Source organism: Sphingopyxis sp. H073, from assembly GCF_001468395.1.
Lineage (GTDB): Bacteria > Pseudomonadota > Alphaproteobacteria > Sphingomonadales > Sphingomonadaceae > Sphingopyxis.
Window position 1 is genome coordinate 57,532 of record NZ_LNSG01000011.1, and the last position, 56,335, is coordinate 113,866.

Consider the following 56,335-nt stretch of genomic DNA (forward strand, 5'->3'; position numbering starts at 1 on the left):
CGCCGCAGGGCGGCGCCCCGTTCTTATCCTAGGCTGGGGAAGCTGGCCTTCAGGCCGTCGATCACGAACTGCGCCGCGAGCGCCGCAAGCAGCACGCCGAGCAGGCGGGTGATCACCGCCTCGCCCTTGTTGCCGATCAGCCGCATCAGCGGCCCCGCTGCGAGGAGCGCTCCCAGCGTGAGAAGCAACACCAGCAGCAGCGCCGCAAAAATCACCACTGCCCGGTCAAGCCCGTTGTTCTGAGCGACGAGCAGCATCACCGAGGCGATCGACCCCGGTCCCGCGAGCATCGGCATCGCCATCGGAAAGACCGAGACATCCTCGACCTCGGGCGTCGCCTTCACTTTCTCGGCGCGTTGTTCGCGGCGTTCGGTGCGCTTTTCGAACACCATATCGATCGCGATGATGAACAGCATGATCCCGCCCGCGATGCGGAAACTGTCGAGGTCGATGTGGAGGAAACTGAGCAGCGCCTCGCCGAACATCGCGAAAAAGACGAGGATGAACCCCGCGATGACCGTCGCGCGAATCGCCATCGAGCGACGCTGCTGCGCGCTCGCGCCGGTCGTCAGGCTGGCGTAGATCGGGGCGCAGCCCGGCGGATCGATGACGACGAACAAGGTCACGAACGCCGAGATGAAAAGGTCCATCATTTCGGCGGCGCGGCCACTTTATCGTCGATCACCGTCGCCATCGTCTTGCCGTCCCAGAGGCGGATGACGAGGCGGCGCGACTGGTCGGGGTGAACGGTCGAGGTCCAGCTGAGCGTCTGGTCAGGCGACAGGCCGACCGCCATGTCGTCGCCCTCGTCGCCGGCCTCGATCGGCACCGCGGGACGCGAGCCGCATTTCGCCTGTTTCGTTTCGATGAAATCGGGCGCGGCACGCGGCGCCGTCAGCGCGTCGCCATGATCGAGCACCCAGTTGATCTTGCCGCTGATCGGGTCGCGCAGCCAGACGGTGGTGAAATAGCCGTTGCCGCCCCCCTTTTGCCAGGCGCCGGTGGTTGCGCCGGCGTTTCCGTCGCAGCTCACATAGACGGCGTGCGGCTGCCACTTCACCGCTTCGGCGGGGTTCGCCTGCGCCTTCAGCCAGTCGCGCGCTTTCACCCGTTGCGGCACGAACATCACCGCATCGGGCGCCGAGGTCTCGCGGAACGCCGTCCACTGGCCTTTCTCCTGCGCCAGCCGCGCGAAGGCGATTTCGGCGGCGACATAAGCACTCGGGTTCGCGGCGAGCGGCCGCTTGCGCGGATCGGGCCCCTGCGCGCAGCCGGCAACCAGCGAAAGCGTGACGGCAGCAAGCACAAGGCGCATCAGAAACCCTCCGGGTCGGCGAGCCCGGCGCGGCGATGCGCCGCGACAAGCGTGTTGCGAAGCAGGCAGGCAATCGTCATCGGCCCGACGCCGCCGGGGACCGGGGTGATCGCCGAGGCGACCGCAGCCACATCGGCATAATCGACGTCGCCCACGAGCCGCCCCTTCGGCGCGCCGTCGGCGGGCGGCAGGCGGTTGATCCCGACGTCGATGACGACCGCGCCGGGCTTGATCCAGTCACCCTTGACCATCTCCGCCCTGCCCACCGCCGCGACGACGATATCGGCGCGGCGGACAAGGTCGGGCAGGTCGCGAGTGCGGCTGTGCGCCATGGTGACGGTCGCGTTGGCGCCGAGCAGCAGCGCCGCCATCGGCTTGCCGACGAGGATCGAGCGACCGATCACGACCGCGTCCTTGCCCGACAGGTCGCCAAGTCGGTCCTGTAGCAGCAACAGGCAGCCATAGGGCGTGCAGGGTACCATGCCGGGGATACCGAGCGCGAGCCGCCCGGCGCTGACCGGCGTCAGCCCGTCGACATCCTTGTCGGGGTCGATCGTCGCCACCGCGCGCTGTTCGTCGAGATGGCCCGGCAGCGGGAGCTGGAGGAGAATGCCGTCGACGGCTTCTTCGGTATTCAGCGCCGCAAGCAGCGCCTCGACCTCGTCCTGCGTTGCCGTTGCCGGCAGGCGGTGCTCGAAGCTTTCCATGCCGGCGGCGAGGGTCGCCTTGCCCTTGGACCCGACATAGACCGCGCTCGCCGGATCGTCGCCGACTAGGACGACCGCGAGCCCTGGCACGCGGCCGGTCGCGGCCTTGAACGCGGGTACGGCCGCCGCAATGCGGTCGCGCAGCCCGGCCGCGAAGGCCTTGCCGTCGATTGCATCGGCAAGATTGTCGGCACGCATGGCGGTCACGCGATCCCCGCACTCATGCCGAGGCGATAGAGATATGGCATCACCGCCTGCTGCATGATGATGAGCAGAATCAGGACCAGCATCGGCGTCAGATCGAGCCCGCCGAAATCGGGCATGATCCGGCGGAACGGCCGGTAAAGCGGCTCGGTGATCCGGTCGAGTACATGCCAGAGTTGGCCGACGAAATCATTGTGCGTATTGATGACGTTGAAGGCGATGAGCCACGACATCACCGCCTGTACGATGATGATCCACCACAGGATGTTGAGCAGGATCATCACGATATCGAGAAGCATGAAGTACAAGGAAATATCTCCGGCCGAAAAGGTCGAGGCGTTGACTTTAGCGATGAATGAGCGTGCCCGCACCCCGTGCGGTGAAAATTTCGAGCAGCATCGCGTGCGGGATGCGCCCGTCGAGGATGACCGCCGCCTCGACTCCGGCATCGACCGCGGCGACGCAGGTTTCGACCTTCGGGATCATCCCGCCGGTGATCGTCTCATCGGCCTTCAGCGCATCGATCGCTTCGCGATCGAGATCGGTCAGCAGCGAACCCGATTTGTCGAGCACGCCGGCAACGTCGGTGAGCAGGAAGAAGCGCTTGGCGCCGAGCGCCCCGGCGATCGCCCCCGCCATCGTGTCGGCGTTGATATTATAGGTCGCTCCGTCGGCGCCAAGCGCCACCGGCGCCACCACGGGAATGAAATTGTCGCTCGCGAGATTGGTCAGGATCGTCGGGTCGACCGCGACCGGTTCGCCGACGAAGCCCAGGTCGACGTGGCGCTCGATCCCCGAATTCGGGTCGGGCTCGGTGCGGCTGATCTTTTCGGCGAGCACCAGATTGGCATCCTTGCCCGAAATGCCGACCGCGCGGCCGCCGAGCCCGGCGATCCAGCCGACGATTTCCTTGTTGATCTTGCCCGCCAGCACCATCTCGGCGACCTCGGCGGTCGCGGCGTCGGTGACGCGCAGCCCGCCGACGAAGGTCGATTCGATCCCGAGCTGTTTCAGCATCCGGCCGATCTGCGGCCCGCCGCCGTGCACGACGACGGGGTTGATGCCGACCGCTTTCAGGAGGACGACATCCTCGGCGAAGTCGCGCTGCGCCTCGGGATCGCCCATCGCGTGGCCGCCATATTTGATCACAAAGGTCTGGCCGGCATAGCGCTGAAGATAGGGCAGCGCCTCGACGAGCGTCTCGGCCTTTGCGAGCAGGTCGGGCATTTTCGAAGGGTCGGTCACGGGCGTCATCCAGCGTTGTTCGCGTCGAGTTTGCGGCCGATGGCGACCACCGCCATCACGAGCAGCGGGACCATGACCGCCGACAGCACGACCTTTGCCAGCATCTGGCCAAGCATCAGGTTCAGGATCGGGCGCTCACCGTAAAAGCTGATGGTAATGAAGATCAGCGTGTCGACAATCTGGCTCAGAGCCGCCGCGACAAAACCGCGGACCGGAAGCAGGCGACCGTTATTGGCCGTCATGCGCGAGAAGAGCCAGACGTTGAGACTGACCGATACGCCATAGGCGAAGATGCCAGCCACCATCATGCGCCAGCTCTGTCCGATAATGATCGGGAAGGCAGCCTTCGCGGGCTCGAACATCTCTTCGTCCGTCGGGAGTTGCAGGACGAAAACAGCCAGGATGATCGCGACGATCAGCGGAATAAAACCGAACCTTACCAGCCGGTCGGCGATGTCGCGCCCGTGCAGTTCGGCGATGCCACTCGAAATCGCGATCAGGGTCAGAAAAGGAAAAATTCCCGCCTCGACCGCGAGCGGGCCGAGCGCGACCTGCTTCGCGCCCAGAAAGCCGCCGAGCGGGACCATGCCGCCATAAAGGATTGCGAACAGCAGCAAAGAGGGCGCGATCAGGCGCGAGGAGCTATTTTCCATCGAGGCCGCTTAATCGCTTTTGCAAGCGCTGGAAAGATGCTGCATCGGCACGGGCTTGCCCCGTGAGGAAACCCCGTTAGACACGGGTAACAATCTTGCGGGGGACGCACAGGAATTATGGAACGGCTCATCGGGTTGCTCGGCATCGTCGCATTGCTTGCGATTGCCGTGCTCTTTTCATCGAACCGGCGCTGGATCCGCCCGCGCGTCGTCATTCCCGCCTTCCTGCTGCAGGCCGGTTTCGCGCTGTTGGTGCTCGGCACCCCGTGGGGCCGATCGATCATCGGCGGCATGTCGGCCGGCGTGTCGAACCTGCTTGGCTATGCAAAGGCAGGCACCGACTTCATCTTCGGCCCGCTCGCAAGCCCCGAAATGGGCGGGCACAGCTTCGCGATCGCCGCGCTCCCCGTCATCATCTTCTTCGCCTCGATGATCTCGATCCTCTATTATCTCGGCATCATGCAACTGGTGATCAAATGGGTCGGCGGCGCGATCCAGAAGATCACCGGTATCACCAAGGTCGAAAGCCTGGGCGCGGCGGCGAATATTTTCGTCGGGCAGAGCGAAAGTCCGCTCGTCATCCGCCCCTATCTCGCCGCGCTGACGCCGTCGCAGCTCTTCACCGTGATGACGGTCGGCATGGCGGGCGTCGCGGGGACGATCCTCGGCGCTTATGCCAGCATGATCGGGGAGCAATTGCTGCCCTATCTGCTCGCCGCGAGCTTCATGTCGGCGCCGGGGGGGATCCTGATGGCGAAGATCATGATGCCCGACGACCCAAAGGATCTCGGCATCGAACCGGTGATCATGCCCGAGGCGAGCCATGACGAGGAAAAGCCCGCGAACATCATCATGGCGGCGGCCCAAGGCGCGCAGACCGGCGTGAAGCTCGCGGTCGCGGTCGGCGCGATGGTGCTCGCCTTCGTCGCGCTCGTCGCGCTCGCCAACGGCCTGCTCGCCGGGATCGGCAGTTGGCTCGGCTACCCCGATCTGTCGTTCCAGGCGGTGATCGGAACGATCTTCCGCCCCGTGATGTGGTTGATGGGCGTACCGTGGGACGAAAGCGCCGCTGTCGGCGGACTGTTCGGCACCAAGATCGTCCTCAACGAATTCGTCGCTTTCATCGACCTTGGCAAGGTGCAGGGCGCCATGTCGCCCGCGTCGATCGCGATCGCGACCTTTGCGCTATGCGGCTTCGCCAATTTCAGCTCGATTGCGATCCAGATGGCGGTGACCGGCGGCCTCGCACCCAACCAGCGCCCGATGATCGCGAAACTCGGTCTGAAAGCCCTGCTCGCGGGCAGCCTGTCGAACCTGATGTCGGCGGCGCTTGCCGGGCTGATGCTCGGCATCGCGCCGCCGGCCGCACCCCCTCCCGCCAAGACCGTCGCGGCGCCCGCCGCGCCCGCCCCAACGACAGCACCGGCGCCCGTCCATCCCTGACGACAGGGAGAATTTGCAAGCCGCTCGAGCTTGGCTTAAGCTTTCAGAATATAACGAATCCCGGGTCGCATTTCGCTGAAATGGGAGGCTGTCATGAAAAGCGCATATCGTTTGTCGATCGTTGCCGCCGTGGTCGCGGTTTCGGGGGCGGGACTTTTCGCAACTTCGAGCGCCCAGCCGCCCGAAGACAAGATGCTGCGTCCGCCCGAAGCGACCATCTATCGCGACGCGGCCTATAAGGGGCCAGCGATCTTCATCGGCGAGGAAAAGTCCAATCTCGGCCTCGCCTGGCCGGTCAATTCGATCCGGGTCGCGAGCGGCCGCTGGGAATTGTGCGAAAGGACACGCTTCCGCGGCCAGTGCCGCACCGTCGACCGCGACACCCCGATGATGGGCAATATCCTGCGCGGCATCACCGTCCAGTCGATCCGGCCCGTCGGTTCGGGCGGGGGCGGCTGGAACCCCAACCCGCCCGCCAACGACCAGGTCGCGCGCGGCAATTTCGCCGAATTTCACACCCAGCCTTCGCAAGGCAATTACCGTGTTCTCGCCTGCACACGAGGGTCGGCGACGGCCAATTGCGCGGCGCAGACCGCCGACACCTGGTGCCGCTCGATCGGCTGGAACGGGTCGGCGCGCGAACATATGGAGACGGTCGCGGGGCGGATCTATCTCGCCGACGTGCTGTGCGTACGCTCGGGCTATTAAGGGGAGAGACATCATGAAAAAGACGGTGGCAATCCTCGCCGCAGCGATTGCGCTTGCCGGCTGCTCGTCGGTCCCGCGCAATACGGGGACCAGCTATGAGTGCAGCGGCGGTACGAAGCTCAAGGTCGACTATGTCAGCAACGGTGCGATCGTTCGCGTCAACGGGATGCGGACGATGGTCCTGAAGGCGACGCCCGCCAACGCGGGTCAGATCTACGAGAACAAGTCTGGCGCCCGCCTCGCCCGCAACGGCAATGACGTCATGTGGAACACGGCCGCACGCTCCGCAGCCGAAAGCTGCCGCGTCGTCTATACGCCGCTATAGGGTCATTTCGGCGAGGGCCGCGCGCACTTCGCCGACGAACAGGTCGGGCTGCTCCCACGCGGCGAAATGGCCGCCGCGGGGCAGGTCGTTCCAGTAGACGATATTCTTGTATCGCCCCTCGGCCCAGCGGCGCGACAGGCGCATGATCTCGTTCGGGAAGAGACTGCATCCGGTGGGCACATGGATTTCCCCGAAGCCGAAGGTGGCGAAGCTGTGCCAATAGAGCCGCGCCGACGAGGCCGCGCTATTGGTCAGCCAGTAGAGGCTGACGGTGTCGAGCATCGTATCCTTCGACAGCGCCTTTTCGGGATGGCCGCCGATCGACTGTCCGCCCGGTTCATGACCGCAATCGGTCCACCCGTGGAATTTCTCGACGATCCAGCACATCTGTCCCACCGGAGAATCGGCAAGGGCGTAACCCACGGTCTGGGGCCGCGTCGCCTGCTGGGTCGAATAGCCGTTATCCTTGGCGCGATACCAGCCGAAGCGGGCGAGATAGGCCTTCTCGTCGTCGGTGAGGTCGGACATCGTCGCCGGGTCGGGCTGGCCGACGATCATGTTGACGTGGATGCCCGCGCAATGGTTCGCGTGATTGCCGCCGATCGCGCAGGTCACGGCGCTGCCCCAGTCGCCCCCCTGCGCAAAATAGCGGTCGTAGCCGAGCGCGACCATCAATGCGTCCCATGCCGCCGCAATATGCTCGACGCTCCATTTGGCCTCCGCCGGCTTGCCCGAAAAGCCGTAGCCGGGGAGCGACGGGATCACGAGATGATAGTCGGCCGACAGCGGTTCGATGACATCGAGGAATTCGAGCACCGAGCCCGGCCAGCCGTGCGTCAGGACGAGCGGCCGCGCCGCGGGATTCGGCGAGCGGATGTGGAGGAAATGGATGTCGAGGCCATCGATCTGCGCGAGGAAGTTGGGATAGCTATTGAGCCGCGCCTCTACCTCTCGCCAGTCGTAACGGTCCTGCCAATAGGCCGCGAGTTCCTGCGCATAGGCGAGCGGAACGCCCTGGTCCCAATCGTCGACGGTCTCCTTATCGGGCCAGCGCGTCCGCGCCAGCCGATCGCGCAGATCGTCGAGCGCCGCCTGCGGCACATCGACGGTGAAGGCCCGGATATCGGCGACGTCCATCCAAATCCCCTCGCTCGCTGCTCCCTATGTCGGGGCATGTATCAGGGCCGCGCGGGCGCTTTGCAACCGCGTTGCAGGCCGACCCCTTTCAGAAAACCACGCCGTACCGTTCCGGCATAGACCGCCGCGGCATAGCGCCGCCGTTCGGCGTTGGCCCCGGTGACTTCACCGATCAGCCCGCGGAAGGGAATGACCGATCCGGCCAGACTGCCCGCGACGCGCCCCGCGGTTTCTTCGCGCTTTTTTTCGCGGTCCTTGTCGACCATTTCGTTGACGTCGGGGCCGAGCACCTCGTTGAGTTCGGTCACCTCGCGAATGATCGCCGAACATTTGCCCAGCCCGGCCAGCGAATAGGGGTCGCCCTGGATCGCCAGCAGTTTCGGGGGCGCTTCCTTGCCGTCGAACGGTTCGGTCACCTGGTTGGCGGTGTCCTTGATGGTGGAATCTTCGGGCGCGCCCTGCTGGGCGTATGCGGTCGCCGAAACGGCCAGCGCGGCGGTCGATAAAACTGCGAAAGTCCCTTTGTGCATCTGACGCCTCCTTCGCTGCTCCCGTGCAGCCTGCCAAGCTAACGCGTCGGAACCGGTTCGGCTCCCGTCCAGTCGTAGAAGCCGCGCCCCGCCTTCTTGCCGACCCAGCCCGCCTCGACATATTGGACGAGCAGCGGCGCGGGGCGGAATTTCGGATCGCCGGTGCCGCTCTGCAGCACGCGGATGATCTCGAGGCAGGTATCGAGCCCGATAAAGTCGGCGAGCGTGATCGGACCCATCGGATGGTTGAGACCGAGGCGGCAACCGGCGTCGATATCCTGCATCGTCGCGACCCCCTCGCCGAGCGCAAAGATCGCCTCGTTGATCAGCGGCATCAGGACACGGTTGACGATAAAGCCCGGCGCGTCGTTGGCATGGACGATTTCCTTGCCGAGCCCGCGGCCATAGGCCTCGACCTTCGTCAGCGTGTCGTCGCTCGTTGCGAGGCCGCGGATCAGTTCGATCAGGCCCATGACGGGCACAGGGTTGAAGAAATGGACGCCGATGAAGCGCGCGGGATCGGGCGCGGCCTGCGCAAGGCGGGTGATCGGGATCGAGCTGGTGTTGCTGGCGAGGATCGCGGTCGCCGAAAGATGCTGGCCGACGCTGGCGAAGATCGCGCGCTTGATCTCCTCGCGCTCGGTCGCGGCTTCGACGATGAGGTCGGCAGGTGCGAAGGCGGCATGATCGGCGACGGGGGTGATGCGGCCGAGCAAGGCGTCGGCGTCGGCTTGCGTCATCTTTTCCTTGGCAACGAGGCGCCCGAGCGATTTCGCGATTCCTGCCTTGCCGGCCTCGGCGCGCGCGATGTCGATGTCGGAAAGGAGCACATCATGGCCCGCGCCCGCCGAAACCTGCGCGATGCCCGCGCCCATCTGCCCTGCCCCGATGACGCCTACGATCATTGCCTGCCCTTTCGCTGAAATCCTGCCCGTGCCCCTACGGCTTCGAGCATAGGCGTCAAGAGCGGAGCATCACGGAGCCGAGCGGAACTCGGTCGCTTCGGCGAGGATCAGCGCGAAGGCGGGGTCGGCGTCGTCCCAGGTCGCGACCGGGGTCCAGCCGCCGGCGCGGAGGAGCAGGTTCGCGTCGCGCGGGCCGTACTTGTGGCTGTTCTCGCTGTGGATCGTCTCGCCCTTCGCCATCGCATAGCTGCGGCCGTCGACGGTGAAGTCCATCTCGCACGCCGCAACGAGATGCATTTCGATGCGCGCATGGACATCGTTCCAGATCGCGCGATGGCTGAAATTCTCGACCGGGATCGTCCCGCCGAGTTCGCGATTGATGCGTTCGAGGAGGTTGAGATTGAACGCCGCGGTGACCCCCGCCGGGTCGTCATAGGCACGTTCGAGAACCGCGATATCCTTGATCCGGTCGACCCCGATCAGCATCAGCGAGCCGTCGCCGAGTGCAACGCGCCAGTTGCGAAGGAGGTCGATCGCCGTGCGCGCGACCATGTTGCCGATCGTCGAGCCCGGAAAGAAGCCGAGCTTGGGCAGCGGGCAGATTTCGCGCGGCAGGTCGACGCGCTGGGTGAAATCGGCCTCGACCGGATAGATGGCAAGCGCCGGAAAGCGGTCCGCGAGCGCCTCGGCGCTGTCGCGGAGGAAATCTCCCGAAATATCGACGGGGACATAGGCGGCGGGGTCGATTGCCTGCAGCAGCAGCGGCGTCTTCGTCGAGCTGCCCGAGCCCAATTCGACGACCGCGCGGCCGGCGCCGATCGCCGCCGCCATTTCGGCCGCGTGGCGGGTCAAGAGATCGGTTTCGCTGCGCGTCGGATAATATTCGGGGAGCGCGGTGATATCCTCGAACAGCGCCGATCCCGTCGCATCGTAGAACCACCGCGCGGGGATCGCTTTTTGCCGCTGCGACAAGCCCGCGTGGACGTCGGCGCGAAACGCGATGTCGACGCCCGTTGCATCGGCATCGACCTGTCGGAGTTGGCGGACAACGCCCATGTCAGAGATCCTTTGCGAGACGGAGGCCGGTGAATTGCCAGCGCTGGTGGGGGTAGAAGAAATTGCGATAGGACGCGCGCATATGGCCGCGCGGCGTGGCGCAGCTACCGCCGCGCAGCACGAACTGCCCGCTCATGAACTTGCCATTATATTCGCCGACCGCGCCGGGCGCGGCACGGAAACCGGGATAGGGGCGATAGGCGCTGCCGGTCCATTCCCACACGCTGCCGAACATCTGTTGCAGATCCGTGTCGTCGCTGGCAGCCCGCGGCTGGACCGGCCCGGCCGTATCGAGCTGCTGTCCGCCAAGCGGGTCTAGTGCGACCGCCGCGGCTTCCCATTCGAATTCGGTTGGAAGGCGCGCCCCGGCCCAGGTCGCGAAGGCGTCGGCCTCGAAGAAGCTGATGTGCGTCACCGGCGCGGCGGGGTCGATCTCGCGCCATCCCGACAAGGTGAAATGCCGGCCTTCGCGCCAATAGGCCGGCCCCTGAATATCCTCGGCCTGCACCCATGCCCAGCCGTCGCTGAGCCAGAGCGCGGATGCGTGATAGCCGCCGTCGGCGATGAATTCCTGCCATTCGCGGTTGCTCACCGGACGGCTGGCGAGCGCATGCTGCGCGAGAAGCGCATCGTGGCGCGGGCCTTCGCAGTCGAAGGCGAAGCCGCCGCCGACGTCACCGACCGGGATCACCCCTTCGGCGCCCTTGACCCACTGCAGAGCGCCCTGCCCGGAATCGGCGCAAATCTGCGCAACTTCACTCGCGATTGCACCCTGTTCCCACACTGCGGGGCCGAGCGGGTTCTGCGCGAAGAGATGCTTGAGGTCGGTGAGCAGCAATTCCTGATGCTGCTGTTCGTGGTGGATGCCAAGCTCGACCAGCGCCAGCGCGGCGGGCGGCAGATCGGGGAGCGCGGTCTGCACCTCGGCGTCGACATGCGCGCGCCATATGCAGACTTCGTCGAGCGAGGGGCGGGTCAGCAGCCCGCGGTGCGGGCGCGCATGGCGCGGCCCCTCGGCCTCGTAATAGCTGTTGAAGAGATAGGCGTAGCGGGTGTCGAAGAGGCGATAGCCGGGCAGATGGTCGCGCAGCACGAACGTCTCGAAAAACCATGTCGTGTGCGCGAGATGCCATTTGGCGGGCGAAGCGTCGGGCATCGACTGCGCGCTCGCGTCGGCGTCGGACAGGGTGGCGACAAGATCGCGCGACAGACACCGGGTCGCGGCGAAGCGGCGGGCCAGTTCGTCCAGCGGATCGGTACGGTTCGAAGCGTCGGTGCGGCTGGCCATGACTCAGACAATCCCCCGAGGTGCGATTCGGTTTCGCTGCAGAACCGATTATGGTTACGGCGCGAAGGATTGTCTAGAACAATAGGGGAACATGGCTCTCCCCGTGGCGCAGCGATGGGGAGGTGGCAGCCGCGCAACCGCTGACGGAGGGGCTATGGCGCAGCCCCTCCGCCACGCGCTTCGCAAGCGGTCCCCCTCCCACGGCTTCGCCGCAGGGAGGATGCTCAGCGCGTGGCGCCGGGTTTCCAGAGCACATCGCCCCCGGCAGCGGCGTTGATGTGCCGCGTCATCACGAACAGATGGTCCGACAGGCGGTTGAGGTAGTTGAGCGCGAGCGGGTTGAGATCGCGCTCGGCATTCGCCGCTACCGCAGCGCGTTCGGCGCGGCGCGTCACCGCGCGCGCCAGATGCAGCCGCGCCGCCGCATCGGTGCCGCCGGGCAGGATGAAACTCCGCAGCGCATCGAGCGCATCGTTCATGCGGTCGATCTCGTCTTCCAGCCGCGCGATCTGGCTCGGCACGATGCGCAGCGCCATGTCGTGCGGGCCGAAACCGAACTGGATGTCGGGCGGGGTCGCCAGGTCGGCGCCGAGGTCGAACAGCTCGTTCTGGATGCGCGACAGCATCGCCGCCTCTTCGCTCGCCGGATCGAGCGCGACTGCCGCGAACCCGACCGCGCTGTTCGCTTCGTCGACGTCGCCGATCGCCGCCATCAGCGGCGCCGATTTGGCAATCCGCGAGCCGTCGACGAGGCCGGTGGTGCCGTTGTCGCCGGTGCGCGTGTAGATCTTGTTGAGCTTGACCATGGGGCCGCGGCTTAGCTTCCGGCGGCGGTCACGCCGATGATGATCAGCAGGATGATCGTGATCGCCTGCCACTTAACCCGGGCCATCATCATCTTGTTCTGCATGATCTGGTTTTCGCGAAGATTGCCCTCGGCCTCGGCGCGGTGGCCTTGCGCGAAATAGATGAGCCCGCGCGCGAGCGAGAAGAGGACGAGACCGGCGGCCGCGATGACCGCGAGGACGAGGATGATCTGCATGACCCCACTTTAGGGAATTTGCAGCGAATAGCCAGCGGGAAGCCGCTGCGCGAGCAAATCGGCGGCGAGCGCGGGGCCGTCGACGCCGCTATCGCGAAGCGAAGCGAGCGCGGCGGCGGCGTCGCGTTTCGCGAGCCTCTTGCCGTCGGGGCCGCAGACGAGGCCGTGGTGGCGATAGACCGGGGTCGGCAGGCCGAGCAGTGCCTGCAGCAGCCGGTGGACATCGGTCGAGGCGATGAGGTCGGCGCCGCGAATGACGTGCGTGACGCCCATCGCGGCATCGTCGAGGGTCGAGGCGAGATGATAGCTGGCGGGCGCGTCCTTGCGCGCGAGGACGATATCGCCATGCGCCAAGGGATCGGCGACGCGCATCCCCCGCCCCTGCTCTTCCCAGCGAAGGTCACCCCCGAGCGCGGCGGCGCGCGCCATATCGAGGCGCCACGCGTGCGGCTCTGCCGCGAGGCGACGGTAGCGTTCGGTCCCGGACAGATGGCGGCAGGTGCCGGGGTAGATCGAACCGGATGGGCCGTGCGGCGCGGCGAGGCTCGCGGCGATATCGGCGCGGGTACAGAAGCAGGGATAGACGAGCCCGCGCGAACGCAGCTCGTCGAGCGCGGCCGCATAGCGCCCGAGATGCGCCGACTGGCGCACCGGATCACCGTCCGGGTCGAGCCCGAGCCAGGCAAGGTCGGCGAGCGAGGCCGCGACATAGTCCTCGCGCGAGCGGCTGCCATCGATATCGTCGATCCGGAGCCGGAAGCGCCCGTTTGCGGCGCGCGCCGCGCCGTGCGCGAGCACCGCGCTATAGGCATGGCCCAGATGAAGCTCGCCCGTCGGACTCGGCGCGAAGCGCGTCAGCATGGCAGCCCGAGCGAATCCATATGCTGTGCCGTGCCAAAGCGAATCATTCCATATCTTGCGGGCATAAGCCCCTTGACGTCAGAATCTGATACGTCATGTAATGACGGTGTCACGCAGGGAAGGCAGTGGCGCGCCATCCCGCGAAGAAATGGGGGCAGCGTTACCAAGCCATGTTCCATCCCGATCTTGCCCGGCATCCCGATTCCTGTCCGGCTCTCGTCCTCAATGCAGACTATACGCCGCTGAGTTACTATCCGCTGAGCCTGTGGCCATGGCAGACCGCGGTCAAGGCGGTTTTCCTCGACCGGGTGACGATCGTCGAGAATTACGAACGCGAAATCCATTCGCCGACGCGGACGATGCCGATCCCGAGCGTGATCGCACTCAGGCAGTATGTGAAGCCGTCGCAATATCCCGCCTTCACGCGCTTCAACCTGTTCCTGCGCGACCGCTTCGCGTGCCAATATTGCGGGTCGGGGAAAGATCTGACGTTCGATCATGTCGTCCCGCGCCGCCTCGGCGGACGGACGAGCTGGGAGAATGTCGCGACCGCCTGCGCGCCGTGCAACCTCAAGAAGGGCGGCCGGACGCCGCAACAGGCGCACATGCCGCTCCACCAGCAGCCGTGGCGCCCGACGAGCTGGCAGCTGCAGGACAATGGCCGCTGCTTCCCGCCGAATTATCTGCATGAAAGCTGGATCGACTGGCTTTACTGGGACGTCGAACTGGAGGGGTGACATACCCTTCTCGTCATCCCCGCGAAGGCGGGGATCCAGCTTTCTTCTTCCTGTCTTTGCGCCTTCGCGTGAGGCCCTTCTTTTTTGTTTCGCGCAAAGGCGCAAACGCGCAAAAAGAACTGGTAAAAAAGAAGCTGGATTCCCGCCTTCGCGGGAATGACGAGGTAGGAGAGTAGATCATGCTCCGTTTCGCTTCCGCCATCGCCCTCGCCCTTTCGCTCGCCGCCTGCGCCTCGACCGGGGTGCCCGCCGAGCGTACCGTCGCCGTCACGGGCAGCATCGCCTATCGCGAGCGCATCGCGCTGCCACCGACCGCACAAATCGAGGTGCGGCTCGACGATGTCAGCCGTGCCGACGCGCCCGCCACCAATATGGCGACGCAGAGCTTTGCGAGCGAAGGCAAGCAGGTGCCCTTCGCCTTCACCCTAACCGTCGACCGCGCCGATATCGATCCGCGGCACAGCTATGCCGTGTCGGCGCGGATCACCGATGCCGACGGCAAGCTGATGTTCATCACCGACACGCGCAACTCCGTTACATTCGAAAGCCGGCCGGCGATCGATCTGGGAACGCTAATGCTCGTCAAGACGCACTGATCTTTCGCCAGCATAGCTATGCGCGGCTTGACGCTGCGTCTTCGCAGGTGCAGCAAAGCCGCCCATGGAACCGCCGATCCAGATCTCGCAAAATCCCGACATCCGCTATCTCGGGCGGATTCTCGGCGACGTCATCCGCGCCTATGGCGGCGAGAAGCTGTTCCGGCAGACCGAATATATCCGCTCGTCGAGCGTCGACCGGCACCGCGGGATTGCCGGGGCCGAGGCGATCGATCCGGGGCTCCACGCGCTGAGCCTCGACGACACGGTCGCCTTCGTGCGCGGTTTCATGCTGTTCTCGATGCTCGCGAACCTGGCCGAGGACCGGCAGGGCGTCGCGGCCGAACCCGAGGCGACGGTTGCCGCCGCGCTCGAAAAGCTGCGCGCCGACGGGATCGACAGCGATGCGGTCGCGGCGCTGCTGAACGCCGCGCTCGTCGCGCCGGTGCTCACCGCGCATCCGACCGAGGTGCGGCGCAAATCGGTGCTCGATCACAAGAACCGCATCGCCGAGCTGATGCGGCTGCGCGACGCGGGGCTCGACGAGACGCCCGAAGGCGACATCGTCGAGGAAGCGATAAGGCGGCAGATCGTGCTCTTGTGGCAGACGCGGCCGCTGCGCATGGAAAAGCTGTTCGTCGCCGACGAGATCGACAACGCGCTGACCTACCTTCGCGACGTCTTCGTGCCGGTGCTGCCCAAGCTCTATGCGCGCTGGGAGAAGGATCTGGGGCAACGCCCCGCGAGCTTCCTTCGCGTCGGAAGCTGGATCGGCGGCGACCGCGACGGCAATCCCTTCGTCACCGCCGAGACGCTGAACATGGCGACGAGCCGCAACGCCGCGGCGGTGCTCGGCCACTACGCAGACGCCGTTCACGCCCTCGGCGCCGAGCTGTCGGTGTCGTCGGGGCTCGCGCCGGTGCCGCAAGCGGTCGAGGCGCTGGCCGAAGCAAGCGGCGACAATGCGCCGAGCCGACGCGACGAGCCCTATCGCCGCGCGCTGTCGGGGATCTATGCGCGCGTCTGCGCGACTTACGCCAGCATTGTCGGCAAGGCGCCGCCGCGCGCGTCGGCGCTGAAGGGCGCGCCCTATGCCACCCCGGCCGATTTCCGCCGCGATCTGCTGGTCATCGCGAACGGGCTGTCGGCGAGCGGCGAGGGCCAGCTCGTCGGGATCGGCGCGCTCGGGCGGCTGATCCGCGCGGTCGAAGTCTTCGGCTTCCACCTCGCGACGCTCGACATGCGGCAGAACAGCGCGGTCCACGAGCGCGTGCTGGCGGAGTTGCTCAAGGTGTCGGGGGTCGAGGGCGATTATCTGGCGCTGGGCGAGGAGGCGCGCGTCGCGCTGCTCCGCCGCGAACTGGGCGTGAACCGGCCGCTTGCCGCCGCGTGGCACGAGTGGAGCGAGGAGACCGCGGGCGAGCTTGCGATCGTCCACGCCGCCGCTTCGGTCCGCGCGCGGCTCGGCCACCAGGCGATATTGCAGTGGATCATCAGCAAGGCCGAGAGCCTGTCCGACCTTCTGGAGGTCCATGTCCTCGCGCGCGAGGCCGGGCTGTGGTCGGCCGAGGGCAACGACACGCTGATGGTCGTGCCGCTGTTCGAGACGATCGCCGACCTCGACGACGCGCCCGCGATCATGGCGCGCTATTTCGCGCTGCCCGAAATCGCGCCGCACATCGCCGCGCGCGGGCATCAGGAAGTGATGATCGGCTATTCGGATTCGAACAAGGACGGCGGTTACCTCACCTCGACCTGGGGGCTGCATCAGGCGTCCGCCGCGCTGACCCCGGTGTTCGACGCGGCCGACACGTCGATGCAGCTGTTCCACGGCCGCGGCGGCGCGGTCGGGCGCGGCGGCGGCAGCGCCTTTGCCGCGATCCGCGCGCAGCCTGCGGGCACGGTGCAGGGGCGCATCCGCATCACCGAGCAGGGCGAGGTGATCGCGGCGAAATATGGCACCGCCGACAGCGCAGCGACGAACCTCGAGGCGATGGTCTCGGCGAGCCTGCTCGCGAGTTTGGAGCCCGAGGGGCTGGCAGGCGACGATTGCGGGCGCTTCACCGCCGCGATGGATGCGCTGTCGAACAGCGCCTTCCGGGCATATCGCGGGCTCGTTTACGAGACGCCGGCGTTCAAGGATTTCTTCCGCGCGATGACTCCCATCGCCGAGATTGCGGGGCTGAAGATCGGGTCGCGGCCGTCGAGCCGGACCAAATCGACCGCTATCGAGGATCTGCGCGCGATCCCGTGGGTGTTCAGCTGGGCGCAGGCGCGCACGATGCTGCCCGGCTGGTACGGAACGGGTGAGGCCTTTTCGGAGTTCGGCGACAAGGCCCTGCTCGCCGACATGGCCGAGAGCTGGCCCTTCTTCGCCGCGCTGCTCGGCAATATGGAGATGGTGCTCGCGAAATCCGACATGGGGATCGCGGCACGCTACGCCGAACTGGCGAGCGGGGTCGACGGGCATGCGGCGATCTTCACCCGCATCCGCGACGGCTGGAATCGCGCGCATGACGGGCTGCTCGCCATCACCGCCCAGTCGCGGTTGCTTGAGAAGAATCCCGCGCTAGAGGCGTCGATCCGGCTGCGGCTGCCCTATATCGAGCCGCTCAACCTGCTCCAGATCGAGCTGATGAAGCGCCACCGCGCGGGTGAAACCGATCCACGCATCGCCGAGGGCATCCAGCTCACCATCAACGCGATCGCGACCGCGCTCAGGAACAGCGGATAATGCTGTGAACCCCGGCGAAAGCCGGGGCCCATGTCCGAACATTGCTACTGGGCCCCGGCTTTCGCCGGGGAGCACGTCCGGTCAGCTCTTGCTAATCGTCACCTTGCCCTTGGCATTCGCGCCGTCGGGGCCGAAGTCGATCTTGAAATCATCGCCGTCCTTGGTCGTTCCGCGCAAGGTGTCGCCGGCGCGCTGGACCTGGATATTCTTCTTGGCGAACTCGCCCGCCATCCAGTCGGCCGCCTTGGCGGGCGGGGCGGGAGAGGTGAAGCCGAGTTCGACGGTCGCCTTGTCGCCGCCGCTGCCATTGTCGCGCGCATCGACATTGACCGTCGTGACATTGCTGCCCGGATAGAGTTTCACGCCGTCGATATCGAAATCGCCCTCGACGTCGAGGTCGACGAAATCGGGGATCTTCATGTCGATCCCGACGCCGTCGCCACCGATCTTGATCCGGCCGTTGCCGTCCTTGCCGGCCGTGATCTGAACCCCGCCATGCTCGTCGCCGGCGTTGATCGAGACTTCGGTCTTATCCTTCTTCTCCTCGCCCTGCCCGCAGGCGGCGAGGAGCATCATCGGGGGGATCAGAAAGGCAAAACGCATGGCACATCTCCTTGGTGCATTAGTTACATAATACACCTTGGGTTTGCCGAGTCAACGCCTCCACTCTCGTCATCCCGGACCTGATCCGGAATCCATGCAACAGCGGTCGTTTTGGGCCCCGGATCAGGTCGAACGAGTCACGTGTCTCGTTCGAGGGTGACGATGCTTGAGGATCAGGCGTCGATGCTGGTCTTCAGATCGCCGTGGACCAGCCCGCCGTCGACCGCGATCGTATCGCCGACGACATAGTCGCCCGCCTTCGACGCGAGGAAGATCGCGGCGCCAGCCATATCCTCGGGCACACCGATACGCTTGACCGGGATGCCCTTCGCGACCGCGTCGCCATGGTCGCGCGCCGCCTTGTTCATGTCCGACTGGAAGGCGCCGGGGGCGATCGCGGTGACGATGATATTGTCGGTCACCAGCCGCGCCGCGAGGCGCTTGGTGAGATAGAGGATCGCCGCCTTCGACGCGTGATAGCTGTAGGTTTCCCACGGATTGAGCCGCAGCCCGTCGATCGAGCCGATGTTGATGACCTTCGCGGGGCGCTCGTGCGATCCGCCCGCCTTGAGCAGCCCGTGCAGCGCCTGCGTCAGGAAAAAGGGCGATTTGACGTTGATGTCCATCACCTTGTCCCAGCCCGCCTCGGGAAAGCCCTCGAAGGGTTCGCCCCACGCTGCGCCCGCATTGTTGACGAGGATGTCGAGGCGCTCCTCGCGCGCTTCGAGTTCCTTGGCGAGCGCGCGGCAGCCCTCGACGGTCGAGAGGTCGACGGGAAGCCCGATCACCTTGCCCGGATAGCGCGTCTCGAAATCGGCGACGGCTTCCTCGATCTGCGCACTCTTGCGCGCCGAGATATAGACGCGCGCGCAGCCCGCCGCGAGATAGCCCTCGACGATCATCTTGCCGATCCCGCGCGAGCCGCCGGTGACGAGCGCGATGCGGCCGTCGAGGCCGAACATGTCCTGAAGATTCATCTGGCTTCTCCCGTCGATCAGTAGCCGCTCATCCGTGCGACCTGTTCGGTGTGATAATGGACGTCGCCCATAAATTCGGCGAGCGCACGGTCGCGCTTCATATAGAGGCCGATGTCATATTCGTCGGTCATGCCGATGCCGCCGTGCATCTGCACGCCTTCGCGCACCGCGAGGTTCGCGGCGCGGCCGGCCTTCGCCTTGGCGACCGAGACCATCAGCTTCGCGCCGTCATTGCCCTGGTCGAGCAGTTCCTGCGCCTTCATCACCGCCGCGCGCGCGACTTCCATCTCGCCATAAAGATGCGCGGCGCGGTGCTGGAGCGCCTGGAATTCGCCGATCAGACGCCCGAACTGCTTGCGTTCCTTGAGGTAACCGACCGTCATGTCCATCGCGCCCTGGCCGACGCCGACCATTTCGGCGGCCGCGCCGGTGCGCGCAGCGGCGAGCAGCGCGTTCAGCACCTCTTCGCCGGCATCGACTTCGCCGATCACCGCGTCGGCGTCGACCTCGACGCCGTCGAGCGTGACATGGCTCGCAAGCGAGGAATCGACGAGGCGGCGCGGATCGGCGGTCACGCCCTTCGCTTGCCTAGGCACCGCGAACAATGTGATCCCGCCGTCGGTCTTCGCCGCGACGATGCTCATGTCGGCGACATGGCCGTGGAGCACGAAGCTTTTCTTGCCGTCGAGACGGAAGCCGTTGCCCGCGCGCGTCGCGGTCGTCGCGATGCGCTCGGGGCGATGCTTCGATCCCTCGTCGATCGCGAGCGCGACGATCGCCTCGCCCGCCGCAATCGCGGGAAGCCAGCGCACGGCCTGCGTGCCGCCCGCCTTCGCAAGCGCGGCGACCGCGCCGACGCTGGTCGACAGGAAAGGCGACGGGGTCAGGTTGCGGCCGATTTCCTCGAGCACGATGCCCGCCTCGATATGCCCCATGCCGAGCCCGCCATGCGCCTCGGGAACGAGCATCCCGGGCAGACCCATTTCGACGAACTGCGCCCAGAGGTCGCGCGAGAAGCCGGTGGCGTCGTCGCTGTCGCGAAGCTGGCGAAGATGCGCGACCGGCGCCTGTTCGGCGATGAACGGGCCGACGCTGTCCTTCAGCATCAGCTGGTCTTCATTATGATAAAGCGGCATTTTGTTTCTCCAGTTCCCCACCCCCTTGCGGGAGGGGTTAGGGGAGGGCTTGTTAAGACACCGCCCCTGAAATCGACAGGCCCTCCCCCGACCCCTCCCGCAAGCGGGAGGGGAGAAGGATTACGCTCCCGGCAGGTCGAGAATGCGCTTGGCGACGACATTGAGCAGGATTTCGCTCGTCCCGCCTTCGATCGAATTGGCCTTGGTGCGAAGCCACCCGCGCGGGCGGGCGCCGCCCTTGGTTTCGGGGCTGTCCCATTCGAGCGCTTCGCTGCCACCGCACGCCATCACCAGCTCGTGCCGTGCCTTGTTGAGTTCGGTGCCGACATATTTCATCATGTTCGAGCTCGCGGGATGCGCGCGGCCGGTTTTCCACATATCGATGAAACGCTCGCCCATCGCCCGATAGGCAAAGGCGTCGACGTCGAATGCGGCAAGCTGGGCGCGCAGGATCGGATCGTCGAGCTGGCCCGCCGCGTTGCGGCCGAGCACCCCGGCAAGCGCGCCGCCAAGACTGACGAGCTCACCCGCCGAATCGCCGCCCGAAATCATCTCGCGCTCGTGCCCGAGGAGATATTTGGCGACGTCCCAGCCGCGATTGATCTCGCCGACATACTGCGTCTTGGGCACGACGACATCGTCGAAGAAGGTCTCGCAAAACGGGCTGTTGCCCGAGATGAGCTTGATCGGCTTCGTCGTGACACCGGGGGTCGTCATGTCGAAGAGCATGAACGTGATGCCCTGATATTTGTTCGTCTTGTCGGTGCGGACGAGGCAGAAGATCCAGTCGGCCTTGTCGGCATAGCTGGTCCAGATCTTTTGGCCGTTGACGACCCAGTGATCGCCCTTGTCCTCGCCATAGGTCTGCAAGGACACGAGGTCGCTGCCCGAGCCGGGTTCCGAATAGCCCTGGCACCAACGGATTTCCCCGCGCGCGATCGGGTTCAGATAATGGACCTTCTGTTCTTCGGTGCCGAACTGCAGCAGCGCCGGGCCGAGCATCCAGATGCCGAAGCTGTTGAGCGGCGAGCGGGCGCCGATGCGCGCCATTTCCTGCTTGAGGATCTTGGTCTCGGCCGCCGAGAGACCGGCGCCGCCATAGGGCTTCGGCCAGTCGGGAACGGTATAGCCTTTGGCTACACAGCGTTCGAGCCACAGCTTCTGCGCCTCGCTCTGGAATTTCCAGTTGCGGCCGCCCCAGCAGACGTCCTCGTCACCGCGGACGGGTTCGCGCATTTCAGGCGGACAATTTTCTTCCAGCCACGCGCGCACTTCGGCGCGGAAGGCGTCTAGATCGCTCATCTTCAAGGCTCCTCTTCTGACCGCAAATCTAGGACCGGAGAGCTACTTTACGCAAGCGTCAACTTGGGCCAAAAACCGACGCTACGGCGCCGTAACGGAAGATTGCTCGCCGTTGACGCGACGGGCTTCGCGCCTAAGTTGCGTGGCAAAATAAAACGGGAGCAGAGGATATGCGATTCGCAGGCAAGATCGCCGTGGTCACCGGCGCGGCATCGGGCATCGGCAAGGCCGCGGTGCTGAAACTCGCGGGCGAAGGCGCGCATGTTTTCGCCGCCGACATCGACGAAGCGGGCGGCCGCGCGCTGGCCGAACAGTCGAACGGCAAGATCGACTTCGTCCGCTGCGACGTCACCGTCCCCGCCGATATCGAAGCGCTGATGAATACCGCCGCCGAGAAAGCTGGCGGGATCGACATCGTATTCAACAACGCCGCCGCGGGCGGCGACCGCGCGCCGATCGACGAGATCACGCCCGAAGGCTGGGACCGGACGATGGACCTCGTCCTCAAATCGGTCGCGATGGGCATCCGTTATGCCGCGCCGCACATGAAGCATCGCAAGGGCGCCAGCATCGTCAACACCGCAAGCGTCGCGGCGCTCGGCGCGGGCTATTCGCCGACAGCCTATGCGGTCGCCAAGGCCGGCGTGCTGCATTTGAGCAAGGTCGCGGCCACCGATCTGGCGCAATATGGCATCCGCGTGAACGCGATCTGCCCCGGCTTCATCAACACCAATATCTTCACCGCTTCGCTCGACGTGCCGGGCGAGCTCAAGACGCAGGCGAACGCCGTGATCGCGCAGATGAGCGCGCAGGCGCAACCGGTCGCGCGCGGCGGCCAGCCCGAGGATATCGCAAACGCGGTCGCCTATCTCGCGAGCGAGGAGTCGAGCTTCATGACCGGGACGCATATGCTCGTCGACGGCGGGCTGACGATCGGCCAGCGTCACGCATGGGACAAGGAAACGCCGGGCATGTTCGATGCCCTGCTCGCGATGGAGGAAGCGGCGAAAGCCGGAGCCGCCGGGTGACCGCCGACACCCCGGTATCGACGCGCCTGCCGGTCCGGCTCAAGCTGTTCCACGGCCTTGGCAGCGTCGCCTATGGCGTCAAGGACAACGGCTTTTCGACCTTCCTGCTGATTTTCTACAGCCAGGTGGTCGGGCTGGATGCCAGCCTCGTATCGCTCGCGCTGATGTTCGCGCTGCTCGCCGACGCCTTCGTCGATCCGCTGATCGGCTATTTCTCCGACCGCACTTACACGCGCTGGGGTCGGCGCCATCCCTGGCTTTATCTCGCGCCGATCCCGCTCGCTTTCGCATGGATGCTGCTCTGGTCACCGCCCGACGACCATACGCATATCTTCGCCTATCTGGTCGTCGTGGCGGTGCTGGTGCGTACGCTCGTTTCGTGCTGCGAGGTGCCGTCGCAGTCGCTCGTCGCCGAACTGACGAGCGATTATGACGAACGCACCGCGCTCGTCCGCTTCCGCTTCCTCTTCGCGTGGGGCGGCGGGCTGCTCGTCTTCTTCCTCGCCAACACGGTCTTCCTGCGCCCCGACGCGACGCACGAATTCGGCCAGCTGAATCCCGCCGGATACTGGCTCTATGGCCTGTGCGGCGCGATCCTGATGGCGGCGACGGTGCTGATCTCGGCGATCGGCCAGCATCGCCGCGTCGCGCATCTGCCCGCGACCAAGCCCGAGCCCGGATCGCCGAAACGGCTGTTCGCCGAAATCTGGGAATCGCTGCGCCACCCCGCCGCGCTGATCCTGCTCGGCGCCTCGCTGATCGCGATTTCGAGCACGCAGATGACTTTCACCATCTCGAACTTCCTCTACCTCTATGTCTGGCGCTTTTCGGACGGCGCGTTCGCGGCGCTGCCGTGGCTGCTGATGGTGAGCGTGATCGGTTCCTTCCTGCTCGTGCAACCGCTGCACCATCGTTTCGGCAAGAAAAGGACCGCGGTGGTGTGCGGGATTATCAGCACGATTTTCTGGGTCGTCCCCTTCGTACTGCTGCTGTCGGGCAACTGGCCCGCGATCGGATCGAGTTTTTCCAGCAACCTGCTGATGGGCTTCATCCTCCTCTCGAACATCAATGCGGTGATGCTGATGATCTCCGGCCAGTCGATGCTCGCCGATGTGGTCGAAGCCTCGCAGGTCGAGACCGGGCGCCGCACCGAGGGCGTGTTCGCGGCGGGCTGGATGTTCGTCCAGAAATGCGCGACCGCGGTGGGAATCGGATTGACCGGACTGCTGATCAGCCTGTCGGGGCTGCCGTCGAAGGCGATCCCGGGGCAGGTCGCGCCCGAGGTGATCGAGCGGCTGGTGGTCAGCTATGGCGTGATCGTGGTGATCGCCGCCGCCTGCTCGACCTGGATCTTCTCGCGCTTTCCGATCAACCGCGCCGACCATGAGGCACGGATCGCCGCCTTGTCGGCGACCGAGGCGACCGGCCTGCAATGACCGCGCCCGCCCTTCCCGCCCCGCTCCCGATGCGGATCAAGCTGGCGCACGGGCTGGGCAGCGTGACGCTGGGGATCAAGGAGGCGGGGCTCACCACCTTCTTCATGCTCTATTACAATCAGGTGCTCGGCTTCGATCCGCGCACCGTGTCGCTGGTGTTGATCGGCGCGATGGTGATCGACGCGCTGGTCGACCCGCTGATCGGGCGCCTGTCCGACGCGACACGCACGCGGTTCGGGCGGCGGCTGCCCTGGCTCTATGGCGCGGCGGTACCGATGGCGATCGCCTGGGCCTTGCTGTGGGTCTCCCCCGACATCGCGCAGCATTCGACGCTGGGGCTGATCGTCAATGTCGTCGCCGTGCGTATCCTCGTCTCGGCGTGCGAAATCCCGTCGGTGTCGCTCGTCGCCGAACTGACGCGCGACTATGACGAGCGCACGACGCTGATGCGCTTCCGCTTCCTGTTCGGCTGGCTGGGCGGGCTCACCGCGACAGCGCTCGCTTATGGCTATTTTTTGACCTCCGACGAGCCGGGACAGAGCGGGCTGCTCGAAGCCGCGGGCTATACCGAATTCGGGCTGTTCGGCGCGGCGATGATCCTGGTGACGACGCTGGGGTCGGCGCTGGGGCAACACCGGCGCATCGTATCGCTGCCGCCGCCCGCCGCGACAGGACACGGCAATTCGATGCTCGCCGATATCGCGCTCGCCTTTCGCAACCCCGCCTTCGTCGCGCTGGTCAGCGGGGCGCTGTTCATCGTTACCGGCTATGCTACCACGATCGCCTCGATCAACTATATGATGCTCTACGTCTGGCAGCTCGGCGACGCGCAGTTCGCCTGGTATCCGCTGGGGCTCGCGATCGCGGTGTTCGGCGCCTTCGCCGCGGTCGGGCGCGCGCATCGCCGCTTCGGCAAACGCGACACAGCGATCGCCGCCGCGCTGTTCAGCGGCGCGCTCGCCTTCGTGCCCTATGCCGCGCGCAACCTCGGCTTCTGGCCCGAACTCGGCGGGACGACGTCGGTCTTTCTGCTGCTCGGCTTCATGACGCTGTCGCTCTTCGGGCAGATCGTGGCGAACATATCCGCCGCGTCGATGGTCGCCGAAATCGTCGAGGCGCACGAGGTCGATCATGGCACGCGAATCGAGGGCGTGTTTTTCGCGGGCTATCTGATGACGCAGAAATTCGGGCAGGCGCTCGGCATCTTCCTCGTCGGTCAGCTCGTCGCCTTTGCAGGGCTGGGCGAGCGGATGCGGCCCGAGGACCTGCCCGCCGACACGGCGACCCAGATGGGATGGATTTACGCCGGGCTGATGGTGTTGATCGGAGTGCTCGCCGCGCTCGGGCTGCGCCGTTACGCGATCGACCGGGCCAGCCACGAGGCGCGGCTGGCGCTGCTTGGCGGAGGCGCGCCCGCCCATAAGGAGCGCTCATAGCGAATATGCCGAAACATAATGTCCGCCGATCGCAGAAAAATGCGATTTCGCGGCATCCGGGCCTTGGCAAAGCGACCGAATCGGCCCAAGGGTTTACGTAAACGTAAAGGGAAGGATGTAGCGATGGATTTCGATCTTACCGACCGGCAGAAGCATTGGCAGGGCCGGGTTCGCGATTTCATCGAGCGCAAGGTCCGCCCCGCGGTTTCGACCTACAAGCAGCAGGATGCCGCGGGCGATCGCTGGAAGGTGATCGAGGTCGTCGAGGACCTGAAGGCCGAGGCGAAGGCGGCGGGCATCTGGAACCTGTTCATGCCGCCCAAGTCGGCCGCGCACCATCATGTCGACGAGACGTTCGAGTTCGAAGGCCCCGGCCTCACCAACCTCGAATATGCGCTCTGCGCCGAAGAAATGGGCCGCATCGGTTTTGCGAGCGAAGTGTTCAACTGCTCGGCGCCCGACACCGGCAACATGGAAGTCTTCCACCGCTACGGGACGCGGGCACAGAAGGACAAATGGCTCGCGCCGCTGATGAACGGCGAGATCCGTTCGGCCTTCCTGATGACCGAACCGGCGGTTGCCTCGTCCGATGCGACGAACATCGAGACGCGGATCGAACGCGACGGCGACGATTATGTGATCAACGGCACCAAATGGTGGTCGTCGGGCGCGGGCGATCCGCGCTGCAAGGTGGCGATCGTGATGGGCAAGACCGACTTCGGCGCCAAGCGCCACGCGCAGCAGTCGATGCTGGTCGTGCCGATGGATGCGCCGGGGATCAACATCAAGCGCCACCTGCCCGTCTTCGGCTATGACGACGCGCCGCACGGCCATATGGAAATCGAACTGAAGGACGTGCGCGTCAATGCCGAGGAGGCAATGCTGCTCGGCGAGGGCCGCGGCTTCGAAATCGCGCAGGGCCGTCTCGGGCCGGGCCGCATCCATCACTGCATGCGCACCGTGGGCGTCGCCGAGGAAGCGCTGGAACGCATGTGCAAGCGGCTCCAGTCGCGCGTCGCCTTCGGCAAGACGATCGCCGAGCACAGCATCTGGGAACAGCGGATCGCGCGCGCGCGGATCGACATCGAGATGACGCGCCTGCTCTGCCTGAAAGCCGCCGACATGATGGACAAGGTCGGCAACAAGTCGGCCGCGGCCGAGATCGCGATGATCAAGGTGCAGGCGCCGAACATGGCGCTCTCGATCATCGACGATGCGATCCAGGCGCATGGCGGCGGCGGGGTCAGCGACGACTTCGGCCTCGCCAAGATGTACGCAGGCCAGCGCACGCTGCGCCTGGCCGACGGCCCCGACGAGGTTCACGCCCGCGCGATCTCGCGCATCGAGCTCGCGAAACATTCGCCCGCCGCGACCGATGCCGGCTTCTCGTCGGGCGACATCGGCGTTTCGCGCTAAACAGCAGCAGATTTCGGAGACACACTTTGACCAAAGCCGCCGTTCTGATCGAGCCGGGCAAGCCGCTCGTCATCGAAGATGTCGTCGTCGACAAGCCCGGCCCGCACGAGGTGCGCATCCGCACCGCGGCGTGCGGCCTGTGCCATTCGGACCTGCACTTCATCGACGGTGCCTATCCGCACCCGCTGCCCGCGATTCCCGGGCACGAGGCGGCGGGGATCGTCGAAGCGGTCGGCAGCGAGGTTCGCACGGTGAAGCCCGGCGATGCGGTCGTCACCTGCCTGAGCGCCTTCTGCGGCCATTGCGAGTTTTGCGTCAGCGGACGCATGTCGCTTTGCCTCGGCGGCGACACGCGCCGTCCCGCAGGATCGGCGCCGCGCATCACGCGCCCCGACGGCTCGCCGGTCAACCAGATGCTCAATCTCAGCGCCTTTTCGGAGGTGATGCTGGTCCATGAGCATGCCTGCGTGCGGATCGACCCCGACATGCCGCTCGACCGCGCCGCGGTGATCGGCTGCGCGGTGACCACCGGCGCCGGAACGATCTTCAACGCGTGCAAGGTGACGCCCGGCGAGACCGTTGCCGTCGTCGGCTGCGGCGGCGTCGGCCTCGCGACGATCAACGCCGCGAAGATCGCCGGCGCAGGCCGCATCATCGCCGCCGACCCCGTGCCCGAAAAGCGCGAACTCGCGAAGAAGCTTGGCGCGACCGACGTCGTCGATGCGCTGTCTGACGATGCCGCGAAGCAGATCCTCGAAATCAGCAAGGGCGGCGTCGACCATGCGATCGAGGCGGTCGGACGCCCGGCCTCGGCCAGCCTTGCGGTCGCTTCGCTCCGCCGCGGCGGCACCGCGACGATCCTCGGCATGATGCCCCTCGCCGAAAAGGTCGGCCTCAGCGCGATGGACCTGCTGTCGGGCAAGAAATTGCAAGGCGCGATCATGGGCGGCAACCGCTTCCCGGTCGATATTCCGCGCCTTGTCGACTTCTACCTCCGCGGACTGCTCGACCTCGACAGCATCGTCGCCGAGACCATTCCGCTGAGCCAGGTCAACGAAGGCTTCGACAAGATGCGAAAGGGCGATGCCGCGCGGTCGGTGATCGTGTTCGACCAATGACGACGGGCATCGACGCGCAAAAGGCCTTCAGCGGCACCGTCGCCCCCGAGGGGGCCGACATACTCGACGAAGCGAAGCTGACCGCGTGGATGGAGGCAAATGTCGAAGGCTTCAAAGGCCCGCTGACCCAAAGCAAGTTTGCCGGCGGCCAGTCGAACCCGACGTACAAGATCAGCGCGCCCTCGGGCAATTATGTCCTGCGTCGCAAGCCTTTCGGCCCGCTGCTGCCCTCGGCGCACGCGGTCGACCGCGAGTACAAGGTGCAGGCCGGACTCCATAAGACCGGCTTCCCCGTCGCGCGCCAGTACGGCCTCTGCACCGACGACAGCGTCGTCGGCAGCTGGTTCTACGTCATGGGCATGGTCGACGGACAGACAATCTGGGATGGGTCGATGCCCGGCTCGACCCCCGAGAACCGCCGTGCGACCTATCATGCTATGATCGACACGCTCGCCGCTCTGCACAGCGTCGATATCGAGGCGGCGGGTCTGTCGGACTTCGGCAAGCCGGGCAATTATTTCGGCCGCCAGGTCGACCGCTGGACGAAGCAGTACAAGCTCTCCGAAACCGAGACGATGGACGAGATGGAGCGGCTGATCGCCTGGCTGCCCGCGACCTTGCCCGAACAGACGCGCACCAGCGTGGTCCATGGCGACTATCGCATCGACAATATGATCTACGCGAAGGACCGGCCCGAAGTTCTGGCCGTCCTCGACTGGGAATTGTCGACGCTGGGCGATCCGCTCGCCGATTTCACCTATGTCGCAATGGCCTGGGTGACCGAGAATGGCGGGCGATCGGGGGTCATGGACCTGGACCGCAAAGCGCTCGGCATTCCCGAACTCGACGAGGTCGTCGAGCGCTATTGCCAGGCAACGGGCCGCGACGGCGTGCCCGACATGAACTGGTATTTCGCCTATAACTTCTTCCGCCTTGCCGGGATCATGCAGGGGATCAAGAAGCGCGTCATCGACGGCACCGCTTCCTCCGCCCATGCCAAGGCGATGTCCGAACGCGTCCTCCCGCTCGCGGAAAAGGCGTGGGATTTTGCACGAAAGGCAGGCGCATGAGCCTTTTCGACATGAGCGGTCAGGTCGCGCTGATCACCGGATCGTCGCGCGGCATCGGCAGGGCGATCGCCGAGGCGATGGCCGAGCAGGGCGCGAAGGTCGTGATCTCGAGCCGCAAGCAGGACGCCTGCGACGCCACCGCGGCCGAGATCAATGCGACGTTCGGCAACGGCACCGCGATCGCTGTCCCCGCGAATATCTCGTCGAGGGACGATCTGCAGCACCTCGTCGATACGACGCGAAAGGCGTTCGGCAAAATCACCGCGCTTGTCTGCAACGCCGCGTCGAACCCCTATTACGGCCCCGGCCTCGGGATCAGCGACGACCAGTTCCGCAAGATCATGGACAATAACATCCTGTCCAACCATTGGCTGATCTCCATGGTCGCGCCCGAAATGGTCGAACGCGGCGAAGGCGCGATCACGATCATCAGCTCGATCGGCGGGCTCAAGGGATCGCCGATCATCGGCGCCTATTGCATCTCGAAGGCCGCCGACATGCAGATGGCGCGCAATTTCGCGGTCGAGCTGGGTGCGAGCGGCATCCGCGTCAATTGCATCGCGCCGGGCCTGATCCGCACCGACATGGCGCGCGCGCTGTGGGAGGATCCCGAAAATCTGCGGCGCTCGACCGCCGCCTCGACGCTGAAGCGTATCGGCGAACCCCACGAGATCGCGGGCGCCGCGGTCTTCCTCGCCAGCAAGGCTGGAGCATTCACCACCGGCCAGACCATCGTCTGCGATGGCGGCGCCACGATTTCGGGAGGCGCATGATGGGCGCATTGGACGGCAAGATCGCAATCATCACCGGCGCAGGTTCGGGTATCGGCCGCGCGAGCGCACTGCGTTTCGCCGCCGAGGGCGCGAAGCTGGTGCTCGGCGACAAGACGGCGGCGGTGCACGACACCGCGCAGGCGATCAAGGATGCGGGCGGCGAGGCGATCGCGCTCGAGATCGACGCGGGGGTCGAGGCCGACGTCGCGAAGCTGGTCGCGGCCGCGAAGGACAGTTTCGGCGGGCTCGATGTCGCGTTCGCCAACGCCGGGATCATCGGCGACATGGGGGGCATCTTCGATTTCGACCCCGCCGCGTGGGCCGAAACGCTGCGTGTCAACCTGATCGGCCCCGCGCTGATGGTGAAGCACGCCGGCAAGGCGATGGTCGACCAGGGGCGCGGCGGCGCGATCGTGCTGACCGCAAGCGTCGCCGGGATCAATTCGGGCGCGGGCCCGGGCGCCTATTCTGCGTCGAAGGCGGGCGTCATCAACCTCGCCAAGGTCGCGGCGCAGCAGCTGTCGACCAGCGGCGTGCGGGTCAACGCGATCTGCCCCGGCCTGACCGAGACCGGCATGACCAAGCCGACCTTCGACTATGCGAAAGCCAAGGAGGTCACGCACAAGCTCGGCCAGCTCAATCCGCTGCGCCGCGCAGCGCAGCCCGAGGAGCTGGCGAATGTCGCCCTCTTCCTGGCGAGCGACCAGGCGAGCTATGTCAACGGACAGGCGATCGCGGTCGACGGCGGCCTTACCAGTTCGCATCCGGTGACGCGCCAGCTATTGGGCCAGACGTCACACTGAGCGCGGAGGCTATATGAGTCACGGATTCGACACCAGGCGGCTCGACCGCATCCCGGCTTTCCTGCAGGCCAAATATGTCGACACCGGCCGTCTTCCGCACGCCGCGACCCTGGTGTCGCGACGCGGCGAGATCGCGCATCTGTCGTGCATCGGCGACGCGCGGCCGGGCGAGGCGCTGAAAGACGACGCGATCTTCCGCATCGCCAGCATGACCAAACCGATCACGTCGATCGCCTTCATGATGCTGCTCGAGGAGGGCAAGGTCGCACTGAGCGATCCGCTCACCAAATTCTGTCCCGAATTCAAGGATACCGGCGTCTTCGTCGCGGGCGGCGGCAACGTCCCCTTCCTGACGCGCGCGCCGGCGCAGCCGATCCGCATGGTCGATCTGCTGCGCCACACCGCGGGCCTGACCTATGGATTTCAGGAACGCACCCCGGTCGATGCGGCTTACCGCAAGGCGCGGATCGACGATTTCGACGCCGATTATACGATGGACAGCTTTATCGCCGATCTGGCAAAGATCCCGCTTCAGTTCGACCCCGGCGCGCACTGGAATTATTCGATGGCGACCGACGTGCTCGGCGCGGTCATCGAGCGCATCGAGGGCAAGCCGTTCGCGAACGTGTTACAGGAGCGCATCTTCGGCCCGCTCGGCATGGTCGACACCGGCTTCAGGGTCCCAGCCGACCAGCAGCACCGGCTGACCGACTGCTACGCCTTCGACCCCAAGGAGAAGATGAAGGGTTTCGACAGCGGCGACCGCAGCCGCTGGGCGAAGGATCGCAGTTTCCATTCGGGCGGCGGCGGGCTCGCCTCGACCTTGCACGACTATCACCGTTTCTGCCTGATGCTGCTCGGCGGCGGCAAGCTCGGCGATATGCGGATCGTCAGCCGCAAGACGCTCGATCTGATGACCTCAAACCATCTCGTCGGCGGCGGCGACCTGACGCAGCACAGCGTCGGCATCTTTTCGGAGGACGAGAACGCCGGGGTCGGCTTCGGCCTCGGCTTCGCGGTCACGCTCGATCCCGCCACCACGGGCATCCCGGGCTCGGCCGGCGACTTTTACTGGGGCGGCATGTTCTCGACGGGCTTCTTCGTCGATCCGGTCGAGGAGATCTGCATGGTCTTCATGACCCAGCTCATGCCCTCTTCCACCTATCCCGTCCGGCGCGAGGTCAAGACGCTCGTCCACGCCGCCCTCGACGACTGAAACGCCCACCCACCCCTCCGTCCGCAGCGGACAAAGCCCGAGCGGACGGTCCCACATTCAAGAGGAGTCTCCCATGTCCGAAGAAACCCCCGTCAGCGTGACGCTGCAGAAGGACGGCGATGTCGCTGTCGTCATCGTCAACAATCCGCCCGTGAACGCGCTGTCGTGGCACGTCCGCCAGGGCCTGAAGGATAATTTCGAAGCCGCCCTCGCGGACGACGGCGTCAAGGCGATCGTGCTGCGCTGCGACGGCGGCACCTTCATCGCCGGCGCCGACATCAGCGAGTTCGGCAAGCCGCCGCGCGGCCCCGATTTCAACGCGGTACTCAACATGATCGAGGCCGCGACCAAGCCGGTCGTTGCCGCGATCCACGGGACGGCGCTCGGCGGCGGTCTCGAGACCGCGCTCGTCTGCCACTACCGCGTCGCCGTCCCTTCGGCGAAGCTCGGGGTGCCCGAAGTGAAGCTCGGCCTGCTGCCCGGCGCGGGCGGCACGCAGCGCCTGCCGCGCGTCGTCGGGGTCGAAGCCGCCGCCACGATGACCTCGCTCGGCGACCCGCTGCCCGCCGCCAAGGCGAAGGACCTCGGCCTCGTCGATGCCCTCGCGGGCGAGGACAGCCTGGCCGCCGACGCAATCGCTTTCGCACGCGCCAAGATCGCCGACGGCCCGCGCCCGACGCGCGAACGCCCGGTGTTCGGCGACGTCGCGGTCATCGAACAGCTCAAGGCCGCGAACGCCAAGCGCTGGCGCGGCTTCGAGGCGCCCTATGCCAACCTCGCCTGCGTCGAGGCCGCGACGCGCCTGCCGTTCGACGAAGGCCTCGCCTTCGAACGCCAGGAATTCATGAAGCTGATGATGGGCAGCCAGTCGGCGGCGCAGCGCCACCTGTTCTTCGCCGAACGCCAGGCCGCGAAGATCGACGGCCTGCCGAAGGACATCCGGCTCCGCGACGTCAAGAAGGTCGGCATCATCGGCGCCGGCACGATGGGCGGCGGCATCATGATGAACTTCCTCCAGAAGGGCGTCCCCTGCACGATCGTCGAGATGCAGCAGGACGCGCTCGACCGCGGCCTCGGCGTCATTCGCAAGAACTACGACGCCTCGGCCGCGAAGGGCCGCTTCAAGCCCGAACAGGTAGACCAGATGATGGGCCTCATCACGCCGTCACTCGACCTGGAGGCCCTCGCCGACTGCGACCTGATCATCGAGGCGGTTTATGAGGATATGGGGGTCAAGAAGGAGATCTTCGGCAAGCTCGACAAGATTGCCAAGCCCGGCGCGATCCTCGCATCGAACACCAGCTACCTCAATATCGACGAGATTGCCGCATCGACCAGCCGCCCCGGCGACGTCGTCGGCATGCACTTCTTCTCGCCCGCGAATGTCATGAAGCTGCTCGAAGTCGTGCGCGGCGAAAAGACCGCGGACGACGTGCTCGCGACCGCGATGGCGTGGGGCAAGAAGATCGGCAAGGTGTCGGTCGTCGCCGGCGTCTGCCACGGCTTCATCGGCAACCGGATGCTCGCACCGCGCCAGATCGAGGCGCAGAAGCTGCTGCTTGAAGGCGCGACCCCGCAGCAGGTCGACAAGGTCCACACCGATTTCGGCATGCCGATGGGCCCGTTCCAGATGAGCGACCTTGCGGGCGTCGACATCGGCTGGCACCGCGACCCGAACCGGATCGAAAGCATCCGCGACGCGCTCTGCTCCGAAGGCCGCTGGGGCCAGAAGAAGCAGGCGGGCTTCTACGACTATGACGAGAAGCGCACTCCGACGCCGAGCGCGCGCGTCGAGGAAATCATCGACGAGTTCCGCAAGAAGGCGGGGATCGAGAAGCGCGAGATCACCGATCAGGAGATCATCGAGCGCACCCTTTATCCGATGGTCAACGAGGGCGCGCTGATCCTGGAAGAAGGCAAGGCGCAGCGCGCGAGCGACATCGATGTCGTCTGGGTCTTCGGCTATGGCTGGCCCGTGTATCGCGGCGGCCCGATGTTCTGGGCGGGCATCGAGGGCACCGACAAGATCGCCGCGGCACTTGAGAAGCACGGCTTCACCGTCGCGCCGCTGCTCGCAGAGAAGGCGGCGGCGAAGGCGGGCTTCTGAGCCAGCGCGAAACGAAGCAAGGGCCGCCTGTCCCCGCTTGGGTCAGGCGGCCCTTCTTTTGTCAAGATCCCGGCGACCGGCCGCAAAAACAGCGGCGATTCGGGGTTAAGATCATGGCGGCATCGGCCGTTAGGGCAGAGCATGAATGCCATGTCCTTCGCCCTCGCCCTGCTCGTCGCCGCCGGCGCGCCGACGGCGGCGCAAGCACCGCCGCCGCAGGCAAGCGCCGTGGGCATCGCGCGTGCGCGCATATTGGAACCGGCCGAGGTCCGGCGGGTGAATGGCCGGATGGAAGTGCGCACCGGCGACCGCAAGGCGCCAACCCAAGTGCATCGCACAAAGAGGCCGGATGGCGGCGAGACAGCGGATTTTTATTGAAACGGCGCCGGAAAGCGCGATCGGCGCGTTTCGACCGATTGTGGTCCTAGATGATCCTCCCCCTCCCCGTCCCGGGGAGGATCGGCACCGTCCGCTTCCCACCCCGAAGCCGCCACTGGCGGCGCTGCTGTTTATCCCTGCAAAGTCTGGATGATCGCTGAGAAGTCGTGGCCATCCTTGTCGGCTTCGACGAACGCCTCGTACAATTCGCGCGCCTTCGATCCCATTGGAACATCGGCGTCGACGCTCGCCGCCGCCTCCATCGCAAGACGCAGATCCTTGAGCATCAGCGCCGCGGCGAAGCCGCCCTTGTAGCCATTGTCGGCCGGCGTCGTCGGCCCGACGCCCGGAAGCGGCGCGTAGGACGTCAGCGACCAGCACTGCCCCGACGACACGCTGGCGATGTCGAAGAATTTCTGCGGATCGAGCCCGAGCTTCTGCGCGAGCGCGAGCGTTTCGCACGTCGCGATCATCGAGGCGCCGAGCAGCATGTTGTTGCAGATCTTCGCGCCTTGTCCGGCGCCCGCACCGCCGGCGTGGATCACCGCCTTGCCCATCTTCGCGAGGATTGGCTCGGCGCGCGCAAAGCCCTCGTCGGTGCCGCCGACCATGAAGGTAAGCGTGCCCGCATTGGCGGCAGCGATTCCGCCCGAAACCGGCGCGTCGACCGCGACAAGGCCCTTGGCTCTCGCCGCTTCAATATTGGCGCGCGCGGTCGCGACGTCGATCGTCGAGCAATCGAGGAGCAAGGTGCCCGGCGCGGCATTGGGGAAGACATCGGTTTCATAGACCGAGGCGACATGCTTGCCCGCGGGGAGCATCGTCACGACCGCTTCGGCGCCGGTGACGGCTTCGGCCGCCGAAGCAGCGCGCGTACATCCCGCCTCGACCGCGCGCGCCAGCGCCTCTTCGCTGAGGTCGAAGGCGCGAACCTCATGGCCCGCCTTGGCAAGGTTTGCGGCCATGCCGCCGCCCATATTGCCGAGTCCGATAAAGGCGATTTTCATAATTCTCTCCACAAACCTCAAAGGCTTGTGTGTCCCCGCGAAGGCGGGGATCCATCATCCGGCAGTTTGAAATTGCACCATCCGATGATGGGCCCCCGCCTTCGCGGGGGCACACAGCTTTTCACTCAAAAGTTGGACTATATTCGAGACGATCACCGCCCCTTCCAAACGCCTTCGCGCTTTTCGATGAACGCGGCCATGCCTTCGGCCTTGTCCTCGGTCGCGGCGAGGATCTGGAACAGGCGGCGTTCGTAGATCAGCCCCTGGTCGAGCGTGGTTTCGAACGCGGCGTTGACCATGTCCTTGTTCACCATCGCGGCCATCGGCGGCATCGAAGCGATCAAGGTCGCGGTCTTCACCGCTTCGTCGACCAGCGTTTCGTGCGGAACGACGCGCGCGACGAGGCCTGCGCGTTCGGCCTCGGCGGCGTCCATCATCCGGCCGGTCAGGCACATTTCCATCGCCTTCGCCTTGCCGATCGCGCGGGTCAGCCGCTGCGACCCGCCCATGCCCGGCGCGACGCCGAGCTTGATTTCGGGCTGGCCGAATTTCGCCTTGTCGCTGGCGATGATGAAGTCGGCCATCATCGCGAGTTCGCAGCCGCCGCCCAAGGCAAAGCCGTTCACGGCGGCAATCCACGGCTTGCGGACCTTCTTCACGAAGTCGCTCGTCCATTTCGAGAAGAAATCTTCCAAGTAGAAATCGGCGGCAGGCTTGTCGGCCATTTCCTTGATGTCGGCGCCGGCGGCAAAGGCCTTGTCGCCCGAACCGGTGAGGATCGCGCAGCGCTGGCCGGCGTCGGCCTCGAAGGCGGCGAAGGCGGCGATCAGATCGTCGAGCACGCCCGAATTCAGCGCGTTCAGCGCCTGCGGGCGGTTCAAGGTCACCAGCGTGACGGCGCCGCGCTGTTCGACGAGAAGGGTTTCGTAGGTCATTCAGATCGTCTCCAGATGGTCGTCATGCCGGACTTGATCCGGTATCCATTCCGACGGTGCGCCAATGACCCCGGATCGAGTCCGGGGTGACGAAGTTAAGTGAGCGGGGTCCATTTCTCGGATTCGGGCAGCGGCGCGAAGATCGCGTCGATCCAGTCGTCGGTCACGGCTTCGGGCGTCGGCGGATCCCATTTCGGGCTGTTGTCCTTGTCGACGATCAGCGCGCGGACGCCCTCGATGAAGTCGTGCATCTGGACGACGCGGGCGCCAATCGCATATTCCTGCGTCATCTCGGCCGCGAAGTCGTGCATCTCGCCGCCTTCCTTGAGCTGACGCAGCGCGACCTTGCAGGTCTGTGGCGACTTGCTGTGCAGCGCCGCGAGTTCCTTTTCCGCCCATTCGCCGCCATCGGCTTCGAGCGCGGCGAGGATATCCTCATAGGTGTCGCTGGCGAAGAGGCGGTTGATCTTGTCGATCTGGTGGGTGATCGCGGCGGGGGGCGCGGTGACCGACAGTTCGCCCAATATGCCGCCGATGCGGTCGGGGTGCTGCGCGATGCGCTCTTTCGCCTCGGCGAGCTTTTCCGACGGCAGGTAATGCGTCGCGAGGCCGAGCGCGAGGCAGTCCGCCCCGTCGAGCCGCGCACCGGTGAGCGCGAGGAACACGCCGACGCGCCCTTCCAGCCGCGGTAGATACCAGCCGCCGCCGACGTCGGGGAACAGGCCGATCCCGGTCTCGGGCATGGCGAAGCGCGTATGCTCCGTCGCGACGCGATACTTCGCCGGCTGCGAAATGCCGACGCCGCCGCCCATGGTGATGCCGTCCATGAAGGCGACGACGGGCTTGGGGTAGGTGAAGAGCAGATGGTTCAGGCGATATTCGGTGTGGAAGAATAGCCGCGCCTCGATGCCGTCCTTCGCACCGCTTGTCGCAAGCATACGGATGTCGCCGCCGGCGCAGAAGCCGCGACCCTCGCTATGATCGATGATCACAGCCTCGACGGCGTCGGCCTCGCGCCACGCCAGCAGGGCATCGATCATCGCCTCGCACATCGGCAAGTTGAGCGCGTGGATCGCCTTCGGGCGGTTGAGCGACAGATGGCCGACGCGGCCCTCGACGCTGATCAGTACATCGTCCGTCATTGGCGCAACAGGTCCCTTCCGACGATCATCCGCATCACCTGGTTGGTGCCTTCGAGGATCGAATGGACGCGCAGGTCGCGCCAGAAGCGCTCGATCGGATAGTCCTTCAAATAACCATAGCCGCCGAACAGCTGCAACGCGTCGTTGACGATCTTGCTGCCGCTATCGGTCGCGAGCCGCTTTGCCATCGCCGAAAAGCGCGACTTGTCGGGCGCGTTCGCGGTGACTTTTGCGGCCGCCATATAAAGCAAGGCGCGCGCGGCTTCGAGGTCGGTCGCCATGTCGGCGAGCATGAACTGGGTGTTCTGGAAGTCGGCGATCGGTTGCCCGAACTGCTGGCGGTCCTTGGTGTAGGCGATCGCTTCGTCGAGGCAGCGCTGCGCGCCGCCGAGCGAGCAGGCGCCGATGTTGAGGCGCCCACCGTCGAGCCCCGCCATCGCGAAGCGGAAACCGTCGCCCTCGGCGCCGACGAGATTTTGGGCCGGCACGCGGCAATCCTCGAAGATCACCTGCGCGGTGGGGGACGCGTTCCAGCCGAGCTTCTTCTCCGGCGCGCCGAAACTGAGGCCCGGCGTGTCCTTTTCGATGACGAGGCAGGAGATGCCCTTCGCCTTTTCCTCGCCCGTGCGGACCATGCAGACATAGATGTCGTTGACCCCGGCGCCCGAGATGAACTGCTTGGTGCCGTTGAGGATATAATGGTCGCCATCCTTCCTCGCGGTCGTCTTGAGCGCCGCGGCGTCGGAGCCCGACCCCGGTTCGGTCAGGCAATAGCTCGCGATCTTTTCCATGCTGACGAGGTTGGGCAGGAAGCGCGCCTTGATTTGGGCGCCGCCGAAGCGGTCGATCATCCACGCCGCCATATTGTGGATCGAGATATAGGCCGACGTCGCCGGGCAGCCATAGGCCATCGCCTCCATGATCAGCGCTGCCTCGAGCCGGCCGAGCCCGATGCCGCCCGATTCTTCGGACACGTAAATCGCGCCGAAGCCGAGTTCGCCCGCGGCCTTCCACACGTCGACAGGATAGTGGCTTTTCTCGTCCCACTCGGCCGCGAAGGGCGTGATGCGGTCGGCGGTGAACTTGCGCGCCATATCCTGAATGGCGAGCTGGTCGTCGGTAAGCTGGAACTGGTCGGTCATGTCTCTGTCTCTAAAATGGCCTCGGCTTCGATTTCGACCTTCCACTCGGGGCGGATCAGCGCGGGGATGACGAGCATCGTCGACGCGGGGCGAATGTCGCCGAACATCGCGCCATGCGCGCGGCCGACGAGATCGGCGTCGGCGGGATCGGTAATGTACATGCGGGTGCGCACGACGTCGGCAGGCGAGCCGCCGAGCGCTTCGAGCGCCTCGCGAATGATCGTCAGGCAGCGCGTCGCTTGCGCGCCCGCGTCGCCCGGCGTCGAGGCACCGTCGGGCTCGATCGGCGCGCAGCCCGCGACGTCGATGCGGTTCCCCACCCGAACCGCGCGGCTGTAGCCATAGACGGGTTCGAAGGGCGAGGCAGAGCTGTGGTTGCGACGCGCCGGATCAGCCACAGGTGATGCGCTCGATCTTGTAGGCGTCGTCGTACATGATGTTCACGCGGTCCTGGCGGTAATCCATCGTCATCGCCGAACGCGGCGGGCCCCAGCGCAGCGTGCGGGCACCGGTTGCCTTGAGTACCGCAGCGCCGACCTCGGGCGTTGCAGTCTGGCCGACGAAGGAAGTGCCGCCGTCGGCATTGCACGTCATCGGGTCAGGCGCGGGCGCCGGTTCGGTTCCACCACCCATCGTGGCGCAGGCGGCAAGCGGCAGCATGGCGGCGGCGGCGGCAAAGCGAATATCCATGTCTGTTCTCCCCTGATGGCGCCGCCCCGATGACGGCAGCGCGACCATAGCCCGGCCGCCCTCCCGCGTCGATGACGGGAAAGCGCCGAACCGGCCCGGCTCACCCCATCGTCGGGATTACGAAGGCGTTGCCGCCATCAGGCGAGCCGTCGGGCCAGCGCGCGGTGACGGTCTTGACCTTGGTCCAGAATTTCACGCCTTCCATGCCGTGCTGGTTGGTGTCGCCGAACGCCGACCGCTTCCAGCCGCCGAACGTATGGTACGCGACCGGCACCGGGATCGGCACGTTGATGCCGACCATGCCGACGTTGACGCGCGCCGCGAATTCGCGCGCCGCGTGGCCGTTGCGGGTGAAGATCGCGACGCCGTTGCCATATTGGTGCTTCGACGGCAGTTCGAGCGCGGTCTCGAAATCGGGGGCGCGGACGATCTGGAGCACCGGGCCGAAGATTTCTTCCTTGTAGCTTTCCATGTCGGTCGTGACATGGTCGAACAGCGTCGGGCCGACGAAGAAGCCCTTTTCATGCCCCTGCAGCGTGAAGCCGCGGCCGTCGACGACGAGCTCGGCGCCCTCGTCGGCGCATTTCGCGATCCAGCCTTCGACCTTTTCCTTGTGCGCCTGCGTCACGACGGGACCGTAATGCGCCTCGGCATCGGTCGACACGCCGACTCGCAGCGCCTCGATCGCAGGAACCAGCTTTTCGCGCAGGCGGTTCGCGGTGTCTTCGCCGACCGGAACGACGACCGGCAGCGCCATGCAGCGCTCGCCCGCCGAGCCGAAGGCGGCGCCGGTCAGATCGTTCACGACCTGGTCGAGATCGGCATCGGGCATCACGATGCCGTGGTTCTTCGCGCCGCCCATCGCCTGCACGCGCTTGCCGTTCGCGACGCCGCGATTGTAGACATAGTGTGCGATATCCGACGAACCGACGAAGCTGACCGCGCCGATGTCGGGATGATCGAGGATCGCGTCGACCATTTCCTTGTCGCCATGGACGGTCTGGAAAATGCCTTCGGGCATACCCGCTTCGAGAAAGAGTTCCGACAGGCGCACGGGGACCGAGGGGTCGCGCTCGCTGGGCTTCAGGATGAAAGCGTTGCCGACCGCGGTCGCGACGCCGCCCATCCACAGCGGAATCATCGCGGGGAAGTTGAACGGGGTGATACCCGCGCCGATGCCGATCGGCTGGCGCATCGAATAGACGTCGATGCCCGGCCCGGCGCCCTGCGTATATTCGCCCTTCAGCACATGCGGGATGCCGCAGCAGAATTCGATGACTTCGAGACCGCGCTGGATATCGCCCTTCGAGTCCGCGATCACCTTGCCATGCTCGGCCGAGAGCATCTCGGCGAGCTGGTTCATATTGGCTTCGACGAGGCGCTTGAATTCGAACATCACGCGTGCGCGGCGCTGCGGGTTGGTCGCGGCCCAGGCGGGCTGCGCGGCCTTGGCAGCGGCCACCGCGCGATCGAGGACAGCACGATCGCCGAGCGAGACCTGCGCCTGCACGCCGCCGTTGTTCGGGTCGAGGACATCGCCGAAGCGCCCGGAACCTTTTGCGCCGCCGCCGGCGCCGCCGACGATGTGGTGGTCGATCTGTCGCATATCCGAGTCTCCCGTAAGATGTTGCCGCTGCCACAGACCAGTTGCGCCGCGATTGCAAGGGATAGACTTGCAGGCATATCCTGCATATTTGCAGCTCATGGACTGGGATAAGCTGCAATATTTCCTGTTCGTCGCGCGCCACGGCACGCTCGCGCGTGCCGGCGCCGCGCTGCATGTCGATGCGACGACCGTCAGCCGACAGGTCAGCGCGCTCGAAGCCGCGCTGCAGCAGACTTTGTTCGAACGCGCGCCGACGGGGTTCGTTCTGACCGCGGCGGGCCGGGCGCTCGTTCCGCACGCCGAAGCGATGGCGGCGGCGGCGGCGCGCATCCATTCGGCGCAGCCGGGCGGGTCGGCGCTGTCGGGGCAACTCCGCGTCAGCGTCTCCGAAGGGTTCGGCAACAGCTTCATCGCGCCGCGGCTCGCGGGCTTCGTCGCGGCGCATCCCGAACTCGAGATCGACCTTGTCGCCTCATCGGGGTTCTTGAACCCGTCGCGGCGCGAGGCCGATATGGCGGTGCTGCTTGCGCGGCCGCGCAAGGGCCCGCTGATCACGCGCAAGCTCGCCGACTACAGCCTCGGCCTCTACGCCCCCGCCGATCGCCCCGACTGGCAGGATGCGGTCGCCGCGGCACCGCTGTCGCGCGCGGGCATCCCGGTGATCGGCTATATGCCCGACATCCTCTATGCCCCCGAACTCGACTATCTGGGCGAGATCGAGCCGGGCCTCCGCGCGAACGTCCGCTCCTCGTCAATCCTCGCGCAGCGGCGAATGATCGCCGGCGGCGCAGGGGTCGGCGTGTTGCCCTGCTTCCTCGCGGGGGACGATCCCTCGCTGGTCCGCGTGCGCCCCGACCAGACGATCGCGCGCGCTTTCTGGCTTGCACTCCACCGCGACGTCGCACCGCAGCCACGCATCCGCGCCTTTATCGACTGGCTCGACGTCGAGGTGCGCGAGAGCCGGACGCTTCTCGTCCCCGCCTGATTGCCCGCGCGTCCAAATTGTCGCACTTTGTCGCAAGTGCCTGAAAGCGCTTGCATGGTGCAATGCGATGGGCTGAATAGCCCGAATCCGACGCTTTGCTCCCCCGCCGGCCGGCCTAACCCGAGACGGATTTTTCGAATGACGATGACGAAGCCGCCGCTCCTGATCGGAGCCTTGTGCGCCCTGACGCTTTCGCTCGGCGCCTGTTCGGGCAAGGAAGACGAAGGGCGCGGCAACCGCGCCGCGCAGGTCGGCTATGTCGTCGTCCGGCAGGAGGCCGTGCCGCTCACCACGTCGCTCGGCGGCCGCACCGTCGCCTTCGAGACGAGCGAGGTCCGGCCGCAGGTGAACGGCATCATCCGCCGCCGCCTGTTCACCGAGGGCGGCTTCGTGCGCGCCGGCCAGCCGCTCTACCAGATCGACGCCAGCCTCTACCGCGCCGCGGTCGATCAGGCGGAGGCAAACCTCGCCAGCGCGCGCGCCAGTGCGCAGGCGGCCGACGAGAAAGCGAAGCGTTTCGAACCGCTCGCAAAGATTCAAGCGGTCGCACAGCAGGATTACAGCGACGCGCTCGCGCAGGCTCGCAGCGCGCGCGCCGCGGTCGCGCAAAATGCCGCCGCGCTCGAAACCGCGCGGATCAACCTGCGCTACACGACGCTGTCGGCGCCGATCAGCGGGCGTATCGGACGCAGCCTGGTGACACCGGGCGGGCTCGCGAGCGCAAACCAGGCGACCCCGCTGGCGGTAATCCAGCAGACCGACCCGATCTATGTCGACATGCAGCAATCGAGCGCCGACCTCACGCGCCTCCGCCAGGCGCTGGCAAGCGGCGGGGTGACCCCCGGCAGCACCTCCGTGCGGCTGAAGCTCGAGGACGGCAGCGATTATGACTTCGCCGGCGCGGTGCAATTCTCCGAAGTCACCGTCAACGAAGGCACCGGCACCGTGACTCTGCGCGCGCGCTTCCCCAATCCGCAGGGGCTGCTGCTGCCCGGCATGTTCGTGACCGCGCTGTTCGATCAGGCGATCAATCCGACCGCTATTCTGGTCCCTCAAGCCGCGGTGCAGCGCGACTTCGACGGATCGGCCTTCGTCTATCTGGTCGGCAAGGACAATAAGGCGGCGCGGCGCAAGATCGTCGCCGAGCGCACCGTCGGTCCCAACTGGGTCGTCACCGACGGGCTGAAGCCCGGCGACAAGGTCATCACGCAGGGGGTCGGCAACCTCAAGGCAGGGGCGCCGGTCAAGCCGGTTCCGGCGAGCAGTCCGCAGCGGTTGGGGGCCCCCGCTGGCAAAGCCGCGGACGGGGGCGCGGACGGGGGCTCGGATAAGGGCGCTGCGGCGAAAGGAAACTAGCCCCCCATGTCGCGTCTCTTCATCGACCGGCCGATCTTTGCCTGGGTGCTGGCGATCATCGTCATGCTCGGCGGGCTCGGCGCGCTGCGCGCGCTGCCGATCGAGCAATATCCCGACATCGCCCCCGCGCAGGTCAATATCCGCGCGACCTATCCGGGCGCCTCCGCCGAAGCGATCGAGAACAGCGTCACGCAGGTGCTCGAGCAGCAGCTGACCGGGATCGACGGCCTGCTCTATTTCAGCTCGCAGTCGAGTTCGCGCGGTCAGGCGAACATCACCGCGATCTTCGCCAAGGGAACCGATCCCGACATCGCGCAGGTGCAGGTGCAGAACAAGATCGCCTCGGCGATCTCGCGCCTGCCGGCGCAGGTGCAGAGCCAGGGCATCCGCGTCACCAAGGCCAATTCGGACACGCTGCTGCTCGTCGGGGTCTATGACACCACCGACAGTCGCTCGTTCCAGGACGTGTCGGACTTCCTGTCGTCGAACATTCAGGATCCGCTGTCGCGCGTCGAGGGGGTCGGCGACGTCAACGTCTTCGGCTCGCCGCACGCGATGCGCATCTGGCTCAACCCGCAGCGGCTCGCCGCGGTGTCGCTGATGCCCGGCGACGTCGTCACCGCGATCACCGCACAGAATGCCGAGGTCGCGGCGGGCGAGGTCGGCGGCACTCCGGCGCCGCAAGGCCAGATGCTCAACGCGACGGTCACCGCGCAGTCGCGCCTCCAGACCGCCGAGCAGTTCGAGAATATCGTGCTGAAGACGCTCCCCGACGGATCGAGCGTGCGGATCAAGGACATCGCACGCGTCGAGATCGGCGCCGAAAGCTATGCGACGATCGTCCGCATCAACGGCCACCCCGGCGCGGGCATGTCGATCTCGCTCTCGCCCGGTTCGGACGCGCTCGAGACCGCCGACCGCGTCAAGGCGCGGATGCAGGAGCTCTCGGCCGATTTCCCCGACGGCCTCACCTACAGCTACGCCAATGACGCGACCGCGTTCATCAAGCTGTCGGTGAGCGAGGTGCAAAAGTCGCTGTTCGAGGCAATCCTGCTCGTCATCGTCGTGATGTTCGTCTTCCTGCAAAGCTGGCGGGCGGTGCTGATCCCGGCGATCGCGGTGCCAGTCGTGCTGCTCGGGACCTTCGGCGTCTTCTATATATTGGGCTTCAGCATCAACACGATGACCCTGTTCGGGCTGACCCTCGCGATCGGCCTGCTCGTCGATGACGCGATCGTCGTCGTCGAGAATGTCGAGCGGTTAATGGAAGAGAATCCCGGCATGTCGGCGCGCGAGGCGACGATCCAGTCGATGAAGGAGCTGCAAGTCGCGCTGATCGCGATCGCGCTCGTGCTGTCGGCGGTGTTTCTGCCGATGGCCTTCTTCGGCGGCTCGACCGGGGTCATTTATCGCCAATTCTCGGTCACGATCGTCTCGGCGATGGCGCTGTCGGTGCTCGTCGCGCTGATCCTGAGCCCGGCGCTGACCTCGACCTTGCTCAAGCCCCCACAGCATGGAGACGTGCCCGAAAAGCCGCACCGTTTCCCGCGCACCCACGCCGCGATGAAGCGCGCGCAGGACGGCTTCAACAACTGGTTCGACCGCTCTGTGAATGCCTATGTCGGCAGCGTGACCAAGGTCGTCGACCGCAAATGGCTGTTCCTCGGCATCTATGCGCTGATCCTCGCCCTGCTCGCGGTGATGTTCCTGCGGCTGCCGAGCGGCTTCCTGCCCAACGAAGATCAGGGCCGCGTCCAGATCCAGTTCCGCCTGCCCGCCGGCGCGACGCAGGAACGCACGCTGCAGGTGCGCGACCAGATCGAGAAATATCTGCTGACGCAGGAAAAGGCGAATGTCGGCGCGCTCTTCCTTGTTGCGGGAGGTGGCGGTGGCGGCGGCGCGGTCGGCCAGAATACCGGTCAGGGCTTCATCAACCTGGTCGACTGGGACAGCCGGCCGGGCAAGGAAAATACCGCCGACGCGATCGCCGAGCGCACGCGCAAGGCTTTGTCGGGAATTCGCGACGCGCAGGTATTCGCGCTCGTCCCGGGCGCGGTGCGCGGGCTGGGCGATGCGTCGGGCTTCACAATGGAGTTCCAGAACCGCAGCGGGATGAGCCGCGACGAATTCGTCGCCGCGCGGGAGAAATTGCTCGCCGCCGCCAACGCCAATCCGAAGCTCACCTCGGTGCGCCTCTCCGACCTTCCCGACGTCGCGACGCTCAAGATCGACATCGATTCGCAGCGGCTCACCGCTTACGGCCTCACCAACAGCGACGTGAACAACACGCTCGCGACCGCGTGGGGCGGCCGCTACGTCAACGACTTCATCGACAAGGGCCGCGTCAAACGCGTCTATGTCCAGGGCGACGCGCAATATCGCGCCAAGCCCGAGGATCTCGGCCAATGGTATGTCCGCTCGTCGAACGGCGAGATGTCACCCTTCTCGGCCTTTGCCGACCTCGGCTGGTCGACGACGCCCAGCAGCACCTCGCGCTTCCAGGGTGTCCCCGCCTTCGAAATCTCGGGCCAGCCCGCCCCCGGCACCAGTTCGGGCGAAGCGATGGACGAGATGGAGCGAATGGCGAACGAAATTCCCGGCACCAGCGTCGCCTGGGCTGGCTCCTCCTATCAGGAACGGCTGTCGTCGGGGCAGGCGCCCCTGCTCTATGCGCTGTCGCTGCTCGTCGTCTTCCTCTGTCTCGCCGCGCTTTACGAAAGCTGGTCGATCCCGCTCGCGGTGCTGCTCGTCATTCCGCTCGGCCTCGTCGGCTCGGTGTTCGCGGTGACGCTGCGCGGGCTCGAGAATGACGTCTATCTGCAGATCGGCCTGCTCACCACGATGGGGCTCGCGGCGAAGAATGCGATCCTGATGATCGAATTCGCCGAGCAGGAAGAGAAAAAGGGCAAGCGCGTGATCGAGGCCGCGGTCGAAGCCGCGCGCATCCGTCTGCGCCCGATCCTGATGACGAGCTTTGCCTTCATCTTCGGTGTGCTGCCGCTCGCGATTGCGACCGGCGGCGGCGCGAACAGCCGCGTCGCGATCGGCACCGCGGTGATCGGCGGGATGCTGACCGCCGCGCTGCTCGCGATCTTCTTCATCCCGCTCTTCTTCGTCCTCGTCCGCCGCGGCGTGCGCGACGGGCTCGCGGCGCTGCGCCAACGGTTCGGCAAGAAGGACGGCGGGGCGGAGGTGGCGGCATGAATCGCGCCTCCCTCCTGATCGCGGCCCCCTTGCTCCTCGCCGGCTGCTCGCTCGCGCCGAAGACGGTGCTGCCCGCGCCGCCGGTGCCGCAGAGCTGGCCCGCGGGCGACGCCTATCTGCTCCAGAGCGAGGCGGCGCTGCCGGTGCTGTCGTACAAGACGGTGTTCACCGACGCGCGGCTACAGCGCCTCGTCGAACAGGCGCTGGTCAACAACCGCGACCTCCGCGTCGCCTATGCCAATCTCGCCGCCGCGCGGGCGCAGGCGCGCGTCAGCCGCGCCGGGCAGTTCCCCGAACTCGGCGTCAGCGCGGGCGCGGGCTATTCGGACAATGGAGGCACGGGCAGCGGGAGCGGCGATTTCTCGCTGCGCGGCGGGATTACCGCCTTCGAACTCGACCTGTTCGGCCGGCTCGCCAACGCCGCCGAATCCGACCGCAACAGCGCACTCGCAACCGAGGCGGCATCGCGCACCGTGCGCCTCGCGTTGATTGCGGACCTTGCGAGCGCCTGGGCCACCTATGGCGCCGACCGCGACCTGCTCAAGATCGCCGAGGATACCGCCGCCAACGCGCGCGAAAGCGTCCGTCTGACCAGGGCGCGGCTCGACGGCGGGGTCGCGCCGCGCACCGATCTGCGCCAAGCCGAACAGATCCTCGCCACCGCCGAGGATTCGATCGCACAGCAGAAAACCCTGCTCGCGCAGGACGAGAATCTGATCCGCCTGCTCGTCGGCGCCGAGTTCGACCGTGCGCAGCTCCCCGCTGGCCTCGCCGAAGTGACGCCGGGGATCGTCCAGCTTCCCGCCGGGGTCAGCTCGGAAATCCTGCTTCGCCGTCCTGATGTGATCGAGGCCGAATATCGCCTGCGCGCCGCCAATGCCGATATCGGCATCGCGCGTGCGCGGCTGTTCCCGACGATCTCGCTCACCGGGCTGCTCGGCTTCGCGAGCGACGCGCTCGGAAGCCTCTTCGACAGCGGATCCTTCAACTGGTCGGTCGGCGGCGACGCCAGCGCGACGATCTTCGACTTCGGCGGCCGCCGCGCCGGGGTCGATGTGACCAAGGCGCAGCGTGATGCCGCGCTCGCGAGCTATGAAGGCGCAATCCAGACCGCCTTCCGCGAGGTCGCCGACGCGCTCGCGGTGCAGGGGACGATGTCGGAACGCGTCCGCGCCGCCGCTGCCAATACCGAAGCCGCCGCCGATACCGCGATGCTCACCGACGCCCGGTACAAGGGCGGCGTTGACAGCTTCCTTTCCAGCTTGGATGCCCAGCGCAGCCTCTATGCGGCACGGCGAAGCGAGATCGGGACGCAGTTGCTGCTCGTGAGCACGCGCATCGCACTGTTCCGCGCGCTGGGTGGGGATAGCAACGCGGGCGTTACGGCGCCCTAATAGCCTTTCGTCACCCCGGACTTGATCCGGGGCCCATGCTTCGTCGGCGGAATGGATGCCGGATCAAGTCCGGCATGACGAAATGAGCAATGGTTGACTCAACTTGACAATCGCCCCCGCTCGCGCGCTAATAGAACAAATCAGGAACATATATGCACGAGTCGTCCCAATCTCTCGCCGGGTTGCGCAAGCATATCGCCCGGCTGGCCGCCGATGGTGGCCAGACAAGCCGCCCGGCCGAGGGCTGGCTGGCGAGCGGACATGCGGGCTTCGACGCCGCGCTCGGCGGCGGGTTCGCGGTCGGGCGGACGCATGAATTTTTCGCCGCCGACGCGCTCGACGGGACGAGCGCCGCGGCCTTCGCTGCGCTGCTGGCGCTGCGTACCCCCGGCAAGATGCCGCTGATCTGGCTGCGCACCGCCGACGCCGGAGGGCGCGCCGGGCATATTTACGCCCCCGGAATCGCCGAACTCGGCGGCGACCCCGACCGGCTGCTGCTCGTCGAGACTCCCGATCCCAAGATGCTGCTTGCCTGCGCGAACGATGCGATCCGCTGCGCCGGATCGGCGGCGGTGATCGTCGAGAGCTGGGGGAAATTCCCCTTGCTCGACCTCACCGCGGGCCGCCGTCTCGCGCTCGGCGCGCGCGATGCAGGCACGACCCTGTTAATGCTCCGCCTCAACGCTGTCCCCGCACCGAGCGTCGCCGAAACGCGGTGGAGCGTCGCCGCGGCGGCGTCGCGCGAACTTGAGGCCAATGCGCCGGGCGCCCCCGCCTTCGACCTCGAACTGCTGCGCTGGCGCGCCGGCCCCGCGGGCGGCCGCTGGCGACTGGACTGGAACCATGACAACAAAAGTTTCGGGCATGCCTGCGGGGAGCCGGCGCTATCTGGCGCTGTTCTTCCCGTACCTGCCCGCCGAGCGGCTTTGCCGCACGGCGCCGCGGCCGCCTGACGCCCCGCTGGTCTTCACCGAGAAGATACGCGGCGCGCTGCGCATCGCGAGCGTGGACGCGCAAGCGCAGGCGGTCGGACTCGCCGTCGGCATGCCGCTTGCGGACGCGCGCGCGCGGGTTCCCGAGCTGATCGCCGTCCAGCACGACCCGGTCGCCGACCACGCCTGGCTCGACCGGCTCGCCTTGGGATGCAACCGCTACACGCCGCTCGTCGCGCTCGACGCTCCCGACGGGCTGATCCTCGACATCGCAGGCGCCGAGCATCTGGCAGGTGGCGAGGCGAGCCTGATCGCCGATGCCGAAATGCGTCTGTCGCGGCTCGGCATGAGCGTCCGCCACGCGTTCGGCCCGACCGCCGACGCGGCGCGTGCGCTCGCCCGCTACCAGACGCGCCCTGCCCCGGACGAAGCCAGCGCGGTCCGCCGACTGCCCGTGCTCGCGCTCGAACTCGGGCCCGAGGCGACGACAGCACTCGTTCGCGCGGGACTGAAGACGATCGGCGACCTCGCGAGCCGCCCGATGGCGAATATCGCCGCGCGTTTCGGCGCCGGCGCCGCGATGGCGCTCCGCCGTATCCTCGGCGACGCGCCGAGCCCGCTCGACCCGCGCATCGCGCCGCCCCCGGTCGCGGTCGAACGCCGCTTCGCCGAACCGATCGGCAGCACGGCGCATGCGACCAAGGTGCTGGCCGAACTCGCGAACGAAGCGATCAAGGAGTTGCTCGATCGCGGCAAAGGCGGCCGCCATTTCCGTGCGACCTTCTTCCGGAGCGACGGGCTGGCGCGCGGCATCGATATCGAGACCGGCCACGCGACGCGCGACACGCGCCTCGTCATGCGGCTGTTTGCCGAGCGGATGGACGGGCTTGCCGACCCGCTCGACCCCGGCTTCGGCTTCGACATGATCCGCCTCACGGTGCCGCGGCTCGACCCGCTCGGCGCCACGCAGCTGAAACTCGAAGGCGGCGAAGTCCGTGAAGCGGCGATGGACGAGCTCGTCGACCGGATGACGACGCGGCTCGGGCGACGACGTGTCAAAAAATTGATAGCCGAGGACACGCATATCCCCGAACAGGCGCAGCTCGCGCTTCCCGCGATCGACGCGCCGCCGCCGCTGCCCTGGCAGATGCCCGAACCCGGCGAGCCGCCGACGCGCCCTTTCCACCTGTTCGACCCGCCGCAGCCGATCGAGGTGATCGCCGAGGTCCCCGACGGCCCGCCGCAGCGCTTCCGCTGGCGCCGCGCCTTTCACGCGATACGCCGGTATGAAGGCCCCGAACGCATCGCCGCCGAATGGTGGCGCCGCCGCGACAACGCCGGCCTGACGCGCGACTATTACCGCGTCGAGGATGTCCACGGCCGCCGCTACTGGCTCTTCCGCCACGGCCTGTACGACGAGAAGCCCGACCCGCGCTGGTACATCCATGGGGTTTTCGCATGAGCGACGAGTCCGCTGATCCTGGCTTCGCGGAACTGGTCGCAGCGACCAACTACAGCTTCCTGCGCGGCGCCTCGCATCCCGCCGAGATGGTGGCCGAGGCGATCGCGCTCGGCATGACCGGCATCGGCATTGCCGATCGGAATAGTGTGGCCGGGGTGGTGCGGGCATGGGCTTTTCTGAAAGAGCTGCGGGTCAAAAATCCCGGGGCAGTAGAGGGCTTCCGGCTCGTGGTCGGTGCAAGGCTCGTCTTCGCCGACGGCACGCCCGACATCGTCGCCTATCCCGTCAGCCGCCACGGCTGGGGCCGACTGACCCGCCTTCTGTCGATCGGCAATCTGCGCACGCAAAAGGGCAGCTGCATTCTCGAACTGGGCGACCTGCTCGACCATTGCGAGGATCTGCTACTGATCGCGATGGAGGGGGATGAGGAATTGCTTCGCACCCTCAAACGCCAACGGCCGAAATCGGTATGGCTGGCCGCCACGATGCCGCTGTCGGGTGCCGACACTCGGCGCCTGGCCGAACTCCAACGCTTATCGGCAGCGACAAATGTCCCGCTGCTCGCCACCAATGACGCCTTTTATGCGACATCCGCCCAACGCCCGCTTCACGACATCATCACCTGTATCCGGGAAGGCGTGACCCTTCAGAAGGCCGGCAAGCGGCTCCGCGCCAATGGCGAGCGCCATTTGAAAGCGCCTGCCGAAATGAAGCGACTGTTCGCACAAAGCCCGAAGGCGATTGATGCCAGCACCAAGCTGCTCGCCCGCATCAATTTCGACCTCGAAGATTTGCGCTACGAATATCCGCACGAGCCGGTGCCGCCGGGCTGGAAGCCGTTCAACTATCTCCACCATCTGGTGAAGACAGCCGCGGAGAAACGCTATGGCGCACCGCTGAAGCCCAAAATCCGCAAGATGATCGGCAACGAACTCCGTCTGATCCGACGGCGGAATTATGTCTATTATTTTCTGACCGTTTACGATCTCGTCCGCTTCGCACGCGCGCAGGAGCCGCCGATCCTGTGTCAGGGGCGCGGATCGGCCGCCAATTCGATCGTCTGTTTTCTGCTCGGCGTCACCTCGGTCGATCCGGACGAGCACAAGCTGCTCTTCTCCCGCTTCGTCTCGGCCGAGCGGGACGAACCTCCCGACATCGATGTCGATTTCGAACATGAGCGGCGCGAGGAGGTCATCCAGTATATTTACGACCGCTACACGCGCGACCGCGCGGCGATCGCCGCAACCGTCATCCACTATCGCCCGCGCAGCACGATCCGCGAGGTCGGCAAGGCGCTCGGGCTCAGCGAAGATGTCACTGCGCGGCTCGCCGACACGAGTTGGGGAAGCTGGGGGGACGAGGTGCCCGTCGAGCGGCTGGTCGAAGCAGGGCTTAACCCGCACAATGGCGAAATCGAGCGCCTGCACCGCTTTGTAAGCGAACTGCTGAAAGCACCGCGCCACCTGTCGCAGCATGTCGGCGGCTTCGTCCTCACCGAAGGTCGGCTCGATGAGCTGGTCCCGATCCATAATGCCGCGATGGAAGACCGAACCTTCATCGAATGGGACAAGAACGACATCGACGCATTGGGACTGATGAAGGTCGACGTTCTCGCGCTCGGTATGCTGACCTGCATCCGCAAATGCTACGACCTGATGCGCGAGCATGGGCTGGGCGATCACACGCTGGAGCTCGACATCGATTCCAAGGATCCGGCCGTTTACGACATGCTGTGCAAGGGCGACAGCATCGGCGTCTTTCAGGTCGAGAGCCGCGCGCAAATCAATATGCTCCCGCGTCTGCGGCCCCGGAAGCTCTATGATCTGGTCGTGCAGGTTGCGATCGTCCGTCCCGGACCGATCGAGGGCGATATGGTGCATCCCTATCTGCGCCGCCGGAACGGGGAGGAGGAGGTCGAATATCCCTCGCCGGCGCCGCCGCACGATCCGAACGAGCTTAAGGAGGTGCTGGGTCATACTTTTGGCGTGCCACTCTTTCAGGAGCAGGCGATGAATCTGGCGATCACCGCCGCCGGTTTTACGCCCGAAGAGGCCAATGGACTGCGGCGCGCGATGGCGACCTTTCGCAATGTCGGCACGATCGACAATTTCCGCGACAAGATGGTCGGCGGCATGGTCGCGCGCGGATACAAGCAGGATTTCGCCGAACGCTGCTTCAAACAGATCGAGGGTTTCGGCAGCTATGGCTTTCCCGAAAGCCATGCCCAGTCCTTCGCACGGCTCGTCTATGTCTCGTCATGGATCAAACATTACCACCCTGCCGTCTTCGCCTGCGGCATCCTCAATTCGCAACCGATGGGTTTCTACGCCCCCGCGCAGCTTGTGCGCGACGCGCGCGACCACGGCGTCGAGGTGCGCGCGGTCGATGCCAACGCCAGCGGTTGGGACAATAGTCTCGAACGGCGCGATGATGGCAGCCTCGCTCTCCGGCTCGGTTTCCGGCAGGTCGACGGGTTTCGCGAGGAGTGGGCGAAGGCGATCGCCGATGCGCGCGCCACCTCGGCTTTCACTTCGGTCGAGGAACTCGCGCGCCGCGCCAACCTGCCCTCGCGCGCGCTGCGCCTCATCGCCGATGCCGATGCGTGCCGGTCGATGGGGCTCGACCGACGGCCGGCGCTGTGGGATGCGCGGCGCGTGCGGCAGGGGGTGCTGCCGCTTTTCGGCGCCGCCGAGGCGAATGAACTGGGCTTCGAGGAAGACGCACAGCTGCCGCCGACCCCGATGGTCGAGCATGTGCTCACCGATTACCAGACGACGCGGCTGTCGCTGAAAGGCCATCCGATGGCGTTCCTGCGCGCCGACCTCGCGCGCGAGGGCATATTGAGCGCTACCGAGGTCGCGGCGGCCAAGAACGGGGCGATCGTCCGCACCGCAGGCGTGGTGCTGGTCCGCCAGCGGCCGGGCAAAGGCAATGCGATCTTCATCACGCTCGAGGACGAGGGCGGGATCGTCAACATATTGCTGTGGGCGCGCCATTTCGAACGCTATCGCCGCGCGGTGATGGCGTCGCGGCTGATGCTCGCCGAGGGCGAAGTGCAGCGAAGCAAGGAGGGTGTCATCCACCTGATGGCAACGCGGATCGTCGACCGGACGGCGATGCTCGACGCGCTCGACAGCGACCGGCGCTTCGAACCCGAGGTCTGCCGTGCCGACGAGGTCAAGCATCCGCAAGTGCCGCGCGGACGGTCCGAAGGCGACTATGCGCAGCGCCACGGCCATCCGCGCAATGTGCGTATCCTGCCCAAGTCGCGGGATTTCCATTGAAGAGCTTTGTCCCGGCTGACGCCGGGAACGGTTCCAGCCCGCTCCCCCTCCCAGCCTCCCATAGGATACGATGTCGGGAGGCTGGGAGGGGGAGCGGGCTGGAACCGCGCCTGTTTCGGTCACGCCGAAACAGAATACAAAGATGCCCCGGCTGTGGGGAGCCGGGGCATCGGATCAGGCCAATAAAGGGACCAACCAAAGTTGGCCTGAACTGTTTGCGATGGTTATCTTTTAGCCGCGGAGCAGGTTCATCACGCCCTGCGCGCTCTGGTTCGCCTGCGCGAGCATCGCGGTCGACGCCTGCGACAGGATCTGGGCAGCGGCCAGCTTGGTCGATTCCGCCGAGAAGTCGGTGTCTTCGATGCGCGAGCGCGATTCGTCGAGGTTGGTGACGCGGGCCGACAGATTGTCGACGGCCGCGGTCAGGCGGTTCTGCTGCGCACCGAGGTTGGCGCGTTCGCCGGCGACCGTGGTGATCGCGGTGTCGAGCGTCGCCAGCGCGCCGGTGGCACCCGCCGCAGTCGCAACCGACAGAGCGTTGACGCCGAGCGTCGTGGCGGTGAGGTTGCCGATCGTGATGTTCACGACTTCGGTCGAGTTGATGCCGGTCTGGATGTCGAAGCCGGCGGCGACGCTGCCGTCGAGCAGCTTGTTGCCGTTGAAGGTCGTCTGCGTCGTGATATCGCCGATCTGCGAGATCAGCGCCGTGACTTCCTTCTGTACCAGCGCGCGGTCGGCGTCGGCCAGCGTGCCGTTCGAGGCCTGCATGGCCAGTTCACGCATACGGACGAGGATGTCCGAAATGCTGGCGGCGCCGCTGTCGGCGGTCTGAGCGAGCGAAATACCGTCGTTCGCGTTACGGATCGCCTGCGTGAAGCCCTTCGAAGCGGCGTTCATGCGGGTTGCGACGGCGAGGCCGGCGGCATCGTCCTTCGCGCTGTTGATGCGCTTGCCCGACGACAGGCGTTCCATCGCCTGCGACTGCATGCGCTCGGCAACACGCGAGCTGTTCTGGGCGCGGAGCGCGCTCACATTGGTGTTGATGACAGTCATGTTGTTCCTTTCCGGCCTCGATGGCCATTCCCGTGATGTGAGGGCTCGAGGAGCGGTCACGGATGCAGTAACGGCGGGCGGCGGCGGCGATTAAGCCGGCGTGTCAAAAAAATGCCGAAGGCAGCGTTAAGCCTGATCCGCATTCATTCATCCCGCTGGAAAAGCGCCATAAAATTTTTTGGCACGCGCTTTGCATTACTCTTTGGGCGTGCGGTCGACCGCTGCGCACCAGGACGGATGAAAGCTTATGAGCACGATTGACCCGAGCCGGCTGTTGCAGATGCGCAGCACGATTCTCAATCAGAACCAGGCGCTGCAACGCGCCGCGGGCCGCGGTGCCGCGGACGGCATCGAAGGCGGCGTCGGGGGAACCCCCGATTTCGGCGCCGCCATCAGCAACGCCCTGCAACAGGTCAACAATCAGCAGGCCAAGGCCAGCGAGCTCAGCGAAGCCTATGAACGCGGCGACACGCACGACATCGTCAGCGTGATGATCGAGCGCCAGAAGGCCTCGCTGGGCTTCGAGACCACGTTGCAGGTCCGGAACAAGCTGCTCTCCGCCTATCGCGACATCATGAACATGCCGGTATAATCCATGGCCGATACCCAGACCCTCGTCCCCGTCGATCCCACCCCGAACCGCCTGCCGGTACCCGGCATGGGCGGCCGCTTCGCGCCGGTGCAAGATTTCGTCCGCCAGCCCGCCGTCCAGCGCGCCTTGCCGATGATCGCGACCAGCGCCGCCATCGGGATCGCCGCGCTCGCCTATTTCATGACGACCACCGCCCCGCAGGCCCAGCTCTTCGCCGGGCTCGACGACAGCGACAAGGCGGCCGTCGCCGACGCGCTGCAGACGCAGGGGATTGCGCACACCATCGACCCGACCACCGGATCGCTGACCGTCGATGCCGACAAGCTCTATCAGGCGCGCATCGCCCTCGCCGGCCAGGGCCTGCCCAAGGCGCAGCCGAGCGGCAACAGCCTGATCGCTTCGCTGCCGATGGGATCGAGCCGCGCGATCGAGGGCGAAACGCTGCGCTCGGCGCGCGAGGCGGACCTCTCGCGCACGATCGAGACGATCGACGCGGTCAAGGTCGCGCGCGTTCATATCGCCGCCGCCGAACCCAGCCTCTTCGTCCGCGAGGACAAGCCCGCGACCGCATCGGTGATGCTGACGCTGCAGAACGGCCGTTCGCTTTCGGACGGGCAAGTCCAGGCGATCCGCTTCCTCGTCGCGTCGTCGGTTCCCGGAATGAACGCCGACGAGGTGCAGGTGATCGACCAGCGCGGGTCGCTGCTGAGCGACGGCGTGTCGAACGCCGACATGAAATCCTTCCAGCTCCAGACGCAGATGGAAGAGCGCTTCCGCCGCGCGCTCGACACTTTGCTTGGGCCCATGCTCGGCGCCGGCAACTATAGCGTCGAGGTCCACGCCGATGTCGACATGTCGGAAAGCCAGGCGACGCGCGAAAGCTTTCCCAAGGACGACCGGGCATTGACCAGCGAACAGGTCACGCGCACCGTCAGCGGCGAAGGCAATGCGCCCGCCGTCGGCATTCCCGGCGCACTGTCGAACCAGCCGCCGCAGGCGTCGACCGTCACCGACACCGCGCCGCTGCCCTCGGCACCGGGCGCCCCGGCTCCGACGCAAACGAACAGCAACGAGAATGCGACCCGCGCCTATGAGGTCGGCCGCGAGATTTCGGTCACGCACCAGCCGCAGGGCCAGCTTCGCCGCGTTTCGGTCGCGGTCGCGCTCAACCAGGGCAAGAAGGCGCTGACGCAGGCCGACATTGCGAAGATCGACGCGCTGGTAAAGGGCGCGGTCGGTTATGACGCGACGCGCGGCGACCAGGTC

The 56,335-nt window shown here is 66.1% G+C and carries 52 protein-coding genes (1 of these 52 cut by a window edge); 26 read left to right on the forward strand and 26 right to left on the reverse strand.

Annotation, left to right across the window (positions count from 1 at the left end):
- Positions 1 to 23: 23 nt before the first annotated feature.
- Genes ATE64_RS17930 through ATE64_RS17955 form a run of 6 tightly spaced genes read right to left on the reverse strand, consistent with a single transcriptional unit; the run spans position 24 to position 4,124 of the window.
- On the reverse strand, positions 24 to 653 hold the full coding sequence (locus ATE64_RS17930; protein ID WP_058456324.1) for a MarC family protein: 630 nt from the start codon (positions 651 to 653) through the stop codon (positions 24 to 26).
- The gene (locus tag ATE64_RS17935; protein WP_058456325.1) at positions 650 to 1,315 is read right to left on the reverse strand and encodes a hypothetical protein; all 666 of its coding nucleotides are present in this window, start codon (positions 1,313 to 1,315) and stop codon (positions 650 to 652) included. The genes ATE64_RS17930 and ATE64_RS17935 overlap by 4 nt, the downstream gene beginning before the upstream one ends.
- Positions 1,315 to 2,220 (reverse strand): bifunctional methylenetetrahydrofolate dehydrogenase/methenyltetrahydrofolate cyclohydrolase FolD, encoded by a 906-nt coding sequence (gene folD, locus ATE64_RS17940; RefSeq protein WP_058456326.1) that lies wholly within the window; start codon positions 2,218 to 2,220, stop codon positions 1,315 to 1,317. The genes ATE64_RS17935 and folD overlap by 1 nt, the downstream gene beginning before the upstream one ends.
- A gap of 5 nt (positions 2,221 to 2,225) precedes the next feature.
- Positions 2,226 to 2,525 (reverse strand): YggT family protein, encoded by a 300-nt coding sequence (locus ATE64_RS17945; protein ID WP_156416605.1) that lies wholly within the window; start codon positions 2,523 to 2,525, stop codon positions 2,226 to 2,228.
- Positions 2,526 to 2,571: 46 nt separating this feature from the next.
- Entirely contained in the window at positions 2,572 to 3,480 is a 909-nt protein-coding gene (gene argB / locus ATE64_RS17950) for an acetylglutamate kinase (protein ID WP_058456328.1), read from the reverse strand.
- Complete coding sequence (locus tag ATE64_RS17955) at positions 3,477 to 4,124, reverse strand: queuosine precursor transporter (protein ID WP_058456329.1); 648 nt, start codon at positions 4,122 to 4,124, stop codon at positions 3,477 to 3,479. The genes argB and ATE64_RS17955 overlap by 4 nt, the downstream gene beginning before the upstream one ends.
- Positions 4,125 to 4,241: 117 nt before the next feature.
- On the opposite strand from ATE64_RS17955, the gene ATE64_RS17960 reads away from it, so the two are divergent.
- The 3 genes from ATE64_RS17960 (at position 4,242) to ATE64_RS17970 (ending at position 6,600) form a co-directional block, all read left to right on the forward strand.
- Complete coding sequence (locus ATE64_RS17960; protein WP_058456330.1) at positions 4,242 to 5,567, forward strand: NupC/NupG family nucleoside CNT transporter; 1,326 nt, start codon at positions 4,242 to 4,244, stop codon at positions 5,565 to 5,567.
- 93 nt (positions 5,568 to 5,660) lie between these two features.
- On the forward strand, positions 5,661 to 6,275 hold the full coding sequence (locus ATE64_RS17965; protein WP_058456331.1) for a beta/gamma crystallin-related protein: 615 nt from the start codon (positions 5,661 to 5,663) through the stop codon (positions 6,273 to 6,275).
- 13 nt (positions 6,276 to 6,288) lie between these two features.
- Entirely contained in the window at positions 6,289 to 6,600 is a 312-nt protein-coding gene (locus ATE64_RS17970) for an MliC family protein (RefSeq protein ID WP_058456332.1), read from the forward strand.
- On the opposite strand, the gene ATE64_RS17975 is transcribed toward ATE64_RS17970, so the two are convergent.
- From ATE64_RS17975 to gluQRS, 8 genes are all read right to left on the reverse strand, one after another.
- Positions 6,595 to 7,737 (reverse strand): epoxide hydrolase family protein, encoded by a 1,143-nt coding sequence (locus ATE64_RS17975; protein ID WP_197410170.1) that lies wholly within the window; start codon positions 7,735 to 7,737, stop codon positions 6,595 to 6,597. The genes ATE64_RS17970 and ATE64_RS17975 overlap by 6 nt on opposite strands.
- A gap of 41 nt (positions 7,738 to 7,778) precedes the next feature.
- The gene (locus ATE64_RS17980) at positions 7,779 to 8,267 is read right to left on the reverse strand and encodes a hypothetical protein (protein ID WP_058456333.1); all 489 of its coding nucleotides are present in this window, start codon (positions 8,265 to 8,267) and stop codon (positions 7,779 to 7,781) included.
- A gap of 38 nt (positions 8,268 to 8,305) precedes the next feature.
- Positions 8,306 to 9,172 (reverse strand): 3-hydroxyacyl-CoA dehydrogenase NAD-binding domain-containing protein, encoded by an 867-nt coding sequence (locus ATE64_RS17985; RefSeq protein WP_058456334.1) that lies wholly within the window; start codon positions 9,170 to 9,172, stop codon positions 8,306 to 8,308.
- A gap of 69 nt (positions 9,173 to 9,241) precedes the next feature.
- Entirely contained in the window at positions 9,242 to 10,228 is a 987-nt protein-coding gene (gene egtD, locus ATE64_RS17990) for an L-histidine N(alpha)-methyltransferase (protein WP_058456335.1), read from the reverse strand.
- 1 nt (position 10,229) lies between these two features.
- Complete coding sequence (gene egtB / locus ATE64_RS17995; RefSeq protein WP_058456336.1) at positions 10,230 to 11,516, reverse strand: ergothioneine biosynthesis protein EgtB; 1,287 nt, start codon at positions 11,514 to 11,516, stop codon at positions 10,230 to 10,232.
- 224 nt (positions 11,517 to 11,740) lie between these two features.
- A complete protein-coding gene (locus ATE64_RS18000) occupies positions 11,741 to 12,322 on the reverse strand; it encodes a cob(I)yrinic acid a,c-diamide adenosyltransferase (protein ID WP_058456337.1) in 582 nt (193 codons plus the stop codon).
- 11 nt (positions 12,323 to 12,333) lie between these two features.
- A complete protein-coding gene (locus ATE64_RS18005; protein WP_058456338.1) occupies positions 12,334 to 12,558 on the reverse strand; it encodes an HIG1 domain-containing protein in 225 nt (74 codons plus the stop codon).
- Between the two features lie 9 nt (positions 12,559 to 12,567).
- A complete protein-coding gene (gluQRS, locus tag ATE64_RS18010) occupies positions 12,568 to 13,419 on the reverse strand; it encodes a tRNA glutamyl-Q(34) synthetase GluQRS (protein ID WP_058456339.1) in 852 nt (283 codons plus the stop codon).
- Between the two features lie 170 nt (positions 13,420 to 13,589).
- Here gluQRS and ATE64_RS18015 point away from each other — a divergent pair, with 170 nt between their 5' ends.
- The 3 genes from ATE64_RS18015 to ppc all read left to right on the forward strand — a co-directional run bounded on the left by ATE64_RS18015 (position 13,590) and on the right by ppc (position 17,486).
- Positions 13,590 to 14,156, forward strand: a complete 567-nt coding sequence (locus tag ATE64_RS18015; protein ID WP_058456388.1) for an HNH endonuclease — start codon at positions 13,590 to 13,592, stop codon at positions 14,154 to 14,156.
- Between the two features lie 179 nt (positions 14,157 to 14,335).
- The gene (locus ATE64_RS18020) at positions 14,336 to 14,752 is read left to right on the forward strand and encodes a YbaY family lipoprotein (protein WP_058456340.1); all 417 of its coding nucleotides are present in this window, start codon (positions 14,336 to 14,338) and stop codon (positions 14,750 to 14,752) included.
- A 64-nt stretch (positions 14,753 to 14,816) separates the two neighbouring features.
- A complete protein-coding gene (ppc, locus tag ATE64_RS18025; RefSeq protein ID WP_058456341.1) occupies positions 14,817 to 17,486 on the forward strand; it encodes a phosphoenolpyruvate carboxylase in 2,670 nt (889 codons plus the stop codon).
- An 81-nt stretch (positions 17,487 to 17,567) separates the two neighbouring features.
- Here ppc and ATE64_RS18030 read toward each other — a convergent pair whose 3' ends face one another.
- The 4 genes from ATE64_RS18030 to ATE64_RS18045 form a co-directional block, all read right to left on the reverse strand.
- Entirely contained in the window at positions 17,568 to 18,089 is a 522-nt protein-coding gene (locus tag ATE64_RS18030; protein ID WP_058456342.1) for a hypothetical protein, read from the reverse strand.
- A 173-nt stretch (positions 18,090 to 18,262) separates the two neighbouring features.
- A complete protein-coding gene (locus ATE64_RS18035; protein WP_058456343.1) occupies positions 18,263 to 19,066 on the reverse strand; it encodes an SDR family oxidoreductase in 804 nt (267 codons plus the stop codon).
- 17 nt (positions 19,067 to 19,083) lie between these two features.
- The gene (locus tag ATE64_RS18040) at positions 19,084 to 20,202 is read right to left on the reverse strand and encodes an acyl-CoA dehydrogenase family protein (RefSeq protein WP_058456344.1); all 1,119 of its coding nucleotides are present in this window, start codon (positions 20,200 to 20,202) and stop codon (positions 19,084 to 19,086) included.
- Between the two features lie 120 nt (positions 20,203 to 20,322).
- Positions 20,323 to 21,504, reverse strand: coding sequence for an acyl-CoA dehydrogenase family protein (locus tag ATE64_RS18045; protein ID WP_058456345.1), 1,182 nt, complete (start codon positions 21,502 to 21,504; stop codon positions 20,323 to 20,325).
- Between the two features lie 170 nt (positions 21,505 to 21,674).
- Between ATE64_RS18045 and ATE64_RS18050 the strand changes: the two genes are divergently transcribed.
- From ATE64_RS18050 to ATE64_RS18100, 11 genes are all read left to right on the forward strand, one after another.
- Positions 21,675 to 22,532 carry an SDR family oxidoreductase gene (locus tag ATE64_RS18050; RefSeq protein WP_058456346.1) on the forward strand — a complete coding sequence of 286 codons (858 nt, stop codon included), beginning with the start codon at positions 21,675 to 21,677 and terminating at the stop codon, positions 22,530 to 22,532.
- Complete coding sequence (locus ATE64_RS18055; protein ID WP_058456347.1) at positions 22,529 to 23,968, forward strand: MFS transporter; 1,440 nt, start codon at positions 22,529 to 22,531, stop codon at positions 23,966 to 23,968. Before ATE64_RS18050 ends, ATE64_RS18055 begins: the two co-directional genes overlap by 4 nt.
- On the forward strand, positions 23,965 to 25,404 hold the full coding sequence (locus tag ATE64_RS18060; protein ID WP_058456348.1) for an MFS transporter: 1,440 nt from the start codon (positions 23,965 to 23,967) through the stop codon (positions 25,402 to 25,404). Before ATE64_RS18055 ends, ATE64_RS18060 begins: the two co-directional genes overlap by 4 nt.
- A 123-nt stretch (positions 25,405 to 25,527) precedes the next feature.
- Positions 25,528 to 26,820: an acyl-CoA dehydrogenase family protein gene (locus ATE64_RS18065; protein WP_058456349.1), complete on the forward strand. Its 1,293-nt coding sequence runs from the start codon at positions 25,528 to 25,530 to the stop codon at positions 26,818 to 26,820.
- Between the two features lie 26 nt (positions 26,821 to 26,846).
- On the forward strand, positions 26,847 to 27,938 hold the full coding sequence (locus tag ATE64_RS18070) for a Zn-dependent alcohol dehydrogenase (protein WP_058456350.1): 1,092 nt from the start codon (positions 26,847 to 26,849) through the stop codon (positions 27,936 to 27,938).
- On the forward strand, positions 27,935 to 29,008 hold the full coding sequence (locus ATE64_RS18075; RefSeq protein WP_058456351.1) for a phosphotransferase family protein: 1,074 nt from the start codon (positions 27,935 to 27,937) through the stop codon (positions 29,006 to 29,008). The genes ATE64_RS18070 and ATE64_RS18075 overlap by 4 nt, the downstream gene beginning before the upstream one ends.
- Entirely contained in the window at positions 29,005 to 29,781 is a 777-nt protein-coding gene (locus tag ATE64_RS18080; protein ID WP_058456352.1) for an SDR family oxidoreductase, read from the forward strand. The genes ATE64_RS18075 and ATE64_RS18080 overlap by 4 nt, the downstream gene beginning before the upstream one ends.
- Positions 29,781 to 30,584, forward strand: coding sequence for an SDR family NAD(P)-dependent oxidoreductase (locus ATE64_RS18085; RefSeq protein WP_058456353.1), 804 nt, complete (start codon positions 29,781 to 29,783; stop codon positions 30,582 to 30,584). Before ATE64_RS18080 ends, ATE64_RS18085 begins: the two co-directional genes overlap by 1 nt.
- Before the next feature lie 13 nt (positions 30,585 to 30,597).
- The gene (locus ATE64_RS18090) at positions 30,598 to 31,800 is read left to right on the forward strand and encodes a serine hydrolase domain-containing protein (protein WP_058456354.1); all 1,203 of its coding nucleotides are present in this window, start codon (positions 30,598 to 30,600) and stop codon (positions 31,798 to 31,800) included.
- A gap of 73 nt (positions 31,801 to 31,873) precedes the next feature.
- The gene (locus ATE64_RS18095; protein WP_058456355.1) at positions 31,874 to 33,907 is read left to right on the forward strand and encodes a 3-hydroxyacyl-CoA dehydrogenase NAD-binding domain-containing protein; all 2,034 of its coding nucleotides are present in this window, start codon (positions 31,874 to 31,876) and stop codon (positions 33,905 to 33,907) included.
- A gap of 141 nt (positions 33,908 to 34,048) precedes the next feature.
- Positions 34,049 to 34,285, forward strand: coding sequence for a hypothetical protein (locus ATE64_RS18100; protein WP_058456356.1), 237 nt, complete (start codon positions 34,049 to 34,051; stop codon positions 34,283 to 34,285).
- 131 nt (positions 34,286 to 34,416) lie between these two features.
- On the opposite strand, the gene mmsB is transcribed toward ATE64_RS18100, so the two are convergent.
- From mmsB to ATE64_RS18135, 7 genes are all read right to left on the reverse strand, one after another.
- On the reverse strand, positions 34,417 to 35,292 hold the full coding sequence (gene mmsB, locus ATE64_RS18105) for a 3-hydroxyisobutyrate dehydrogenase (protein ID WP_058456357.1): 876 nt from the start codon (positions 35,290 to 35,292) through the stop codon (positions 34,417 to 34,419).
- 152 nt (positions 35,293 to 35,444) lie between these two features.
- The gene (locus ATE64_RS18110) at positions 35,445 to 36,227 is read right to left on the reverse strand and encodes an enoyl-CoA hydratase-related protein (protein ID WP_058456358.1); all 783 of its coding nucleotides are present in this window, start codon (positions 36,225 to 36,227) and stop codon (positions 35,445 to 35,447) included.
- A gap of 95 nt (positions 36,228 to 36,322) precedes the next feature.
- Complete coding sequence (locus ATE64_RS18115; RefSeq protein WP_058456359.1) at positions 36,323 to 37,369, reverse strand: enoyl-CoA hydratase/isomerase family protein; 1,047 nt, start codon at positions 37,367 to 37,369, stop codon at positions 36,323 to 36,325.
- On the reverse strand, positions 37,366 to 38,511 hold the full coding sequence (locus tag ATE64_RS18120; RefSeq protein WP_058456360.1) for an acyl-CoA dehydrogenase family protein: 1,146 nt from the start codon (positions 38,509 to 38,511) through the stop codon (positions 37,366 to 37,368). Before ATE64_RS18120 ends, ATE64_RS18115 begins: the two co-directional genes overlap by 4 nt.
- Positions 38,508 to 38,909, reverse strand: a complete 402-nt coding sequence (locus tag ATE64_RS18125; protein WP_058456361.1) for a RidA family protein — start codon at positions 38,907 to 38,909, stop codon at positions 38,508 to 38,510. Before ATE64_RS18125 ends, ATE64_RS18120 begins: the two co-directional genes overlap by 4 nt.
- Positions 38,902 to 39,201, reverse strand: coding sequence for an I78 family peptidase inhibitor (locus ATE64_RS18130; protein ID WP_058456362.1), 300 nt, complete (start codon positions 39,199 to 39,201; stop codon positions 38,902 to 38,904). Before ATE64_RS18130 ends, ATE64_RS18125 begins: the two co-directional genes overlap by 8 nt.
- A gap of 100 nt (positions 39,202 to 39,301) precedes the next feature.
- Positions 39,302 to 40,807: a CoA-acylating methylmalonate-semialdehyde dehydrogenase gene (locus ATE64_RS18135; RefSeq protein WP_058456363.1), complete on the reverse strand. Its 1,506-nt coding sequence runs from the start codon at positions 40,805 to 40,807 to the stop codon at positions 39,302 to 39,304.
- 97 nt (positions 40,808 to 40,904) lie between these two features.
- Between ATE64_RS18135 and ATE64_RS18140 the strand changes: the two genes are divergently transcribed.
- The 7 genes from ATE64_RS18140 (at position 40,905) to ATE64_RS18170 (ending at position 53,424) form a co-directional block, all read left to right on the forward strand.
- The gene (locus tag ATE64_RS18140) at positions 40,905 to 41,792 is read left to right on the forward strand and encodes a LysR family transcriptional regulator (protein ID WP_058456364.1); all 888 of its coding nucleotides are present in this window, start codon (positions 40,905 to 40,907) and stop codon (positions 41,790 to 41,792) included.
- 138 nt (positions 41,793 to 41,930) lie between these two features.
- Complete coding sequence (locus ATE64_RS18145; protein WP_082657816.1) at positions 41,931 to 43,148, forward strand: efflux RND transporter periplasmic adaptor subunit; 1,218 nt, start codon at positions 41,931 to 41,933, stop codon at positions 43,146 to 43,148.
- 6 nt (positions 43,149 to 43,154) lie between these two features.
- The gene (locus tag ATE64_RS18150; RefSeq protein ID WP_058456365.1) at positions 43,155 to 46,352 is read left to right on the forward strand and encodes an efflux RND transporter permease subunit; all 3,198 of its coding nucleotides are present in this window, start codon (positions 43,155 to 43,157) and stop codon (positions 46,350 to 46,352) included.
- Positions 46,349 to 47,746, forward strand: a complete 1,398-nt coding sequence (locus ATE64_RS18155) for an efflux transporter outer membrane subunit (RefSeq protein WP_058456366.1) — start codon at positions 46,349 to 46,351, stop codon at positions 47,744 to 47,746. The genes ATE64_RS18150 and ATE64_RS18155 overlap by 4 nt, the downstream gene beginning before the upstream one ends.
- Positions 47,747 to 47,898: 152 nt before the next feature.
- Entirely contained in the window at positions 47,899 to 48,699 is an 801-nt protein-coding gene (locus tag ATE64_RS18160; protein WP_058456367.1) for a hypothetical protein, read from the forward strand.
- Positions 48,611 to 50,140 carry a DNA polymerase Y family protein gene (locus ATE64_RS18165; protein ID WP_058456368.1) on the forward strand — a complete coding sequence of 510 codons (1,530 nt, stop codon included), beginning with the start codon at positions 48,611 to 48,613 and terminating at the stop codon, positions 50,138 to 50,140. Before ATE64_RS18160 ends, ATE64_RS18165 begins: the two co-directional genes overlap by 89 nt.
- Positions 50,137 to 53,424, forward strand: a complete 3,288-nt coding sequence (locus ATE64_RS18170) for an error-prone DNA polymerase (RefSeq protein WP_058456369.1) — start codon at positions 50,137 to 50,139, stop codon at positions 53,422 to 53,424. The genes ATE64_RS18165 and ATE64_RS18170 overlap by 4 nt, the downstream gene beginning before the upstream one ends.
- 231 nt (positions 53,425 to 53,655) lie before the next feature.
- On the opposite strand, the gene ATE64_RS18175 is transcribed toward ATE64_RS18170, so the two are convergent.
- Positions 53,656 to 54,477, reverse strand: a complete 822-nt coding sequence (locus ATE64_RS18175; RefSeq protein ID WP_058456370.1) for a flagellin — start codon at positions 54,475 to 54,477, stop codon at positions 53,656 to 53,658.
- Between the two features lie 247 nt (positions 54,478 to 54,724).
- Here ATE64_RS18175 and fliE point away from each other — a divergent pair, with 247 nt between their 5' ends.
- Complete coding sequence (gene fliE / locus ATE64_RS18180; protein ID WP_058456371.1) at positions 54,725 to 55,069, forward strand: flagellar hook-basal body complex protein FliE; 345 nt, start codon at positions 54,725 to 54,727, stop codon at positions 55,067 to 55,069.
- Between the two features lie 3 nt (positions 55,070 to 55,072).
- Positions 55,073 to 56,335 carry the 5' portion of a flagellar basal-body MS-ring/collar protein FliF gene (gene fliF / locus ATE64_RS18185; protein ID WP_058456372.1) on the forward strand. The gene runs 399 nt beyond the window's last position, so the window shows 1,263 of its 1,662 coding nt (coding positions 1-1,263); its start codon is at positions 55,073 to 55,075; the stop codon falls past the right edge of the window.

Excerpts from the sequence above, each read along its gene's own strand:
- ATE64_RS17930 (WP_058456324.1), bottom strand. The coding sequence starts at position 653 with ATGATGGACCTTTTCATCTCGGCGTTCGTGACCTTGTTCGTCGTCATC.
- ATE64_RS17935 (WP_058456325.1), bottom strand. The coding sequence starts at position 1,315 with ATGCGCCTTGTGCTTGCTGCCGTCACGCTTTCGCTGGTTGCCGGCTGC.
- folD (WP_058456326.1), bottom strand. The coding sequence starts at position 2,220 with ATGCGTGCCGACAATCTTGCCGATGCAATCGACGGCAAGGCCTTCGCG.
- ATE64_RS17945 (WP_156416605.1), bottom strand. The coding sequence starts at position 2,525 with ATGCTTCTCGATATCGTGATGATCCTGCTCAACATCCTGTGGTGGATC.
- argB (WP_058456328.1), bottom strand. The coding sequence starts at position 3,480 with ATGACGCCCGTGACCGACCCTTCGAAAATGCCCGACCTGCTCGCAAAG.
- ATE64_RS17955 (WP_058456329.1), bottom strand. The coding sequence starts at position 4,124 with ATGGAAAATAGCTCCTCGCGCCTGATCGCGCCCTCTTTGCTGCTGTTC.
- ATE64_RS17960 (WP_058456330.1), top strand. The coding sequence starts at position 4,242 with ATGGAACGGCTCATCGGGTTGCTCGGCATCGTCGCATTGCTTGCGATT.
- ATE64_RS17965 (WP_058456331.1), top strand. The coding sequence starts at position 5,661 with ATGAAAAGCGCATATCGTTTGTCGATCGTTGCCGCCGTGGTCGCGGTT.
- ATE64_RS17970 (WP_058456332.1), top strand. The coding sequence starts at position 6,289 with ATGAAAAAGACGGTGGCAATCCTCGCCGCAGCGATTGCGCTTGCCGGC.
- ATE64_RS17975 (WP_197410170.1), bottom strand. The coding sequence starts at position 7,737 with ATGGACGTCGCCGATATCCGGGCCTTCACCGTCGATGTGCCGCAGGCG.
- ATE64_RS17980 (WP_058456333.1), bottom strand. The coding sequence starts at position 8,267 with ATGCACAAAGGGACTTTCGCAGTTTTATCGACCGCCGCGCTGGCCGTT.
- ATE64_RS17985 (WP_058456334.1), bottom strand. The coding sequence starts at position 9,172 with ATGATCGTAGGCGTCATCGGGGCAGGGCAGATGGGCGCGGGCATCGCG.
- egtD (WP_058456335.1), bottom strand. The coding sequence starts at position 10,228 with ATGGGCGTTGTCCGCCAACTCCGACAGGTCGATGCCGATGCAACGGGC.
- egtB (WP_058456336.1), bottom strand. The coding sequence starts at position 11,516 with ATGGCCAGCCGCACCGACGCTTCGAACCGTACCGATCCGCTGGACGAA.
- ATE64_RS18000 (WP_058456337.1), bottom strand. The coding sequence starts at position 12,322 with ATGGTCAAGCTCAACAAGATCTACACGCGCACCGGCGACAACGGCACC.
- ATE64_RS18005 (WP_058456338.1), bottom strand. The coding sequence starts at position 12,558 with ATGCAGATCATCCTCGTCCTCGCGGTCATCGCGGCCGCCGGTCTCGTC.
- gluQRS (WP_058456339.1), bottom strand. The coding sequence starts at position 13,419 with ATGCTGACGCGCTTCGCGCCGAGTCCGACGGGCGAGCTTCATCTGGGC.
- ATE64_RS18015 (WP_058456388.1), top strand. The coding sequence starts at position 13,590 with ATGTTCCATCCCGATCTTGCCCGGCATCCCGATTCCTGTCCGGCTCTC.
- ATE64_RS18020 (WP_058456340.1), top strand. The coding sequence starts at position 14,336 with ATGCTCCGTTTCGCTTCCGCCATCGCCCTCGCCCTTTCGCTCGCCGCC.
- ppc (WP_058456341.1), top strand. The coding sequence starts at position 14,817 with ATGGAACCGCCGATCCAGATCTCGCAAAATCCCGACATCCGCTATCTC.
- ATE64_RS18030 (WP_058456342.1), bottom strand. The coding sequence starts at position 18,089 with ATGCGTTTTGCCTTTCTGATCCCCCCGATGATGCTCCTCGCCGCCTGC.
- ATE64_RS18035 (WP_058456343.1), bottom strand. The coding sequence starts at position 19,066 with ATGAATCTTCAGGACATGTTCGGCCTCGACGGCCGCATCGCGCTCGTC.
- ATE64_RS18040 (WP_058456344.1), bottom strand. The coding sequence starts at position 20,202 with ATGCCGCTTTATCATAATGAAGACCAGCTGATGCTGAAGGACAGCGTC.
- ATE64_RS18045 (WP_058456345.1), bottom strand. The coding sequence starts at position 21,504 with ATGAGCGATCTAGACGCCTTCCGCGCCGAAGTGCGCGCGTGGCTGGAA.
- ATE64_RS18050 (WP_058456346.1), top strand. The coding sequence starts at position 21,675 with ATGCGATTCGCAGGCAAGATCGCCGTGGTCACCGGCGCGGCATCGGGC.
- ATE64_RS18060 (WP_058456348.1), top strand. The coding sequence starts at position 23,965 with ATGACCGCGCCCGCCCTTCCCGCCCCGCTCCCGATGCGGATCAAGCTG.
- ATE64_RS18065 (WP_058456349.1), top strand. The coding sequence starts at position 25,528 with ATGGATTTCGATCTTACCGACCGGCAGAAGCATTGGCAGGGCCGGGTT.
- ATE64_RS18075 (WP_058456351.1), top strand. The coding sequence starts at position 27,935 with ATGACGACGGGCATCGACGCGCAAAAGGCCTTCAGCGGCACCGTCGCC.
- ATE64_RS18080 (WP_058456352.1), top strand. The coding sequence starts at position 29,005 with ATGAGCCTTTTCGACATGAGCGGTCAGGTCGCGCTGATCACCGGATCG.
- ATE64_RS18085 (WP_058456353.1), top strand. The coding sequence starts at position 29,781 with ATGGGCGCATTGGACGGCAAGATCGCAATCATCACCGGCGCAGGTTCG.
- ATE64_RS18090 (WP_058456354.1), top strand. The coding sequence starts at position 30,598 with ATGAGTCACGGATTCGACACCAGGCGGCTCGACCGCATCCCGGCTTTC.
- ATE64_RS18095 (WP_058456355.1), top strand. The coding sequence starts at position 31,874 with ATGTCCGAAGAAACCCCCGTCAGCGTGACGCTGCAGAAGGACGGCGAT.
- ATE64_RS18100 (WP_058456356.1), top strand. The coding sequence starts at position 34,049 with ATGAATGCCATGTCCTTCGCCCTCGCCCTGCTCGTCGCCGCCGGCGCG.
- mmsB (WP_058456357.1), bottom strand. The coding sequence starts at position 35,292 with ATGAAAATCGCCTTTATCGGACTCGGCAATATGGGCGGCGGCATGGCC.
- ATE64_RS18110 (WP_058456358.1), bottom strand. The coding sequence starts at position 36,227 with ATGACCTACGAAACCCTTCTCGTCGAACAGCGCGGCGCCGTCACGCTG.
- ATE64_RS18115 (WP_058456359.1), bottom strand. The coding sequence starts at position 37,369 with ATGACGGACGATGTACTGATCAGCGTCGAGGGCCGCGTCGGCCATCTG.
- ATE64_RS18120 (WP_058456360.1), bottom strand. The coding sequence starts at position 38,511 with ATGACCGACCAGTTCCAGCTTACCGACGACCAGCTCGCCATTCAGGAT.
- ATE64_RS18130 (WP_058456362.1), bottom strand. The coding sequence starts at position 39,201 with ATGGATATTCGCTTTGCCGCCGCCGCCGCCATGCTGCCGCTTGCCGCC.
- ATE64_RS18135 (WP_058456363.1), bottom strand. The coding sequence starts at position 40,807 with ATGCGACAGATCGACCACCACATCGTCGGCGGCGCCGGCGGCGGCGCA.
- ATE64_RS18140 (WP_058456364.1), top strand. The coding sequence starts at position 40,905 with ATGGACTGGGATAAGCTGCAATATTTCCTGTTCGTCGCGCGCCACGGC.
- ATE64_RS18145 (WP_082657816.1), top strand. The coding sequence starts at position 41,931 with ATGACGATGACGAAGCCGCCGCTCCTGATCGGAGCCTTGTGCGCCCTG.
- ATE64_RS18150 (WP_058456365.1), top strand. The coding sequence starts at position 43,155 with ATGTCGCGTCTCTTCATCGACCGGCCGATCTTTGCCTGGGTGCTGGCG.
- ATE64_RS18155 (WP_058456366.1), top strand. The coding sequence starts at position 46,349 with ATGAATCGCGCCTCCCTCCTGATCGCGGCCCCCTTGCTCCTCGCCGGC.
- ATE64_RS18160 (WP_058456367.1), top strand. The coding sequence starts at position 47,899 with ATGCACGAGTCGTCCCAATCTCTCGCCGGGTTGCGCAAGCATATCGCC.
- ATE64_RS18165 (WP_058456368.1), top strand. The coding sequence starts at position 48,611 with ATGCCTGCGGGGAGCCGGCGCTATCTGGCGCTGTTCTTCCCGTACCTG.
- ATE64_RS18170 (WP_058456369.1), top strand. The coding sequence starts at position 50,137 with ATGAGCGACGAGTCCGCTGATCCTGGCTTCGCGGAACTGGTCGCAGCG.
- ATE64_RS18175 (WP_058456370.1), bottom strand. The coding sequence starts at position 54,477 with ATGACTGTCATCAACACCAATGTGAGCGCGCTCCGCGCCCAGAACAGC.
- fliE (WP_058456371.1), top strand. The coding sequence starts at position 54,725 with ATGAGCACGATTGACCCGAGCCGGCTGTTGCAGATGCGCAGCACGATT.